Annotated in this window: 47 protein-coding genes (2 of these 47 cut by a window edge); 35 read left to right on the top strand and 12 right to left on the bottom strand. The window is 72.5% G+C overall.

Going from position 1 to position 57,671, the window contains the following annotated elements:
• A protein-coding gene (gene hrpB, locus SYYSPA8_RS30020; RefSeq protein WP_323450534.1) for an ATP-dependent helicase HrpB crosses the window boundary here: on the bottom strand, positions 1-1,589 show its 5' portion. Its footprint begins 1,018 nt before the window's first position; 1,589 of the gene's 2,607 nt are visible here — the first part of the coding sequence; the start codon lies at positions 1,587-1,589; its stop codon lies off the left edge, out of view.
• 213 nt (positions 1,590-1,802) lie between these two features.
• Positions 1,803-2,642, bottom strand: a complete 840-nt coding sequence (locus tag SYYSPA8_RS30025; RefSeq protein WP_323450535.1) for a class I SAM-dependent methyltransferase — start codon at positions 2,640-2,642, stop codon at positions 1,803-1,805.
• 386 nt (positions 2,643-3,028) lie between these two features.
• Here SYYSPA8_RS30025 and rpsA point away from each other — a divergent pair, with 386 nt between their 5' ends.
• From rpsA to SYYSPA8_RS30045, 4 genes are all read left to right on the top strand, one after another.
• Positions 3,029-4,519: a 30S ribosomal protein S1 gene (gene rpsA / locus SYYSPA8_RS30030; RefSeq protein ID WP_323450536.1), complete on the top strand. Its 1,491-nt coding sequence runs from the start codon at positions 3,029-3,031 to the stop codon at positions 4,517-4,519.
• Positions 4,520-4,833: 314 nt separating this feature from the next.
• Entirely contained in the window at positions 4,834-5,772 is a 939-nt protein-coding gene (locus SYYSPA8_RS30035) for a PAC2 family protein (protein ID WP_323450699.1), read from the top strand.
• 31 nt (positions 5,773-5,803) lie between these two features.
• On the top strand, positions 5,804-6,406 hold the full coding sequence (gene coaE, locus SYYSPA8_RS30040) for a dephospho-CoA kinase (protein WP_323450537.1): 603 nt from the start codon (positions 5,804-5,806) through the stop codon (positions 6,404-6,406).
• A gap of 154 nt (positions 6,407-6,560) precedes the next feature.
• On the top strand, positions 6,561-6,929 hold the full coding sequence (locus SYYSPA8_RS30045; RefSeq protein WP_323450538.1) for a DUF3592 domain-containing protein: 369 nt from the start codon (positions 6,561-6,563) through the stop codon (positions 6,927-6,929).
• Here SYYSPA8_RS30045 and SYYSPA8_RS30050 read toward each other — a convergent pair whose 3' ends face one another.
• Positions 6,930-7,280 carry a DUF6343 family protein gene (locus tag SYYSPA8_RS30050; protein WP_323450539.1) on the bottom strand — a complete coding sequence of 117 codons (351 nt, stop codon included), beginning with the start codon at positions 7,278-7,280 and terminating at the stop codon, positions 6,930-6,932. It abuts the gene before it with no gap.
• A gap of 121 nt (positions 7,281-7,401) precedes the next feature.
• Here SYYSPA8_RS30050 and SYYSPA8_RS30055 point away from each other — a divergent pair, with 121 nt between their 5' ends.
• From SYYSPA8_RS30055 to SYYSPA8_RS30080, 6 genes are all read left to right on the top strand, one after another.
• Positions 7,402-8,328, top strand: a complete 927-nt coding sequence (locus SYYSPA8_RS30055) for an acyltransferase domain-containing protein (RefSeq protein WP_323450540.1) — start codon at positions 7,402-7,404, stop codon at positions 8,326-8,328.
• Between the two features lie 157 nt (positions 8,329-8,485).
• Entirely contained in the window at positions 8,486-9,565 is a 1,080-nt protein-coding gene (locus SYYSPA8_RS30060; RefSeq protein WP_323450541.1) for a slipin family protein, read from the top strand.
• Between the two features lie 178 nt (positions 9,566-9,743).
• Positions 9,744-12,785 carry a DEAD/DEAH box helicase gene (locus tag SYYSPA8_RS30065; RefSeq protein WP_323450542.1) on the top strand — a complete coding sequence of 1,014 codons (3,042 nt, stop codon included), beginning with the start codon at positions 9,744-9,746 and terminating at the stop codon, positions 12,783-12,785.
• On the top strand, positions 12,782-14,116 hold the full coding sequence (locus tag SYYSPA8_RS30070; RefSeq protein WP_323450543.1) for an SWIM zinc finger family protein: 1,335 nt from the start codon (positions 12,782-12,784) through the stop codon (positions 14,114-14,116). Before SYYSPA8_RS30065 ends, SYYSPA8_RS30070 begins: the two co-directional genes overlap by 4 nt.
• Positions 14,117-14,162: 46 nt before the next feature.
• Positions 14,163-14,582, top strand: a complete 420-nt coding sequence (locus SYYSPA8_RS30075; protein ID WP_323450544.1) for a hypothetical protein — start codon at positions 14,163-14,165, stop codon at positions 14,580-14,582.
• A gap of 81 nt (positions 14,583-14,663) precedes the next feature.
• Positions 14,664-15,860 (top strand): cytochrome P450 family protein, encoded by a 1,197-nt coding sequence (locus tag SYYSPA8_RS30080; protein WP_323450545.1) that lies wholly within the window; start codon positions 14,664-14,666, stop codon positions 15,858-15,860.
• A gap of 111 nt (positions 15,861-15,971) precedes the next feature.
• Here the strand turns inward: SYYSPA8_RS30080 and SYYSPA8_RS30085 are convergent, their stop codons facing one another.
• Positions 15,972-16,430 carry a hypothetical protein gene (locus SYYSPA8_RS30085; protein ID WP_323450546.1) on the bottom strand — a complete coding sequence of 153 codons (459 nt, stop codon included), beginning with the start codon at positions 16,428-16,430 and terminating at the stop codon, positions 15,972-15,974.
• A gap of 84 nt (positions 16,431-16,514) precedes the next feature.
• Between SYYSPA8_RS30085 and SYYSPA8_RS30090 the strand changes: the two genes are divergently transcribed.
• Together SYYSPA8_RS30090 and SYYSPA8_RS30095 are read left to right on the top strand one after the other, a co-directional pair.
• Positions 16,515-17,246, top strand: a complete 732-nt coding sequence (locus SYYSPA8_RS30090) for a DUF7873 family protein (RefSeq protein ID WP_323450547.1) — start codon at positions 16,515-16,517, stop codon at positions 17,244-17,246.
• A 633-nt stretch (positions 17,247-17,879) separates the two neighbouring features.
• The gene (locus SYYSPA8_RS30095; protein ID WP_323450700.1) at positions 17,880-18,314 is read left to right on the top strand and encodes a cupin domain-containing protein; all 435 of its coding nucleotides are present in this window, start codon (positions 17,880-17,882) and stop codon (positions 18,312-18,314) included.
• Between the two features lie 38 nt (positions 18,315-18,352).
• Here SYYSPA8_RS30095 and SYYSPA8_RS30100 read toward each other — a convergent pair whose 3' ends face one another.
• The 4 genes from SYYSPA8_RS30100 to SYYSPA8_RS30115 all read right to left on the bottom strand — a co-directional run bounded on the left by SYYSPA8_RS30100 (position 18,353) and on the right by SYYSPA8_RS30115 (position 22,681).
• Positions 18,353-19,267, bottom strand: a complete 915-nt coding sequence (locus SYYSPA8_RS30100) for a pseudouridine-5'-phosphate glycosidase (RefSeq protein ID WP_323450548.1) — start codon at positions 19,265-19,267, stop codon at positions 18,353-18,355.
• A 208-nt stretch (positions 19,268-19,475) separates the two neighbouring features.
• The gene (locus SYYSPA8_RS30105) at positions 19,476-20,963 is read right to left on the bottom strand and encodes an MFS transporter (protein ID WP_323450549.1); all 1,488 of its coding nucleotides are present in this window, start codon (positions 20,961-20,963) and stop codon (positions 19,476-19,478) included.
• A 172-nt stretch (positions 20,964-21,135) separates the two neighbouring features.
• A complete protein-coding gene (locus SYYSPA8_RS30110) occupies positions 21,136-21,663 on the bottom strand; it encodes a methylated-DNA--[protein]-cysteine S-methyltransferase (protein ID WP_323450550.1) in 528 nt (175 codons plus the stop codon).
• A 67-nt stretch (positions 21,664-21,730) separates the two neighbouring features.
• Positions 21,731-22,681, bottom strand: a complete 951-nt coding sequence (locus SYYSPA8_RS30115) for a glycerophosphodiester phosphodiesterase (protein WP_323450551.1) — start codon at positions 22,679-22,681, stop codon at positions 21,731-21,733.
• 263 nt (positions 22,682-22,944) lie between these two features.
• Here SYYSPA8_RS30115 and SYYSPA8_RS30120 point away from each other — a divergent pair, with 263 nt between their 5' ends.
• The 5 genes from SYYSPA8_RS30120 (at position 22,945) to SYYSPA8_RS30140 (ending at position 30,550) form a co-directional block, all read left to right on the top strand.
• Positions 22,945-23,865: an MHYT domain-containing protein gene (locus SYYSPA8_RS30120; protein ID WP_323450552.1), complete on the top strand. Its 921-nt coding sequence runs from the start codon at positions 22,945-22,947 to the stop codon at positions 23,863-23,865.
• A 180-nt stretch (positions 23,866-24,045) separates the two neighbouring features.
• Positions 24,046-26,169 carry an excinuclease ABC subunit UvrB gene (uvrB, locus tag SYYSPA8_RS30125; protein WP_323450553.1) on the top strand — a complete coding sequence of 708 codons (2,124 nt, stop codon included), beginning with the start codon at positions 24,046-24,048 and terminating at the stop codon, positions 26,167-26,169.
• Between the two features lie 235 nt (positions 26,170-26,404).
• Positions 26,405-27,022 (top strand): TerD family protein, encoded by a 618-nt coding sequence (locus SYYSPA8_RS30130; protein WP_323450554.1) that lies wholly within the window; start codon positions 26,405-26,407, stop codon positions 27,020-27,022.
• A gap of 179 nt (positions 27,023-27,201) precedes the next feature.
• The gene (locus SYYSPA8_RS30135; protein ID WP_323450555.1) at positions 27,202-29,241 is read left to right on the top strand and encodes a TerD family protein; all 2,040 of its coding nucleotides are present in this window, start codon (positions 27,202-27,204) and stop codon (positions 29,239-29,241) included.
• Positions 29,242-29,509: 268 nt separating this feature from the next.
• Entirely contained in the window at positions 29,510-30,550 is a 1,041-nt protein-coding gene (locus tag SYYSPA8_RS30140) for a TerC family protein (protein WP_323450556.1), read from the top strand.
• An 87-nt stretch (positions 30,551-30,637) separates the two neighbouring features.
• On the opposite strand, the gene SYYSPA8_RS30145 is transcribed toward SYYSPA8_RS30140, so the two are convergent.
• Positions 30,638-31,294: an MBL fold metallo-hydrolase gene (locus tag SYYSPA8_RS30145; protein WP_323450557.1), complete on the bottom strand. Its 657-nt coding sequence runs from the start codon at positions 31,292-31,294 to the stop codon at positions 30,638-30,640.
• Positions 31,295-31,362: 68 nt separating this feature from the next.
• Entirely contained in the window at positions 31,363-32,049 is a 687-nt protein-coding gene (locus tag SYYSPA8_RS30150; RefSeq protein ID WP_323450558.1) for a maleylpyruvate isomerase family mycothiol-dependent enzyme, read from the bottom strand.
• 382 nt (positions 32,050-32,431) lie between these two features.
• Here SYYSPA8_RS30150 and uvrA point away from each other — a divergent pair, with 382 nt between their 5' ends.
• Positions 32,432-35,578 carry an excinuclease ABC subunit UvrA gene (gene uvrA / locus SYYSPA8_RS30155; protein WP_323450559.1) on the top strand — a complete coding sequence of 1,049 codons (3,147 nt, stop codon included), beginning with the start codon at positions 32,432-32,434 and terminating at the stop codon, positions 35,576-35,578.
• Positions 35,579-35,635: 57 nt separating this feature from the next.
• Here uvrA and SYYSPA8_RS30160 read toward each other — a convergent pair whose 3' ends face one another.
• A complete protein-coding gene (locus SYYSPA8_RS30160; RefSeq protein WP_323450560.1) occupies positions 35,636-36,655 on the bottom strand; it encodes a carbohydrate kinase family protein in 1,020 nt (339 codons plus the stop codon).
• A 312-nt stretch (positions 36,656-36,967) separates the two neighbouring features.
• Here SYYSPA8_RS30160 and SYYSPA8_RS30165 point away from each other — a divergent pair, with 312 nt between their 5' ends.
• The gene (locus SYYSPA8_RS30165) at positions 36,968-37,399 is read left to right on the top strand and encodes a Rieske (2Fe-2S) protein (protein ID WP_323450561.1); all 432 of its coding nucleotides are present in this window, start codon (positions 36,968-36,970) and stop codon (positions 37,397-37,399) included.
• 81 nt (positions 37,400-37,480) lie between these two features.
• On the opposite strand, the gene SYYSPA8_RS30170 is transcribed toward SYYSPA8_RS30165, so the two are convergent.
• Positions 37,481-38,407, bottom strand: a complete 927-nt coding sequence (locus SYYSPA8_RS30170; protein WP_323450562.1) for a hypothetical protein — start codon at positions 38,405-38,407, stop codon at positions 37,481-37,483.
• A 261-nt stretch (positions 38,408-38,668) separates the two neighbouring features.
• On the opposite strand from SYYSPA8_RS30170, the gene SYYSPA8_RS30175 reads away from it, so the two are divergent.
• The 16 genes from SYYSPA8_RS30175 to SYYSPA8_RS30250 form a co-directional block, all read left to right on the top strand.
• Positions 38,669-39,319 carry a papain-like cysteine protease family protein gene (locus SYYSPA8_RS30175; RefSeq protein WP_323450563.1) on the top strand — a complete coding sequence of 217 codons (651 nt, stop codon included), beginning with the start codon at positions 38,669-38,671 and terminating at the stop codon, positions 39,317-39,319.
• A 17-nt stretch (positions 39,320-39,336) separates the two neighbouring features.
• Positions 39,337-40,206 (top strand): hypothetical protein, encoded by an 870-nt coding sequence (locus tag SYYSPA8_RS30180; protein WP_407706120.1) that lies wholly within the window; start codon positions 39,337-39,339, stop codon positions 40,204-40,206.
• 134 nt (positions 40,207-40,340) lie between these two features.
• The gene (gene uvrC / locus SYYSPA8_RS30185) at positions 40,341-42,428 is read left to right on the top strand and encodes an excinuclease ABC subunit UvrC (protein WP_323450564.1); all 2,088 of its coding nucleotides are present in this window, start codon (positions 40,341-40,343) and stop codon (positions 42,426-42,428) included.
• On the top strand, positions 42,425-43,363 hold the full coding sequence (rapZ, locus tag SYYSPA8_RS30190; RefSeq protein WP_323450565.1) for an RNase adapter RapZ: 939 nt from the start codon (positions 42,425-42,427) through the stop codon (positions 43,361-43,363). Before uvrC ends, rapZ begins: the two co-directional genes overlap by 4 nt.
• Positions 43,360-44,397: a gluconeogenesis factor YvcK family protein gene (locus SYYSPA8_RS30195; protein WP_323450566.1), complete on the top strand. Its 1,038-nt coding sequence runs from the start codon at positions 43,360-43,362 to the stop codon at positions 44,395-44,397. The genes rapZ and SYYSPA8_RS30195 overlap by 4 nt, the downstream gene beginning before the upstream one ends.
• Positions 44,388-45,377 (top strand): DNA-binding protein WhiA, encoded by a 990-nt coding sequence (gene whiA / locus SYYSPA8_RS30200; RefSeq protein WP_009995792.1) that lies wholly within the window; start codon positions 44,388-44,390, stop codon positions 45,375-45,377. Before SYYSPA8_RS30195 ends, whiA begins: the two co-directional genes overlap by 10 nt.
• A 454-nt stretch (positions 45,378-45,831) precedes the next feature.
• Complete coding sequence (locus SYYSPA8_RS30205) at positions 45,832-48,792, top strand: M14 family metallopeptidase (protein WP_323450567.1); 2,961 nt, start codon at positions 45,832-45,834, stop codon at positions 48,790-48,792.
• A gap of 216 nt (positions 48,793-49,008) precedes the next feature.
• On the top strand, positions 49,009-50,016 hold the full coding sequence (gene gap, locus SYYSPA8_RS30210) for a type I glyceraldehyde-3-phosphate dehydrogenase (RefSeq protein ID WP_323450568.1): 1,008 nt from the start codon (positions 49,009-49,011) through the stop codon (positions 50,014-50,016).
• A gap of 224 nt (positions 50,017-50,240) precedes the next feature.
• Positions 50,241-51,452 (top strand): phosphoglycerate kinase, encoded by a 1,212-nt coding sequence (locus SYYSPA8_RS30215; RefSeq protein WP_323450569.1) that lies wholly within the window; start codon positions 50,241-50,243, stop codon positions 51,450-51,452.
• Between the two features lie 6 nt (positions 51,453-51,458).
• Entirely contained in the window at positions 51,459-52,235 is a 777-nt protein-coding gene (gene tpiA / locus SYYSPA8_RS30220) for a triose-phosphate isomerase (protein ID WP_323450570.1), read from the top strand.
• A gap of 134 nt (positions 52,236-52,369) precedes the next feature.
• Entirely contained in the window at positions 52,370-52,597 is a 228-nt protein-coding gene (secG, locus tag SYYSPA8_RS30225) for a preprotein translocase subunit SecG (protein ID WP_323450702.1), read from the top strand.
• 134 nt (positions 52,598-52,731) lie between these two features.
• Positions 52,732-53,067, top strand: a complete 336-nt coding sequence (locus SYYSPA8_RS30230; protein WP_003957010.1) for an RNA polymerase-binding protein RbpA — start codon at positions 52,732-52,734, stop codon at positions 53,065-53,067.
• A gap of 238 nt (positions 53,068-53,305) precedes the next feature.
• Complete coding sequence (gene pgi / locus SYYSPA8_RS30235; RefSeq protein ID WP_323450571.1) at positions 53,306-54,961, top strand: glucose-6-phosphate isomerase; 1,656 nt, start codon at positions 53,306-53,308, stop codon at positions 54,959-54,961.
• Between the two features lie 60 nt (positions 54,962-55,021).
• Positions 55,022-55,570 carry a PH domain-containing protein gene (locus SYYSPA8_RS30240; RefSeq protein ID WP_407706121.1) on the top strand — a complete coding sequence of 183 codons (549 nt, stop codon included), beginning with the start codon at positions 55,022-55,024 and terminating at the stop codon, positions 55,568-55,570.
• On the top strand, positions 55,567-57,129 hold the full coding sequence (locus SYYSPA8_RS30245; RefSeq protein ID WP_323450573.1) for a PH domain-containing protein: 1,563 nt from the start codon (positions 55,567-55,569) through the stop codon (positions 57,127-57,129). The genes SYYSPA8_RS30240 and SYYSPA8_RS30245 overlap by 4 nt, the downstream gene beginning before the upstream one ends.
• Before the next feature lie 149 nt (positions 57,130-57,278).
• Positions 57,279-57,671 carry the 5' portion of a poly-gamma-glutamate hydrolase family protein gene (locus tag SYYSPA8_RS30250; RefSeq protein WP_323450574.1) on the top strand. Its footprint extends 72 nt past the window's final position, so 393 of the gene's 465 nt are visible here — the first part of the coding sequence; its start codon is at positions 57,279-57,281; its stop codon lies beyond the right edge, outside the window.

A 57,671-nucleotide genomic window follows, 5' to 3' on the forward strand; every position in this document is an offset into this window, starting at 1 on the left:
GCCGCTCCGGCCGCCGCCGTGCCGCCTGCCGCGCCCGCCGCGCCCGCCGGACCTGGGCCACCGGTCGCCGTGGGCAACGCGGACATCAGACGGCGGGTCTCCGACCGCCAGCGCGCCGCGTAGGCGTCGCCCCCGCGCCGGGCCCGGCGCCAGACCTCCGCCAGATCGTCGCCGTACTCCCGGGGCGGTTCCTCGCTGAGCAGCGCCACCACCCCGGCGGCGCGTTCGGCCCCCACCATGGGAGCGGCGTCCAGCAGTGCTCTGGCCAGCCGGGGATGGACCCCCATCCGGGACATGAGCACCCCCCGCTCGGTGGCCCGCCCCTCCGCGTCGACGGCCCCGATCGCGGTCAGCACCGACCGGGCCGCCGCCATGGCGCCGGGGGGCGGGGCGTCCAGCAGCGCGAGCCCCGCCGCCGAGGGGTCGCCCCAGCAGGCCGCCCGCAGTGCGAACGACGTCAGGTCCGCGGTCCGGATCTCGGGGGAGGGGTGACGAGCCCGCCGTATGTCGTCCCCCGGCGACCAGCACTGGTACACGGTGCCGGGGGCCTCCCGGCCGGCGCGGCCCTTCCGCTGGGTCGCTCCCGACGCCGGGACCGGCACCGTCGTCAGCGACCCCAGCCCCCGGGCGTGGTCCACGCGCGGCTCGCGGGCCAGCCCCGAGTCCACGACCACCCGGACCCCGGGCACGGTCAGACTGGATTCGGCCACCGACGTCGTCAGCACCACCCGGCGCCGTCCGCCGCCGCCCCGCAGCACGGAGTCCTGCACCGCCGCCGGCGCCCGACCGTGCAGTTGCAGTACGTCCGCGTCCACATCGGCCAGCAGCCCGGCCGCCCGCGCGATCTCCCCGGTGCCCGGCAGGAAGCAGAGCACGTCCCCCTCGTCCCGGTCGAGTGCCTGCCGCACCGTCGCCGTGATGTGCCGCAGCAGCGCCGGATCCACCCAGGTGCCGTGCGCGGGCCGGATCCCGGCAGGCGGCGGCGCGTGGTGGGACCGGACGCCGTGCCCCTCGCCCCGGCCCACGACCACCGGCACCGGGCCGAGGCCGTCCGCCGCCGCCAGGAGCCCCGCCCAGGCGTCCGCGTCCCCCGTCGCCGACGCGGCCACGAGCCCCAGATCGGGCCGGAGCATGGCGCGGACATCGAGCAGGAACGCCATCGCGGTGTCCGCGTCCAGATGGCGCTCATGACATTCGTCCAGCAGCACCACATCCACCCCGGGCAGCTCCGGGTCGCGCTGGAGCCGCTGGAGGAGCACCCCGGTGGTCATCACCTCCACCAGGGTGGCGGGCCCCGCCCGGCGCTCGCCCCGGACCGTGTACCCCACCGCGCCGCCCACCTCCTGGCCCAGCAGCCAGGCCATCCGGCGTGCCGCAGCCCGGACCGCCATCCGCCGTGGCTCGGCCACCAGCACCCGGCCGCCGGGGCAGTCGCCGACGAGCCCGGCGAGCGCCAGCGGCACCAGCGTCGTCTTCCCGGTGCCGGGCGGCGCGGAGAGCACGGCCGCCCCGCGCTCGTCGAGCGCGGCGAAGAGGCCGGGAAGGGCCTCGCGCACCGGGAGACGGTCGAGTACGTCGGTTCGGATCATGCGCCCAGTCTCGTACGTCCGGACGGGCCGTGTGCCGCGCTGTCCACAGGCGCCGTGAGATCAGCGGTTAATAGGACTAATACCGTTCGACTCGTACCGCCCGACGGCCTCGCACCGGTCGGCACTCCCGGGCCCGCCGACGGCTCAGGGGGGAGCCGCCGGCCGCAGGACCGGCCCGGGCGCTGCGGGACCGGCCTGGGCGCCGCCGGCCCCTCAGTCCCGCACGCAGACGAAGATCGCCGTACCCGGGATCAGATTCCCCCGCAGCGGGGACCAGCCGCCCCACTCCTGGCTGTTCCAGGCCGGCCACTCCGGCTCCACCAGGTCCACCAGCCGGAAGCCGCCCGCGACCACGTCCCGCACCCGGTCGCCGATCGTCCGGTGGTGCTCCACATAGACCGCCTGCCCCCGGTCGTCCTGCTCCACGTACGGCGTGCGGTCGAAGTACGAGCCCGACACGCTCAGCCCCTCCGGCCCCGGCTCGTCCGGGAACGCCCAGCGGATGGGATGGGTGACGGAGAAGACCCAGCGGCCACCCGGCCGCAGTACCCGGTGCACCTCGGCGAAGACCCCCGCCGGGTCCGCCACGAACGGCACCGCCCCGTACGCGGAGCACGCGAGGTCGAAGGAGCCGTCACGGAACGGCAGCGCCCCCGCGTCGGCCTCCACCAGCGGCACATCCGCCCCGATCCGCAGCGCGTGCTGGAGCTGCCGGTGGGAGAGGTCCAGCGCCACCGGCCGCGCCCCCTGGGCCGCCAGCCAGCGGGAGCACTGCGCCGCACCCGCGCCGATCTCCAGGACGTCCAGGCCCCGCAGCGCCTCCGCCGGCCCCAGCAGCCCCGCCTCGGCCTCGTCCAGTCCCTCCGGCCCCCAGACGAACCGGTCGTCCCCGAGGAAGGCCCCGTGCTCGCGCTGGTAGTCGTCGGCGTTCCGGTCCCACCAGCCCCTGCTGGCCCGGCTGCTCTCCGTGCCGTCCGCGTCACGGCGGGTCGCCTCGGGCTCTGCACCGGCCGCCCCGGGGGTCTCCGGGGCATCCTTGATGTATTGGCTCATCTTCACCGTCGTTGTAGTTTGCGCATCGGACGCATCGGATGCATCGGATCGGCCAGGGCTCAGGAGGCCCTCCGCAAACACGTGTTGCGCCGGATTTGGAACGTTCCGCCCCGGGTGTGCGTCTTCGCGCATTGACCGTCTCCGGCTGCCCCCGTATGCTACAAGTTGCGCTGCGGGCCTGCGCGCCTCAGACAGAGCAGGCCGCGCTTGCGGCTGTATGTATGTCCCCTCGGTTCACGGGGTGCCTTGGCGGGAAGTTTCCGGTCTCCGGAAGCCCCCGCCGATCGGGCGCCTCCATGGCTGTCCGGCCTTATGCAGCTGCGATGACGGGCTCACGGCGTAGCAGTGCCTACGACTTCAATGTCCGTACCGGAGCCCTTTCCCACATGACGAGCAGCACCGAGACCACCGCCACTCCGCAGGTAGCGGTCAACGACATCGGTAACGAGGAAGCCTTCCTCGCCGCGATCGACGAGACGATCAAGTACTTCAACGACGGCGACATCGTCGACGGCGTCATCGTGAAGGTCGACCGGGACGAGGTCCTGCTCGACATCGGTTACAAGACCGAAGGTGTCATCCCGAGCCGCGAGCTCTCGATCAAGCACGACGTCGACCCGAACGAGGTCGTCAAGGTCGGCGACGAGATCGAGGCCCTGGTTCTCCAGAAGGAGGACAAGGAAGGCCGCCTGATCCTCTCGAAGAAGCGCGCCCAGTACGAGCGCGCCTGGGGCACCATCGAGAAGATCAAGGAAGAAGACGGGATCGTCACCGGTACCGTCATCGAGGTCGTCAAGGGTGGTCTCATCCTCGACATCGGCCTCCGCGGCTTCCTCCCGGCCTCCCTGGTCGAGATGCGCCGTGTTCGCGACCTCCAGCCCTACGTGGGCAAGGAGCTTGAGGCGAAGATCATCGAGCTGGACAAGAACCGCAACAACGTGGTCCTGTCCCGCCGTGCCTGGCTGGAGCAGACCCAGTCCGAGGTCCGCCAGACGTTCCTCACCACCCTCCAGAAGGGGCAGGTCCGCTCCGGCGTCGTGTCCTCGATCGTCAACTTCGGTGCCTTCGTGGACCTGGGTGGCGTCGACGGTCTGGTCCACGTTTCCGAGCTGTCCTGGAAGCACATCGACCACCCGTCCGAGGTTGTCGAGGTCGGCCAGGAAGTCACCGTCGAGGTCCTCGACGTCGACATGGACCGCGAGCGTGTCTCCCTGTCGCTGAAGGCGACGCAGGAAGACCCGTGGCAGCAGTTCGCCCGGACGCACCAGATCGGCCAGGTCGTCCCCGGCAAGGTCACCAAGCTGGTTCCGTTCGGTGCGTTCGTCCGTGTGGACGAGGGCATCGAGGGCCTGGTCCACATCTCCGAGCTGGCCGAGCGCCACGTGGAGATCCCGGAGCAGGTCGTCCAGGTCAACGACGAGATCTTCGTCAAGGTCATCGACATCGACCTGGAGCGCCGCCGCATCAGCCTCTCGCTGAAGCAGGCCAACGAGTCCTTCGGCGCCGACCCGGCCTCGGTCGAGTTCGACCCGACCCTCTACGGCATGGCCGCGTCCTACGACGACCAGGGCAACTACATCTACCCCGAGGGCTTCGACCCGGAGACCAACGACTGGCTGCCGGGTTACGAGACCCAGCGCGAGGCGTGGGAGACCCAGTACGCCGAGGCGCAGACGCGCTTCGAGCAGCACCAGGCCCAGGTCATCAAGTCCCGCGAGGCCGACGAGGCCGCCGCTGCCGAGGGTGGCACCGCCGCTCCGGCCGCCGCGCCCGCCAGCGGTTCGTACTCCTCGGAGTCGGACGACAACTCCGGCGCCCTGGCGTCGGACGAGGCGCTGGCCGCCCTCCGCGAGAAGCTGGCCGGCGGCCAGAGCTGACGCTCGGCACCACCAGCGGCTGACGGACAGATAGCCGAAGACGAGGCCCGCTCCCCTCAGGGGGGCGGGCCTCGTCCCGTTCTCCCGGCGTCCGTCCCCCTTGATCGCCCCCGGACCGATCGGGGGACTCTCCGTTCTTCCTCCGGGCGGCCTCCAGATCGCCGGGGCACGCTGCCGGGACACCGGGTCACCCATCACGGGGTGATGAGGAGGACCAATCCCGTTCCCGGGGTGTTCCTTGTGTGCCGGTGGGGAATGCCCGTCCGCCACCGCGCGTTGTCGCGTAGTGAACACGAGGAGGAACGGTAATCGTGCTGGATGATCCGCAGGGCTTGTACGAATGGGAGCCGAAGGGGCTCGCGGTCGTCGATGTGGCGCTCGCGCAAGAGTCCGCCGGCCTGGTCATGCTGTACCACTTCGACGGATACATCGATGCGGGGGAGACCGGTGAGCAGATCGTCCGCAGCCTGCTCGACACCCTGCCCCACCAGGTGGTCGCCCGTTTCGACCACGACAGGCTGGTGGACTACCGCGCCCGCCGCCCGCTCCTGACCTTCCGCCGCGACCGCTGGACCGCGTACGAGACGCCCGGGATCGAGCTTCGTCTCGTCCAGGACGCGACCGGCGCCCCCTTCCTGCTGCTGTCCGGTCCCGAACCGGACGTGGAGTGGGAGCGGTTCACGGCGGCCGTCACCCGGATCGTGGAACGGTTGCAGGTACGCCTCGCGGTCAACTTCCACGGCATCCCCATGGGCGTTCCGCACACCCGTCCTGTGGGCATCACCCCGCACGGCAACCGCACCGACCTCATGCCCGGCCACCGCAGCCCGTTCGACGAGGCGCAGGTGCCGGGGAGCGCGGAGTCGCTGATCGAGTACCGCCTGATGGAGGCGGGCCACGACGTCCTCGGCGTCGCCGCCCACGTGCCGCACTATGTGGCGCGCTCCTCCTACCCGGACGCGGCGCTGACCGCCCTGGAGGCGATCACGGCCGCCACCGGCCTGGTTCTCCCCGGTGTGGCGCACACGCTGCGCACCGAGGCCCATCGCACCCAGAACGAGATCGAGCGTCAGATCGGCGAGGGCGACAGCGAGTTGGTCGCGCTGGTCCAGGGGCTTGAGCACCAGTACGACGCGGTGGCGGGCGCCGAGACACGGGGCAACCTGGTCGCGGAACCGGCCGACCTTCCCTCGGCCGACGAGATCGGCCGTGAGTTCGAGCGATTCCTCGCCGAACGCGAGGGCGACTCCTGACCACCGGAAGAGAGGGCCTAGGCTGCGGCCCATGTTGTCCGTAGGTCTGACCGGTGGCATCGGCGCCGGCAAGAGCGAGGTGTCCCGGCTGCTGGCGTCGTACGGCGCCGTGGTCGTGGACGCCGACAAGATCGCCCGCGAGGTCGTGGAGCCCGGTACACCAGGGCTCGCGGCCGTCGTGGCGGCCTTCGGGCCGGGGGTCCTCACCGCCGACGGCACCCTGGACCGGCCGGCGCTGGGGGCGCTTGTCTTCGCCGACCCCGAACGGCTGGCCGCGCTCAACGCGATCGTGCACCCTCTCGTCGGGGAACGCGCCCAGGAGCTGGAGCGGGCGGCCGGCCCGGACGCGGTCGTGGTCCACGATGTCCCCCTGCTCACCGAGAACGGGCTGTCCTCCCGGTACGACCTCGTCGTCGTGGTCGACGCCGCCCCGGAGACCCAGCTGAAGCGGCTGACGGACCTGCGCGGAATGACCGAGTCCGAAGCGCGGGCCCGGATGGCGGCCCAGGCCACCCGTGAGCAGCGGCGTGCCGTCGCCGACCTCGTCATCGACAACGACGGCCCCTTGGAAGCGCTGGAACCGCAGGTTCGCGCGGTGTGGGCGGAGCTGACCCGCAGAGCGGCGGCCGGCTGAAAACCGCCGTACCGATGCACAGCCGACAGCCGACAGCCGACAGCCGACAGCCGACAGCCGACAGCGGGCATCGGTGGGCGGTGGTGCGGTCGGCTGCGTCAGATGTGCGTCAAGCCCTCTCCCTACCCGTTCCGGCGGGACTAGCATCACGGCGGTGACGATCGTTTTCGCCGTTTTCGCCGCGCTGGCCGGAGCGGTCGCCGTCCTCGCCGGGGGCTACGGCCTGCGCCGCACCCGCCAGGTCACCCGTTCCGGCCACTACGCGATCGCCCTGGTGAAACCCCCGCCGCCGGGGGCCGACAGGCCGCTGCTCAGCTACGAGACCCACGACGGCCGGGTCGTGGAGACGGTCTCCCCCGTGCCCCTGCCCGGCGGGATCAGCGTGCGGCTCACGTACGACCCCCAGGACCCCCGTGACGTGGTCGTCGACGGCCATGAGCGGACCGCTGTCGACCGGGCGTTCGTGCTCACCGGGCTGCTCCTGACGGCGGCGGCAGCGCTGGTGGCCGCCCTGGGGGCCTGATCACCGCTCCGGAGGGCGCCGCCCGGCCGGGCCCTCGTGGCCTGTGGAGCCCGGCGGTGCCCCCGGACCCGGAGGCGGCGGCCGGAGCGGGGGCCGGTCGCGGACCGGTTCGTACGGGGGGATGTCCCGGCCCGGCTGGAAGTGCGGCCCCTGGCGGATACGGTGCACGACGACCGCCAGGTCCACGAGGACGACCAGCAGCAGCGCACCGCAGAGCGCGGCCCATCCCGGATATCCCGCGAGGGCGAAGAGGGCCGTACCCGCACTGGTCCAGAGCACGCCCCATACACTCAGCCAGAACCGCATCCGCAGGGGACTGCGCGCGGTGATGGGTTCACTCCCGGTGCGCATGGTCTCGCCTCCTCTTCCAGGATGCCTCGGCGGGGCCATGGGGACCCGGCGCACCGGTGCCGCACCTGCCAACTGTGTACCAACTGTCGACGGGCCGTCGCGCGGTCCGGAGGGGAGCCGGATGACCACCGAGGACATCGCACTGCCGGAGAGCGACGACCTCGCCGCCGCGCTGCTCGACCTCACCGTGCCCCATGAGGACATCGGCGAACTCCTCGCCCTGCGCGGGCGGATGACGGCCGACCCCGGGCTCCGCCGCGAACTGGCGTCGGCGGCGGAGCGACTGGTATCGGCCATCGGCCCCATCGACGGTGGCTGGGACGCGCCGCTCCTGGACGACCCCGACCGGAGCGATGACCGGGTCGTCCGCTACTTCCCGGTGTACGCGCTGGTCGCGACCCTTCCGTACATCCGCGCACACCACCGGGGACGCTCGGTGCCCGAGGCGGTGTCCCGGCACACCCTCGCCGATCTCGGCCGGCACATGGCCCTGCACCGCAGAGTGCGCGGTACGGGCGGGCTCGCGCACCCCGGCTGGCTCGTGCTGCACTTCCGGGGCGAGCTGTACCAGCTGGGAAGGCTCCAGTTCCAGCGGAGCCGGCTCGGTGAACGCATGGGGGAGGGGCTGCGCAACCTGGGTGAGCCGTACGCTCCCGGCGATCTCACCCTGGACCTGCACATTCCCGATTTCCTCGGCCCGCTCACCCCGGACGCCTGCGACCGGGCGCTCGCGGCGGCGGACGCCTTCTTCGCGCGCTGCCACCCCGAGGAGACCTACACGACCGCGACCTGCCACTCCTGGCTCCTCGACCCTCAGCTGGCCGGGGTGCTGCCCGAGGGCTCCAACATCCGCCGCTTCCAGGAACGGTTCTCCGTCCACAGTGAGCGGACCGAGCCGGCGGACTCTTCCGTGGTCGGCTTCGTCTTCGGCGACTCCGGGCTCGCGGTGGACTCGCTGCCCCGCCGTACCGGCCTGGAACGGGCGATCGGGGACCATCTGCGGGCGGGCGGCCACTGGTACACCGGTCACGGCTGGTTCGCACGCTGACCCCGCCCACCGCCGCCGCCCCGGCCGCGAGGCGTCAGGGGCTGTCAGGGGCTGCCGGGGGCGTCAGGGGCAGAGTCTGGTCGCACAGGGCATACCGGGCATACCGTGGGAGGAGTGACCCACTCGGTCGGCCGCTCGGTCGGAAGGGGGTGCCCCGATGCTGGAAGCACTGGTGCTCTGGGGTGTGGCTCTGGTGGTGGCCCTGCTCGCCTACTCCGCGGCGGCCGCCAGGGTGGTGAAGCAGTACGAACGGGGTGTGGTCTTCCGCTTCGGGCGGCTGCACGGCGGAATCCGGGGCCCCGGATTCACCATGATCCTTCCGGCGGTCGACCGGCTCCGCAAGGTCAGCATGCAGATCGTGACGATGCCGGTGCCCGCCCAGGAAGGCATCACCCGCGACAACGTCACCGTACGTGTCGACGCGGTCGTCTACTTCCGGGTGGTGGAACCGGCCGAAGCGATCATCGCGGTCGAGGACTACCGGTTCGCCGTCTCGCAGATGGCCCAGACCTCGCTGCGTTCCATCATCGGCAAGAGCGATCTGGACGATCTGCTCTCCAACCGGGAACAGCTCAACCAGGGTCTGGAACTGATGATCGACAGCCCGGCCATGGGGTGGGGGGTCCAGATCGACCGGGTCGAGATCAAGGATGTCTCCCTGCCCGAGACCATGAAACGGTCGATGGCCCGGCAGGCCGAGGCCGACCGGGAGCGCCGGGCCCGGGTGATCAACGCGGACGCGGAACTCCAGGCGTCGAAGAAGCTGGCCCAGGCGGCCGGTGAGATGTCCAAGGAGCCCGCCGCGCTCCAGCTGCGGCTGTTGCAGACGGTGGTCGCGGTCGCCGCCGAGAAGAATTCCACGCTGGTGCTGCCCTTCCCGGTGGAACTGCTGCGCTTCCTGGAACGGGCCCATCCGGCGCCCGGGACCGCGGAGCGGGAGACGGCTCCCCGGGGCGAGGAAGCCCCTCGGCGCGACGAGGACCGCCCGGCCGCCGGCCCGCCGTCGACGGTGGCCGCCGGGCCGTCGCACGACGGGGTGACCGGGCCGGAGACCGTACCGGGACTGGAACCCGGACCCGCTTCCGCTCCCGGCCCTGCACCCGTACTCGTACCCCCTCCCGGCCCCGGTCCTGCTCAGGCTCCCGGTCCGGTCCGTGACCCGGAGCCGGTACCTGACCCGGAGGCCTTGGACCTCGCCAACCCGGCGCGGATCCGGCGGGCGGGGCCGCCGGTCTGATCCGCCCTCCGCCGCCTCCGTCCCGGTCCCGTACCGTCATTGACGCTGTGACCTGCGGAGACGGTTCGCGTGGTCTGCGTTGTCAGTCCCCCGCCGTATCGTCGTGAAGCAGTACGGCACCACTGCCCGGCACCGGGCCGGTGCCCGCCGCACGACCCACGGATGGGAGGTGACCCGTATGACGGCCGAGATCCCGCACGCCCTGCTCACCCGCGCGGCCGTGTTCCTGCCCGACGCCCTGCCCCGCCAGGGCCGGATCGCCTTCTGGGACCCCGACGGCGCCCCGCTCCCCGGTGCGGCGGAGGAGATCACGGTCGTTCGCGCCCCGGACCCGGGATCCGGCGGGGACATCGGCACCCGGACCGTCCCCGCGCTCGTCCTCCCCGTCGCCGCCGCCCTGCCGGCGCTGATCAGGGCCCGGCACCATCCGGCGGCCCACCCCGCCGCCGCCTGCTGGGGCGCGGCCGTGCTGCACGCGCTCCATCTCGTCGCCCGGGGCCGGCTGCTGCCCGGACTGACAGATTCCGATCACGACACCTGGCGCGCGGGCCCGCTCGACGCCGACGACATCGCCCAGCTGCGGGCGATCGCCGCCGCCATGCCCGCCGAGGCGTACGCCACTCCTGTCACCTCCGTCACCGGGCCGTCCCCGCTGCTGCTGCCCGAGCCGGAGGCGCTGGTGCGGGGCCTCTTCGACGCGGTCGCGGACAGCCTGCCCCGCACCCCGGCGGCGGCCCACGCGATGGGCGCGGCCTTCGCGGCGCAGGGACCCCAGCGACTGCCCGCGCTCCGGGAGTGGGCGGCCGAGGCGGCTGCCGGGATGGACGCCGGGGTGCGGGTCTCGCTCCGGCTCGACCTCTCCGCCTTCCAGCTCTTCGACACCACCGACACCACCGACACGGCCCACACCGCCGACGCCCGCGAGATCCCGGACGCGACCGACACTCCGGACGCGGCCGGTGTGCCGGATACGACGGACGCCCCGGACGCCCCGGGGACGCCGGCTGACCACGGAAGCGCCCGTGAGCACAGGCGGGCCGGGACCGCCGTGCTCCGTTCCGCGGGGGCGGCGATCGTCCAGGTGCACAGCCTCGCCGACCCGGCCCTGGTCGTCGACGCCGCCCGGCTCTGGGCCCACGGCGCGGACGGCTTCGGCCCGCGGGCCCGCGTCGACACCGCGCTCGCGCTCCGCCGTGCCGCCCGGGTCTGGCCACCCCTCGCGGCCCTCCTGGAGCGGGAGGTGCCCGATGTCCTGCCGCTCTCCGAGGACGAGCTGTACGAGCTGCTGGGCCCCGGCACCGCCCGGCTCGCCGACGCCGGGGTGAGCGTCCACTGGCCCCGTGAGCTGGCCCGCTCGCTCACCGCGAGCGCCGTCGTCCGGTCCGCCCCTGGCTCGGCCACCGACGGCACCCCGTTCTTCGACAGCCAGGAGCTGCTGGCCTTCCACTGGCAGCTCGTTCTCGACGGCGACCCGCTGACCGAGGCGGAGATGGACGTCCTCGCGGAGTCGCACCGGCCGATCGTGCGGCTGCGGGACCGCTGGGTCGTGGTCGACCCCGATCTGGTGCGCAAGGCGCGCAAGCGCGAGCTGGGCCTGCTGGATCCCGTCGACGCCCTCGCCACCGTACTGACCGGCACCGCCGAGGTCGACGGCGAGACGGTCGACGCGGTGCCCGCCGGAGCCCTCGCCACCCTGCGCGACCGGCTGACGGACACCGCCCCGCCGCTGACGGCGCCCCCCGGCCTGACCACCCAGCTCCGCGACTACCAGCTGCGCGGGCTGGCCTGGCTGGATCTGATGACCTCGCTCGGGCTCGGCGGCTGCCTCGCCGACGACATGGGCCTCGGCAAGACGGTCACCGTCATCGCCCTCCACCTCCACCGCGCCCGGCCCGAGCCGACCCTCGTGGTCTGCCCCGCCTCCGTCCTGGGCAACTGGCAGCGGGAGATCGCCCGCTTCGCCCCCGCCGTGCCCGTCCGCCGCTTCCACGGCGCCGACCGGACCCTCCCCGGGGACGCGGACGGGGACCGGGACGGAGGCGGCGGCTTCGTCCTGACCACCTACGGCACCCTGCGGGGCCGTGCCGAGCAGCTCGCCGGGCAGCGCTGGGGCATGGTGGTCGCCGACGAGGCCCAGCAGGTGAAGAACCCGTTCTCCGCGACCGCCAGGGCCCTGCGCACGGTGCCCGCGCCCGCCCGCGTCGCGCTGACCGGCACCCCCGTCGAGAACAACCTCTCCGAGCTGTGGGCCCTGCTCGACTGGACCACCCCGGGACTCCTCGGCCCCCTGAAGACCTTCCGCGCCCGGCACGCCCGCGCCGTGGAGCTGGGGGAGGACCCCGAGGCCGCCGAACGGCTCGCCCGGCTGGTACGGCCGTTCCTGCTGCGGCGCCGGAAGTCCGACCCGGGCATCGTGCCCGAGCTGCCGCCGAAGACCGAGTCCGACCACCCCGTACCCCTCACCCGTGAACAGGCCGTGCTGTACGAGGCAGCGGTCCGCGAGGCCATGGCCGCCATCGGCGGCGCGGCGGGGATGGCCCGCCGGGGGCTCGTGATGAAGCTGCTGACCGACCTCAAACAGATCTGCAACCACCCCGCGCAGTTCCTGAAGGAGCACCGCAGGACACCGGTCCGTGCCGGCGGCCGTGTTGGGAAGGCGCCGGCCCCTGGGCCGGGCCTGCGGCTCACGGGCCGCTCCGGCAAGCTGTCCCTCCTCGACGACCTGCTGGGGACGATCCTGGCCGAGGACGGCTCGGTCCTCGTCTTCACCCAGTACGTGACCATGGCCCGGCTGCTGGTGGAGCATCTGACCGCCCGGTCGGTCCCCTGCCAGCTGCTGCACGGCGGCACCCCGGTGGCCGAGCGCGAGCGGATGGTCGACCGGTTCCAGTCGGGCGACGTACCGGTCTTTGTCCTCTCCCTCAAGGCGGCGGGCACCGGCCTCAACCTCACCCGGGCCGGCCACGTCGTCCACTACGACCGCTGGTGGAACCCGGCCGTCGAGGAACAGGCCACCGACCGCGCCTACCGCATCGGCCAGACCCGGCCGGTCCAGGTCCACCGGCTCATCACGGAGGGCACCGTGGAGGACCGCGTCGCGGACCTGCTGAAGGCCAAGAAGGCCCTGGCGGACGCGGTCCTCGGCACCGGGGAGACCGCGCTGACCGAGCTGACCGACCGTGAACTGGCCGATCTCGTCTCCCTGAGGAGGCCGCGATGACCCCGCCCCCCGGCCGCGCCGCCGCCGGTGCCCCCGGCCTCCGGCACACAGGGCCCGCGCCCCGGCGCGCGCCGGGCCGGCGCAGCCGCGGCCAGACCCCCGCCGCCCGCGCCGACGACCGCCGCCGCACCTTCCCCGCACCCCAGCCGCTCGCCGACGACCGGACGGCCGCCACCTGGTGGGGCCACGCCTGGGTGGCGGCGCTGGAGTCCGCCGCCCTCGACCCGGCCCGGCTCGCCCGGGGCCGGACCTACGCCGGCCGGGGCCGGGTCGACGGCATCACTGTCACACCCGGCCGGGTCACCGCGTACGTCCAGGGCAGCCGGGCCCGCCCCTACCGCACCGAGATCCGGCTGCGGGCCCTCGCCGACGACATCTGGGAGGAGTTCCTGACCGCTGCCGCCGCCCGGCCCGAGCACGTTGCCGCCCTCCTCGACAAGGACCTGCCCCGGGACCTCGTCCACGCCGCTGACCTGCTGCCCGCGGCGGGTGATCTGATCCCCGACTGCTCCTGCCCCGACGACGGCTTCCCCTGCAAGCACGCGGCCGCGCTCTGCTACCAGACGGCCCGGCTCCTCGACGAGGATCCGTTCGTCCTCTTCCTGCTGCGCGGCCGGGGCGAGCGCGACCTCCTCGCCGAGCTGACGCACCGGCACACCGCGCCCGGACCGGCCGCGCGGCCCCAGGTACCGCAGGCCACCGTCCCGGCGCACACCGCGCTGGCGCGGCGCCGGCTCCCCGTACTGCCGCCGCCGTTCCCGCCGCCCGCCCACCCGGGCCGCCCACCCGCGTACCCCCAGGCCCCGGGGGCGCCCGACCCCATGGCGCTGGACCTGCTGGCCGGGGAGTCCGCCGTCCGCGCGCACGCCCTTCTCACCGGCGGCGCCGACCCCGTCGCCGGGCTGACCGTCTGGCAGGACGCGGTCCGGCTCGCCGCCGCCCACCCCGGTTCCGGACTCACCGCGTCCACCCGGGCTCTCTACCGTGAACTGGCCGCCGCCACCGGCCGCACCCCCACCGAGCTGGCCCGCGCGGTCGCCGCCTGGCGCCAGGGCGGGCGGGCCGCCCTCGCCGTGCTGGAGGAGCCCTGGGATCCACCCGCCGGCCCCTTCGACCGGGCCCGGCCGGCCCTCGCCGCCTCGGACGTCCCGGACCTGCCCGCCGTCCGCCCCCGGCGCAACCGGCTGACGGGCGCGGCCCACCAGCTCCGCTTCGGCCGGGACGGCCTCTGGTACGGCTACGAGTCCGACCCCGGGAAGGAGGACTGGTGGCCGAGGGGCACCCCGGACGGCGATCCGGTCCGGGTACTCACGGCCCTGCTGGGGCGTTGACCGCTACCCTCCAAGTCGAAAAGCCGATCGATCCGAAGGAGACCGTGTGGAAGCCGAGTTGGTGGCACTGGCGACGGCGGGGGCCGCGGCCCTGGTCCAGCAGATGGTCCAGGAGAGCTGGGGGCCCGCGCGGGAGCGGCTGGCGCGCTTCTTCTCCCGGGGCGCCGCCGACCCCGACACCGTCACCGCCGAACTGGAGACCTCCCGGGCCGAACTGCTCGAAGCACAAGAAGAGCAGGACGAGGAGGCCGCCGCCGATGTGCTGGCCGAATGGAGGGTCCGGATGCGCCGCACCCTCCGGGACGACCCCGAAGCCGCCGCCGAACTGCGCACCCTGCTCGAAGAGATCGCCCCGGCCGGCGCGGCGGGTACCACCACGGTCGTGCACAACACGATCTCCGGCGGAACCCAGCACGGCACGGTCATCCAGGCCGGGACCATCGGCCAGGTCCACCAGGGCCGGTGACACACGGCCGATGACACCCGGGGGTGACCCCTCCGGGTGACACCGGCGGCCACCGGCACCGGCGCTGACTAGGGTGACGCCATGACGCTCGAAGATCCGACGCGTGAGCTGCTCGCCGATCCCCACGGGGTGTACGACCGGCTGCGCGAGGTCTCCCCCGTGCACCGGACCGCCGGCCCGGACGGCCTGCCGGTCTGGCTCGTCACCCGGTACGAGGATGTGCGCCAGGGGCTGGCCGACCCGCGCCTGTCCCTGGACAAGAGCCACGCGCTGCCCGGCAACTACCGGGGATTCCGGCTGCCGTCCGCGCTGGACGCCAACCTGCTCAACATGGACCCGCCCGACCACACCCGGATCCGGAAGCTGGTGACCAGGGCCTTCACCGCCCGACGGGTGGAGGAGCTGCGGAAGCCGATCCGGCGCACCGCCGACGATCTGCTCGACGCCCTGACCGGGCAGGGCCGGGCGGATCTCATCGCCGCCTACGCCGTACCCCTGCCCATCACCGTCATCTGCGAACTGTTGGGCGTGCCCGAAGAGTCCCGGCCGGACTTCCGCGCCTGGTCCGACGCCATGCTCCTGCCCGACCCCGCCCACCCCCGGCGGGCCCGGGAGGCGGTCGGCAACCTGCTCGGCTTCTTCGCCGGCCTCCTCGCCCACAAACGCGAACGCCCCGGCGACGACCTGGTGTCCGCGCTCATCGCCGTACGCGGGGCGGACGACGGCGGCAGCGACGACCGGCTCAGCGAGGACGAGCTGATGTCCCTGGTCTTCCTGATCCTCCTGGCCGGGTACGAGAACAGCGTCCAGCTCATCGGGAACGCGGTCCATGCCCTGCTCACCGACCCCGCGCAGCTCGCGCTGCTCCGCGCCGAACCGGGCCGGACCGCCGCCGCTGTGGAGGAGTTCGCCCGCTACGAGAGCCCGGCGCAGCACGCCATCCGGCGCTTCCCCGTCGAGGACGTGACGATCGGCGGAACGGTCATCCCGGCGGGCGAGACCGTGCTGCTCTGTCTGGGCGCGGCCAACCGCGACCCGGACCGGTTCCCCGACCCGGGGCGGCTCGATCTGCGCCGTGACGCGACGGGGCACGTCGCCCTCGGCCACGGCATCCACTACTGCCTGGGCGCCCCCCTGGCCCGGTTGGAGACCGAGGTGGCGCTCACCGCCCTGCTGGAGCGCTTCCCCGCGCTTGAGCTGGACGTCCCTCCGAGCCAACTGCGCCGGCGGCCGTCGGTCCGCGCGCGGGGGCTGGTCGCCCTGCCCGTGCGCTGGTGACCGGGGCCGGCGGGCCCGGCGCGGAGGCTGAGGCGCCGTGGGCGGGATCCGGGCCCGGCGGGGAGCGCGGGGCACACTCGATGGAGTGAAAGGGGCGCTCGGGCCCGGGTGTCAGCGGACTCCCGGCGCGGCCGCCCCGATGAATTCGGACAGGGTCTCGCGCGCCTGCCCCGCCCGGTGCGCGCGGTCCGCCTCGTCGACCGCCTCATGCAGACAGTTCGTCAGTTCGAACGCGGCGGCGGCCAGCTCCAGGGCGGCACGGTCCTCGCAGACCAACTGCACCCGGATCAGGGCCTGGTGGGCGCCGGAGCGCAGATGATACGACTCGATCCGGGCCGTTTCGGCCACCGGGCCGCCCGGTTCCTCCAGGGCCCGGTGCCAGCGGTCGCTCTGCCCGCGCCGGTAGTCGACCAGGGCCCCCGCGAAAGCGGTGTACGCGGCGATCCGCTCCTGCCGCAGCTGCTCGTTACGGGCGAGTTCCGCCGTACGCTCCGTGGTGCGGCTCTGGAACAGATGGGTGACCACCGCGCCGAGCAGGGTGCCGATGACCGCGATGACGGCTGTCTCCATGGACGGTTCCTCCCCCTGGGACCGGTCGGGACGGCCCTGGATTATTCGTTCGAACATGTACTCGGGCCTTGCTACTTTGACCGCGTGGCGAAACTCAATCAGATCATCGCGGTCGAGAAAGGCGTCAAGACCAAGGCGCACCAGGAGCTGGCGACCGCCCACCACCAGGTGCAGAAGCCCGCTCTGCTCGCGGGGATCGCGCGGACCTACCAGCCGAAGGACGAGGAGGGCGAGCAACTGCCGCCCGAGTCGACCCGGGTCCAGGTCCAGGCCGAGGAGGTCCTGCGCGACGCGGCGCGGGCACTGACCCGGCTCTTCGACGTCACCGCCACCAAGGACTGGGCCAACTGCACCGCCCGCGCCGATGTGTCGGTGGACGGCCGGGTGCTGGTCGAGGCCGTTCCCGTCGCGTATCTCCTCTTCCTGGAGAAGCAGCTGACGGACATCACCGCGCTGATCCGGAAGCTCCCGGTGCTGGACGCCTCGGAGACCTGGACGCTGGATCCGTCGACCGACTCCTGGCGGACCGAGCCGGTCCGCACCGTACGGACGAAGAAGGTCCCCCGCAACCATGTGAAGGCGGAGGCGACGGACAAGCACCCGGCGCAGGTCGAGGTGTATCACGAGGACATTCCGGTCGGTTACTGGACGACCGTGAAGTTCTCCGGCGCGCTGCCGGCCCGGCGGGTGAACGAGCTGCTGGAGCGGGTGGAGCGGCTTCAGCAGGCCGTGAAGTACGCGCGCGAGGAGGCCAACGGCGCCGAGGTCGTCGACCAGCGGGTCGGCGACGCGGTGTTCGGCTATCTGTTCGGCTGACGGGTAGCCTGTGGGAATCCCCTCCCGTGGACAGCGGGTGGGGTGCGCGAGGAGCGCAAGCTGAAGCTGAGGCTTGTCGTGATCGTGCGGTTCCGGTGGAGGTTCGAGCCCTCCCCGCGGCCTGGGGCGACCCGGCCGCGGTGGCCCAACTCGGCAGAGGCGACCGCATTTAGACTCAGACTATTGCTCCAGACTCAGTATGCGCCACCGATCGCCGGATCGACCGGACCCGGGCCACGGGACGTCGAGTTGCCGGTTCAAGTCCGGCCCGCACAGCTCGGTGTGCGGTGGTCCAAAGGCAGGACGCGACGACATGAGGACTGACCCGGGTGGCGAAGGTTCCGGCGTGTGAGTAGCGGTGGCATCAAAGAAGGGCCCGGGGGTCGGCTACGCCCCCGGGTCCGTTTGTGTTTGCCTGACAGTTCGACTGTGTTCGTTTCCTCGGCGATTGCTTCTGTTTCTCTTCTCTCTCCCTCTGTTTCCGCTTCGGTGGCGTGATCTGGATTTTGACGGCAGGCTGCGGCCGGACGTTCGCACGGCAACACCGTTATGGTGCAGATGAGTTGGAGGGCTTCCATGAGGTTCAAGGAGAGGCTGGCGAGTACGGGACGACAAGGTCGGGCCCAGGGCGCCATGGTCCTGGCCGGCTGTCTGGGGATGATCGCCACCGTGCCGTCCGCCGCGAACGCCACGTCAGGAGGCGGGGTCACCGGGAAGCTGCTCGCCCAGGGTGTGGCGGAGAAGCGGCTGAAACTGAAGGCCAAGGGGCCGTCCGACGTGGTGGTCCGGACGATCACCATCGACCCCGGCGGCTCCACCGGCTGGCACTACCACGACGGCCAGCTCCTGGTGGTGGTCAAGTCGGGGACCCTGACCCGCACCCTGCACGACTGCTCGGTGGAGGTCATGCCTGCCGGGTCGGCCTTCACCGAACCCGCCGGCGCGGAGCACCGGCACATCGGGCGCAATCTCGGCACCGAACCCGTGGTGCTGTTCGCGACCTATGTGCTGCCCCAGGGGAGCCGGCTCGCCGAGGACGTGGACGCGCCCTCCTGCGCGAGCGAGTGACGGAGGGAGCGGGGCCGGGTCCCGGCTCGCGGCCCGGCTCACGGACCGGCGCGGAGTTCGGCCGCGACGGCGGCCGCCAGCCGCACATTGCCGCGTACGGCCGCCACGTTCGCCGCGAGGGAGGCCCCGCCGGTCCGCCGGGTCAGGAAGTCCAGCAGGAAGGGGGTCACGGCCTGGCCCACGATGCCCCGCTCCCGGCAGGCGTCCAGCGCCTCCCCGAGCACCCGGTCGTGCAGCTCCGGGTCGAGCTGCTCGGACTCGGGCACCGGGTGGGCGACGACGAGCGCGCTGGGCGGCCCGCCCAGCGCCTCCCGGGCACGGATCACCCCGGCGACCTCCCCGGGCGAGTGGACCGTCCACTCCACCGGCTCGCCCGACGAGGTCAGATAGAACCCGGGGAACCGGTCCGTGCCGTAGCCCACGACGCCCACCCCCAGGGTCTCCAGCCGCTGGAGCGTCGCCGGGACGTCCAGGACCGACTTGACCCCCGCGCAGACCACGGTGATCGCGGTCTCGGCCAGGACCCGCAGATCCGCCGACTCGTCCTGGACATGGGCCCAGTCCCGGTGCACCCCGCCCAGTCCGCCGGTCGCGAAGACCCGGATCCCGGCGCGTGCGGCCAGGAAGGCGGTGGCCGACACGGTCGTCGCGCCGCCGGTGCCGGCGGCCAGCGCGGGCGCGAGGTCCCGCCGGCCCAGCTTGCGCAGCCCCTCGTCGGTGGCGACCCGCTCCAGTCCCTCCGGACCCAGGCCGATCCTGACCCGGCCGTCCAGGACCGCGATCGTCGCGGGGACGGCGCCCCCGGACCGGACGAGCCCTTCCAGCTCCACCGCCACCGCGAGATTGCGCGGGCGGGGCAGGCCGTGGGCGATGATCGTCGACTCCAGGGCCACGACGGGCCGCCGGGCGTCGAGCGCTTCCCGTACTTCCTCGGACACCTCGGTGAGCAGCATGTCCCATCCCTGGCACGGCGGCGGACGGCCCAAACCCGCGCGTCGCCCGTCCTGCCCCGCGCCGAAGGGAACCGGCCGGGTGGCCGTGGCCCGTTGTGGACGGTCGAGGCGCGCCCGGACCGGCCGGCCCGCCCGGTCGTGCGGGCGCCGGAGGTCCGCCCTCCCGCGCCGGGCGGGCAGGGGGCTCGGGGCCGCCCGGCGGGGCGGCTCAGCTCTCGCGTACGCGCAGCGCGTACCAGGCCAGGGGCAGCACCAGCAGGGCGCCGAGCAGATTGAGCAGGCCGTAGCCCTGGGTCGCGACGACGACCCCGGCCACCATGCCGCCGATGCCCGCGGTGGTGTTCATGGCGAGGTCCGACAGGCCCTGGGCGGCGGCGCGCACCTGCTGCGGCACCGAGTCGGTGAGGAGCGCGGAGCCCGCGACGATCCCCGCCGACCAGCCCAGACCGAGCAGGAAGAGCCCGATGCCCACCCGGGTGTGACTCGGCCCCGCCGTGCCGGCCAGCAGCGCCGCCGCCGCGAGCAGCGCCACCGCCAGGCCGACCACCGGGAGCCTGCCGAAACGATCCGCCAGACGGCCCATGACGGGGGAGAAGGCGTACATGCCCGCGATATGGCCGCTGATCACGAACCCGATCAGCTCGATCCCGGCACCGTGGTGGCCGAGTGCCAGCGGGGTCATCGACATGATCGCGACCATGACGGTGTGCGAGACGGTGATGGCGAGCAGCGCGAGGCGGGCCGTCGGCGACGCCCGCACGGCGGCGAGACCGGCGCGCAGCGAACGTCCCCGGGGCGAGTCGTCACCGGGGGCCAGGGCCCGGGCGGTGATCAGCGGATCGGGCCGCAGCAGGCACTGCACCACGACCGCGGCCACCAGGAACACGGCTGCCGCCCACACGAACGGGCCCGCCTCGACGGGTATGCCGAGCCCCGAGACGCTGCGGCCGGCCGGGGCGGCGATGTTGGGTCCGAGCACCGCGCCGATCGTGGTCGCCCAGACCACCTGGGAGATCGCCTGGCCGCGCCGCTCGGGGACGGCGAGGTCGGCTGCCGCGAACCGCGCCTGGAGATTGGCCGACGAGCCCGCGCCGAAGGCGGCCATGCCGACGAGCAGCAGCGGGAAGCTCTCCACCACCGCGCCGAGCACCACCACGCCCGCCCCGAGCGCGCCGATCGCGTAGGCGAGCACCAGACCGGGGCGCCGGCCGCGTGCGCTCATCAGCGCGGCCAGCGGTACGGACAGCAGCGCCGTACCGGCCACGGTCGCGGTCGGGGCCAGCCCGGAGAGCGCCGCCGAGCCGCTGATCCGCTCGGCCAGTACGGCGGCGAGCGCGATACCGATGGCGACACCGAGCCCGCCGAGGATCTGACTGATCACCAGGATCGTGGTGACGCGCCGCCGGAGCGCGGGCAGCGCGTCCGGACGGACCGGCGCGGCCCCCGCCTTCCGCGGGGACGTGCCACCGGCGCCGGAGAGCACGCCGCTTTCCGGCAGGGCGCCGTCCCCGACGGACATGGCGTCCCCGGACTCCGGGCCGGCCCCGGAGCGCGGGCCGGCGTCGCCTGCCTGCCGCTCCCCGGCTTCCGTACCCGTACCCGTACCGCTGGGGGGCGCGGCTTCGCCCGTGGTGGCGGCACCGGCCTGGGGACCGGTGGCGTCCGTCGGGCCGGAGGTGTCTGGGCTGATGCTCATTCGCGCAGTGTGCCAGCCCTCGTCCCGGGTCGGCACCGCACCCCTGGGTCTCTCCTCAGTCTCTCCTTTTTCGATCTCCTCCCAGGTCAGCACAGGTCAGCACAGGTCAGCACAGGTCGGCCCCCAGGTCGGCCCGGGGCTCCCCGGGCGGGGGCACAGGAGAGGGCCGGGCTCAGAAGAGCGGCTGGGGCAGGACCCCCTCCAGCGCCAGCAGCCGGCGCTTGGTCTCCCGGCCGCCGCTGAATCCGCCCAGCGCGCCACCGGCCTCCACCACCCGGTGGCAGGGCACCACGACCGGCAGCGGATTGGCTCCCATGGCGGCCCCCACCGCCTGCGCGGCACCCGGCTGCCCGACGCGGGCCGCCAGGTCCCCGTACCCGACGACCGCTCCGTAGGGCACGGCGGTCAGCTCCTTCAGCACCTCCCGGTTGAACCCGCCGGTCAGCGTCCAGTCCAGCGGCAGGTCGAATTCCCGCAGCTCGCCACGGAAGTACGCGGCGAGCCGGCGTATGGGCTCGGCCAGCAGGCCCGCCCCGTCCGCGACGGGCGTGGCGCCGAGCCGGTCGGCCAGCCGGGCGACGGCCTGGTCCCGGATCGCCGGATCGGCGTGGAAGACGACGCTGACCAGGCCCTCGCCGGTCGCGGCGAGCAGCAGCGGCCCGATCTCCGTGTCCACGACGGCCCACTCGAAGCTGTTCATGCCGTCCACCGTACGGCCCGGCACTGACAACGCCGCCCCGAACGGCCGCGCTCCCCGCCGGGACCGGTCAGCGGGCCGGGGGCGCCGGCGGCCGGGCCAGCGCGTCCCGGACGACGTCCGGCCGGTCGGTGATGATCCCGTCCACCCCGGCCGCCGCCACCCGCCGGGCGGCCGCCGGGTCGTTCACGGTCCAGGTGTGGACCCGCAGCCGCTTGCCGTGCGGGCCCTTCAGCCGCCGCACGGCGGCCACGTACTCCGGGGTGACGGCGGTGTGCGAGGGGTTGATCTGATCCACGAAGGCCGCGTGGGCGGGCAGTTCGGCCACCGGCGGCGCACCGAGGAAGCCGGTGACCACACCTGGGTGCTCCCTGTGTACGGTCCGCAGGCTCTCCGCGCCGAAGCTCTGCACGACCAGCCGCCGCCGCAGCCGGTCCCGGTCCCGATCCAGCCAGCCCTCCGCGCGCAGCACCCGCAGGGTGTCGCGTTCGATGCCCGGGTACAGTTCGGGCCGTTTGATCTCCAGCAGGAGCTTCTGGCCGTTGCGGTCGACACGGCGGAGATAGCCCGCCAGGGTCGGCACCCGGGCCCCGGCCCACGCGGGGCCGAACCAGCCGCCCGCGTCCAGGGTGGCGATCTCGGCCGCGGTGAAGTCCCGGACCCGCCAGGGCGCTCGTCCGGGGAATCGTTCCTCCACGTCGGTGGTCCGGGCCAGGGTCTCGTCGTGGACCACCACCAGCTCGCCGTCCCGGGTGCGCTGGACGTCGTTCTCGACCCAGGCGAACCCCATCCGGGCCGCGCGGTCGACGGCGGCCAGGGTGTTCTCCGGCGCGTACGCGGAGGCCCCCCGGTGGGCGATCACCAGGGGTGTCCCGTGTGCCGCGGGGACGAGGGCCCGGACGGCGGGTGCGGGGACAACCGCCCGTGCGGTCCCCGGCCCGGGTCCAGGCCCGGGCCCCAGGGCGATGCCCGCTCCCAGAACGGCGGCGGCGGTGGCGGTGGCGACGGCAGGTACGTACACCTCGACTCCTCACGGCGTTCGGTCGGCGACCGGGCGAGCGTCGCATCCGGCACCCGGCGGCGAACAGGTGAAGTGTGGCCAAAATCTGAACAGATCTACCCAGAGCACCCCACGTGCCGGTTTCTGGGGAGATAAATCACCCCCCGTTGTGTGCCGCGCGGAGGCCAGGTCATACCCTCACCCCCGGGAATGACGTTCCACCAGCGGGTCGCGGCGATCACCGCCAGGGATCGACGGGACGGCACGGAGCGAAGGGCGCACGCATGCAAGGAACTCTCGACGGCTTCACCTATGGGCTGGTCACACCCGTGGCCGCGTTCGTGATGGCCTGTCTGGGCGGGGCGCTCGGGCTCCGCTGCACCACGCGGTCGGTGCGCACCGAGGGGTCCTTCAAGCCCGGCTGGCTCGCCCTGGGCGCGCTCTCGATCGGCTCCGGCATCTGGAGCATGCACTTCATCGCCATGATGGGCTTCAGCATCGACGAGGTGCCCATCACCTACGACCGGCCGATCACCTACGCCAGCCTCGCCGTCGCCGTCGTGATGGTCGGCATCGGCATCTTCATCGTCGGCTACCGGGGCGCCACGGTGATGGCCCTGGTCACGGGCGGCACCATCATGGGTCTCGGGGTGGCCTCGATGCACTACCTCGGCATGGCCGGAATGCGTTTTCAGGGCCGGGTCGAGTACAGCACCCCCATCGTGATCCTCTCGGTGGTGATCGCGGTGGTCGCCGCGACCGCCGCGCTGTGGGCGGCGGTGTCGATCCACGGCTTCCGCGCCAGCCTCGCGGCCAGTCTGGTGATGGGCGTCGCGGTCACCGGAATGCACTACACCGGCATGGCGTCCGTCAGCGTCCATCTCCATGGCAACCTGCGTGCGCTGGGCACCGGCGACTCGCCGACCTCGCTGCTCATGCCGATGCTGGTCGGCCCGGGGGTCTTCTTCCTCCTGGCCGCCGTCGTGGTGATGTTCGACCCGCTGCTGGTGATGGGCGAGCCCGAGTGGAGCGGAGGCGTCCGCAAGGAGGTGCCGCTGCCGGGCATCCCGGCGCGCTCGGCCCGTACGGCACCGACGGTCCCGCTGGCGCACCGCTCCACCGGGCACCCCGGCGACACCTGGTCGGCCGGCTGGCCGGGCGAGCAGCCGCCGCGCCGGGAACAGCCGTACTCCGACAGCTGGTGACAACTGGTAACAGCTGGTGGCAGCCGGTGACCGGTGAGGGCGGTCGGTCCCGCCGGTGGGTGGCCGGCCCGCCGCCCACCAGCGGCAATGCCGGGGAATACGGGGATCCCCCGGCATCCGGGGCGACCGGCCGGACGGTGAGCGGACCCGGTTGTCAGTGGGTGGTCGTACGGTGGATCCATGCGGCCCGTTTCCCAGATCGAACGTACGGTGGCGCCTTTCGAGGTCGTCAGTCCCTTCCAGCCCAGCGGTGACCAGCCCGCGGCCATCGCCGAGCTGGAGCGCAGGATCCAGGCCGGGGAGAAGGACGTCGTCCTCCTCGGTGCGACCGGCACCGGCAAGTCCGCGACCACCGCGTGGATGATCGAGCGGTTGCAGCGCCCCACGCTCGTCATGGCGCCGAACAAGACCCTCGCCGCCCAGCTGGCGAACGAGTTCCGCGAGCTGCTGCCCAACAACGCCGTCGAGTACTTCGTCTCGTACTACGACTACTACCAGCCCGAGGCGTACGTCCCGCAGTCCGACACCTACATCGAGAAGGACTCCTCGATCAACGAGGAGGTCGAGCGGCTGCGCCACTCCGCGACCAACTCCCTGCTCACCCGGCGGGACGTGGTCGTGGTCGCCTCCGTCTCCTGCATCTACGGCCTGGGCACGCCGCAGGAGTACGTCGACCGGATGGTTCCGCTCCGGGTCGGTGAGGAGATCGACCGGGACGAGCTGCTCCGCCGCTTCGTGGACATCCAGTACACCCGCAACGACGTCGCCTTCACCCGTGGCACCTTCCGGGTGCGCGGCGACACCATCGAGATCTTCCCGGTCTACGAGGAGCTGGCCGTCCGGATCGAGATGTTCGGCGACGAGATCGAGGCGCTGTCCACGCTGCACCCGCTCACCGGCGAGATCCTCAGCGAGGACCAGTCGCTCCACGTGTTCCCCGCGAGCCACTACGTGGCCGGTCCCGAGCGGCTGAAGCGGGCGGTCGACGGAATCGAGGTGGAGCTGGAACAGCGCCTCGCCGAGCTGGACAAGCAGGGCAAGCTCCTGGAGTCCCAGCGGCTGCGCATGCGGACCACGTACGACATCGAGATGATGCGCGAGATCGGTTCCTGCTCCGGCATCGAGAACTACTCGATGCACTTCGACGACCGGGCGCCCGGCACCCCGCCCAACACCCTCCTGGACTATTTCCCCGAGGACTTCCTGCTGGTCATCGACGAGTCCCATGTGACCGTCCCGCAGATCGGCGCGATGTACGAGGGTGACGCCTCCCGCAAGCGGACCCTGGTCGAGCACGGCTTCCGGCTGCCGTCCGCGCTCGACAACCGCCCGCTGAAGTGGGAGGAGTTCACCGAGCGGATCGACCAGACGGTCTATCTGTCGGCCACGCCCGGCGCCTACGAGCTCTCCCGGGGCGACGGATTCGTGGAGCAGATCATCCGGCCGACGGGGCTGATCGACCCGGAGGTCGTGGTCAAGCCCACCGAGGGGCAGATCGACGACCTGGTGCACGAGATCCGGTTGCGCACCGAGCGCGATGAGCGGGTCCTGGTCACCACGCTCACCAAGAAGATGTCCGAAGACCTCACGGACTACTTCCTCGAACTGGGCATCCGGGTGCGCTATCTGCACAGCGACGTCGACACCCTGCGCCGGGTGGAGCTGCTGCGCGAGCTGCGGGCCGGTGAGTACGACGTCCTGGTCGGCATCAACCTCCTGCGGGAGGGCCTGGACCTCCCCGAGGTCTCCCTCGTGGCGATCCTCGACGCCGACAAGGAGGGCTTCCTGCGCTCGGGCACCTCGCTGATCCAGACCATCGGCCGCGCGGCCCGCAATGTCTCCGGCCAGGTCCATATGTACGCCGACAAGATCACTCCGGCGATGGAGAAGGCCATCGACGAGACCAACCGCCGGCGTGAGAAGCAGATCGCGTACAACACCGCGAACGGCATCGACCCGCAGCCGCTCCGCAAGAAGATCAACGACATCGTCGCCACCATCGCGCGCGAGGAGATCGACACCGAGGAGCTGCTCGGTACCGACTACCGCAAGCCGAAGGACAGGCCGGGGAAGGGCGCCAAGGCGCCGGTGCCGTCACTGGGTGCCCAGGCCAAGGGCAAGGGCAAGGGCGGCGCGGCGGCGGGACGGCCCGCCACCGAGTTGGCCGGAATCATCGAGGAGATGACCGAGCGGATGCGGGCGGCCGCCGCCGACCTCCAGTTCGAGATCGCCGCCCGGCTGCGGGACGAGGTCGGTGAGCTGAAGAAGGAGCTGCGCCAGATGAAGGAGGCGGGCCTGGCCTGACCTGGTCGGTTACCGGGCCCGCGGGCGGGCCCGGGACCGGTCGGGGCGCCACGCAGGGTGAGGGGGGACCCGCCCCGGCCCCGCCGGAGGAGGGCACGATTCCGCTCACGCCACCAGGTGTGTTGCAAGAGCGACACAATAACTGGCCAATCGTGCCGCTCAGTTGATACGACTGCGTAGGGTGCTGGGCAGCCGTTCGCCGAGGCGGCGGGACCGAGCGAAAAGGGGACAGCGCGTGACGGTCAATATGACCAAGGGCCAGGCCATCAGCCTGCGAAAGAGCGACGGGGGAACCCTCACCGCGGTCCGCATGGGGCTCGGCTGGCAGGCGGCACCCCGGCGCGGTCTGTTCGGCTCGCGGACGAAGGAGATCGACCTCGACGCGTCGGCGCTGCTGTTCGCCGACAAGAAGCCGGTGGACGTCGTCTTCTTCCGCCACCTCGTCAGCGACGACGGCTCGGTCCGGCACACCGGCGACAACCTGGTCGGCGGGGCCGGATCCGGCGGCGACGACGAGGCCATCCTCGTGGACCTCGCCCGGGTGCCCGTCCACATCGACCAGATCGTCTTCACGGTGAACTCCTTCACCGGCCAGACCTTCCAGGAAGTGCAGAACGCCTTCTGCCGGATCGTGGACGAGACCAACGGCCAGGAGCTGGCCCGCTACACCCTCGACGGCGGCGGTCACTACACCGCCCAGATCATGGCCAAGGTGCACCGCGCCGCGGGCGGTCCCCCCACGGGCTACTCGAAGGAGCCCACCCCGGGCGGCTGGACGATGACCGCCCTCGGCAACCCGGCCAACGGCCGCACCATCCAGGACCTGATCCCGGCGATCCTGCCGCACCTGTAGTACCTGTAGTACCTGTAGGGCCCCCTGGGGCCCGGGACCCCGGCACCCGTACGGACTCCGTCCCGGCCGCTCCGGTCCGGGACGGGCCGCGTCAGCCGGACACCGGCGGCGGGGGACCACGAGCAGCGGCAACGAGCGGCAGGCAGCCGGCAGGCGGCAGTGACAGGGGGGACACGGCGATGACGGCCGAGCTGGTCCGTGGGCAGAACCACCCACTGGACGACAACGTCAACGGGCTGGAGATCCGGGTGGCGGCCGGACACCCGGTACTGGTCTGCGTCACCTGCGCCGATGGCCAGGGCGCCGTCACCGGCCGGTCCATCGCGCACGCCGGTGCCCCCGCCCTGCCCGGGATCGAGGTGCCCCGGGCCACCGGTCCGTTCCCCCGCTGCACCGTCGACCTCGCCGCCGTCCCGGACGGGGTGCACCGCGTCGGCGTGGTCCTCGCCCTCCCCGAGGGCGCCCCGGGGCCCGCCCGGTTCGGCGCGACGGCCGCCCCGCATCTCGTCGTGATCGGCCGGGACGGCGCCGAACTCGCCGGATTCACCATCTCCGCACTGGACACCGAGACGGCCCTCGTCGCCCTGGAGCTGTACCGCCACCGGGCCGGCTGGAAGGTGCGCGCCGTCGGCCAGGGTTACGCGGACGGGCTGGCCCGGCTCCTCGCCGACCAGGGGGTTCCGGAGGCCCGGGAGACGGCGGCCGCGATCCAGCGCGCCGCCGCGCCGCCCGCCCCGGGCGGCGGGACCCCGTATCCGCCCACCGGAGCCGCGCGGACGCGCGCCGGGAGGACGAACGACGCCACCGCCGTCGCCGGGGGGCCGGGTGCCGGAGCCGGACCCACCCGTACCGACGGGCGGATCCCGGCCGGTCCGGACGGACGGACGACCGGGGGCTCCGGGGCATCCGGGGACTCCGAGGCGCCCGGGGACTCCGGGAACTCCGGGGCCGTGCGTCAGCCCCCCGCCGCCCGGGGCGGACCCATCAGCTACACCCATCCGCGCCGCCGCCCCGCCCCACCTGCCGCACCCACATCCACACCCACACCCGTGTCCGCCCCCGCCCCGGCCCCGTCCGCGCCGTCCGGTCCCGTGGCGGGCGACGCCACCGGCTGGTCCCTGGAGGAGCGGCTGTACAACCAGGTCTGGGGCATGTTCGAGGACCTGGCCCGCAGCGTCGCCGCCCACCGCAGCGCGGTCGAGTTCGCCGAGTCCCGGCTCGACGACGAGCTGGACCGGGCCCTCGCGGACCCGCGCGGCCGGATCGGCGGCGCCGCCGACGCGGCCCGGGAGGCCGCCCACGCCAAGTGCGAGCAGCTGACGGCGCGGGCCCGCCAGGCCCTCGACCGCGACCTGGCCCAGCTGTCGGCGGAGTCCGAGGTCGTAGAACCGGCGCTTCCGCCCGCCTGTGCCCGCTGGGACAACCCGGTCTGGCACGGCTACCGCGCGCCCGACGGGCCTCCACTGGCGGTACGGCTCGGCGATCTGACCCTCCCCGAGGCCCCCGGGCTGATCATCCCGTTCCTCGTCAGGCTGCCGCTGGAGCGCGGTCTGTGGGTCGACAGCGGACACACGTCCTCCGCCGCTCCGCTCCTGGACGGGGACGGGCTCCGCCGGGCGGCCCTGGACTGCGCCGTCGCCCATGCCGCCCGGCTGGCCGCCGTCCACCCGCCCGGTGACCTCACCCTGCACGTGGTCGACCCGGCGGGCACCGGAGCCGCCGCCCTCGCCCCGCTGGTCGCCTCCGGGGTGCTGACCGCCCCGCCCGCCGCCGGGGCCCAGGGGGTCGCGGCGACCCTGGCGCACCTCACCGAGCGGGTCGACCTGGTCACCATGGCGCTGCGCGGCGGGGCGCCCGACGCGCTCCCGCCCGGGCTGGACCCGGCCGGGCAGCTGCTGATCGTCAACGACTTCCCGCACGGTTTCGACGACCGGTCCGTCGCCCGGCTGCGGTATCTCGCCGACGAGGGCCCGGCCGCCGGGGTCCAGCTGCTGCTGGTCGCGGACCGCGAGGACGCCGCCGGCTTCGGCCCGGAGCTGGATCCGCTCTGGCGCTCCCTGCTGCGGATCACCGCGGTTCCCGACGACCATCTGGCCGACCCCTGGGTGCGCCATGCCTGGACCTACCGTCCGCTCACGGTCCCGCCGGGGAGCGCGGTGCTCCGCCAGGTGCTCGACCAGGTGGCGGCGGCCCGCAGGGCCGGGCGGGACGGGGCCTGAAATCACTCTCGGAAGTCAACCGGTGTAGACCAATGAGAGGCCCTTGACCTGGGCATTTGAATATTTCTTTACCATGCTCTTTACCGTCGCTTGGCGGCTCCTGTACGCTCCTCACAGCGGAGGGGAGTATTCCCGCCTTGCGACGTTCCCGTCAGTACGGATCACCACTGATCCCGGGGCGTCGGCCCGCGCGGCAAGGACCGCCCGGGTGGAAGAGACCTCCGGCAGCGACGACGCTGATCAGTAGCCGTACGAAGCCGGAGGCGCAGTGGACGTTTCATTGACCGTGTGGGTCCTGACCATTCTTGGTCTGTCAGTTCTGATCGGGGCCGACTTCTTCATCGGGCGCAAGCCCCATGATGTGTCGATCAAGGAAGCCGGAATCTGGACGATCGTCTGGATCGTGCTGGCCGCCCTCTTCGGCATCGGTATCGCGATCTGGGGTAACAGCCAGGCGTCCGGCGAGTTCTTCGCGGGTTACATCACCGAGAAGTCCCTGAGCGTCGACAACCTGTTCGTCTTCGTCCTGATCATGGCGAAGTTCTCGGTGCCCTCCCACCTCCAGCAGCGGGTGCTGCTCATCGGTGTGCTCATCGCGCTGGTCCTGCGGGCCATCTTCATCGCGGCGGGCGCGGCGATCATCGCCAGCTTCTCCTGGGTGTTCTACATCTTCGGCGCGTTCCTGATCTACACCGCGTGGAAGCTGATCCAGGAGGCCCGCTCCGGCGAGGATGAGGACGACTTCGAGGAGAACCGCCTCCTCAAGTCCGTCGAGAAGAGGTTCGGCGTCGCCGACCGCTACCACGGCACCAAGCTGTTCATCCACGAGAACGGCAAGCGCATCATGACCCCCCTGATGGTGGTCATGCTCGCGATCGGCACCACGGACATCCTCTTCGCCCTGGACTCGATCCCGGCGATCTTCGGCCTGACCCAGGACCCGTACATCGTCTTCACCGCCAACGCCTTCGCCCTCATGGGTCTGCGGCAGCTGTACTTCCTCATCGGCGGTCTGCTGAAGAAGCTGGTCCACCTGAGCTACGGCCTCTCGGTGATCCTCGGCTTCATCGGCGTGAAGCTGGTGCTGCACGCGCTGCACGAGAACGGTGTCCACGTCCCGGAGATCTCGATCGGGTTCTCCCTCGCGGTCATCGGCGGCGTTCTGGTCATCACCACGATCACCAGCCTCATCGCCTCCAAGAAGCAGGCACAGCGCGAGGCGGCCGAGGCCGCGGCGGCCGGCGGCGACAAGCCGGGCGACGACAAGCCCGTCGACGGCAGCCAGGACAAGGACAGCGTCGAGGCCTGACGGCCCCGGCATCCGGACATCCCGAAGGGGGCCGGGCGGCATCCGCCGCCCGGCCCCCTTCGCCGTACCCCCGCGAGATCCTCCCGGTCACCAGCCCCGGGCGCGCCACTGCGGCAGCTGCGGGCGCTCCGCGCCGAGCGTGGTGTCCCTGCCGTGCCCCGGGTAGACCCAGGTCTCGTCCGGCAGCTCGGCGAACAGCTTGGTCTCCACGTCGTGCAGCAGACTGGCGAAGGCCGCCGGGTCGCTGCGCGTGTTGCCGACCCCGCCCGGGAAGAGGCAGTCGCCCGTGAACACATGGGGGTGGCCGTGCGGGTCGTCGAAGACCAGGGCGATCGACCCCGGGGTGTGGCCCACCAGGTGACGTGCCCGCAGCGCCACCCGGCCGACCCGGATGACGTCGCCGTCCCGGACCGGCACATCGGTGGGGACCGGGATGCCCTCCACGTCGTCCGCCCCGGCGTAGGTGCGGGCGCCGGTCGCGGCGACCACCTCCGCGAGGGCCTGCCAGTGGTCGGCGTGGCGGTGGGTGGTGACCACCGAGGCGATGGAGTCGTCGCCGATGAGCCGCAGCAGGGTCGCGGGCTCGTTCGCGGCGTCGATCAGCAGCTGCTCCCCGGTGGTCCGGCAGCGCAGCAGATAGCTGTTGTTGTCCATGGGGCCGACGGCGACCTTGGAGATGATCAGGTCCGTCAGCTCGTGCGCGTCGGCGGGCCCGCCCACCCTTACCACTCCGCTGTACGTCATGGGGGCACCCTATAGCCGCCGCCCGGCCCCGGTCGGGGGTGCGGCGGCCGGGTGGCGGGCCCGGGCGGTCAGAGCGGCGGCAGGGCGGGCAGGGGGCCACCGGAGACCGTGAGCGCGGTGGGGGTCCGCCGGCCGGCGAGCCAGCCCAGCAGCTCCGGGGCGGGCCCTTCGACGGCCACCGGGCCGCCCGTGGTGCCGCCGGTGGTCCAGGTCTGTCCGGAGTCCGCGGCCAGCCGCACCGGGGGGACACCGGCGGCCCCGGTGAAGCGGTCCGCGAGAAAGTCGATCTCGCGCAGGACGAAGTCCCGGGGCAGGTCCTCCAGCTCGTAGCCGATGTCCAGGTCGACATGGTGCAGCTCGATCTCGACCAGCCGGCGGAAGGGCACGCGGGCGGCCCGGTCCGTGACCCCGTTGCGCAGGGTGACGACGCGCTCCCAGTCCGCGGGCAGACCGGCGACGGACCGGAACCGGGCGTCGCTGTCGCGCACGTCGGCGAGGTGCACGTCGAGGGGGCGGTCCGCGTCCCGCTCGATGTCGGCGCCGCGCGCCTCGGCGCTCGCGTACATGGGGCGGTTCTCGAACACATTGACGAGCGCGTCCGCGTTACGGGAGAGATGGGCCAGGATGTGCCCCCGGGACCAGCCGGGGAGCCGGGACGGGCCGGCGAGCGCGGCCGTGTCCAGCGATTCCACCGCGGAGAGGAGCCGTACGGTCGCCTCGCGTACGGAGTCCAGGTCATGCAAGGGATCGATCATGGGGCCGACGATAGTCCTGCCACTCGATCGGGTGAAGGAGGTCGCCGGAAGCCGAAATTCGAATGTACGTGCTATAGCCTGGAGCGGTGCATCCTTGGATGTCGGACCACCCCCCGGCCGAGCGGCCGGCCGGCTGTTCGGCGCCCATCGATCCGGCGGCCCCGTACGCTGGAAGGTCCGGCAGGTCCGGGACAGGGGCCGTGGGCCCCGTGGCCGACCCCGATCGCGCGGCTTCCCCCGGACCGCAACGACCCCGCAGTGACCACCGCTGTGGACCACCGCAGCGAACCCCGCAGTGATTCCGCAGTGAACCCCGCTGTGAACCCCCGCAGTGAACCCGCAGGACCCTCTTCAGGACCCTCAAGAAAGGTGCGGACCCGGCGTGGCCGACCGTCTCATCGTTCGTGGCGCTCGCGAGCACAACCTCAAGAACGTCTCGCTCGACCTCCCCCGTGACTCGCTCATCGTCTTCACGGGGCTCTCCGGGTCGGGCAAGTCCTCGCTGGCCTTCGACACGATCTTCGCCGAGGGACAGCGCCGCTATGTGGAGTCGCTGTCGTCGTACGCCCGCCAGTTCCTGGGGCAGATGGACAAGCCCGACGTCGACTTCATCGAGGGCCTCTCCCCGGCCGTCTCCATCGACCAGAAGTCGACCTCCCGCAACCCCCGCTCGACGGTCGGCACCATCACCGAGGTCTACGACTACCTCCGGCTGCTGTTCGCCCGGATCGGCAAGCCGCACTGCCCCGAGTGCGGCCGGCCCATCTCCCGGCAGTCGCCGCAGGCCATCGTGGACAAGGTGCTGGAGCTGCCCGAGGGCAGCCGCTTCCAGGTGCTCTCGCCGCTGGTGCGCGAGCGCAAGGGCGAGTTCGTCGATCTCTTCGCCGACCTCCAGACCAAGGGATACAGCCGGGCCCGGGTGGACGGGGCGACGATCCAGCTCGCCGAGGCGCCCGCGCTGAAGAAGCAGGAGAAGCACACCATCGAGGTGGTCGTGGACCGCCTCACGGTCAAGGACAGCGCCAAGCGCCGGCTGACCGACTCGGTCGAGACCGCGCTCGGGCTCTCCGGCGGCATGGTCGTGCTCGACTTCGTCGACCTCCCCGAGGACGACCCCGAGCGCGAGCGGATGTACTCGGAGCACCTGTACTGCCCCTACGACGACCTCTCCTTCGAGGAGCTGGAGCCCCGCTCCTTCTCCTTCAACTCCCCCTTCGGCGCCTGCCCGGACTGCACCGGCATCGGCACCCGGATGGAGGTCGACCCGGAGCTGATCGTCCCCGACGAGGACCGCTCCCTCGACGAGGGCGCGATCCACCCGTGGTCCCACGGCCACACCAAGGAGTACTTCGGCCGGCTGATCGGCGGGCTCGCCCAGGCCCTCGGCTTCGCCACCGACATGCCGTGGGCCGGACTGCCGCAGCGGGCGAAGAAGGCCCTGCTCTACGGGCACAAGACCCAGGTCGAGGTGCGCTACCGCAACCGGTACGGCAGGGAGCGGGCCTACACCACACCCGCCTTCGAAGGCGCGGTCCAGTTCGTGCGCAGGCGGCACCAGGAGGCCGAGAGCGACTCCAGCAGGGAGCGCTTCGAGGGCTATATGCGGGAGGTGCCCTGCCCGACCTGCGAGGGCACCCGGCTGAAGCCGATCGTCCTCGCCGTCACGGTGATGGAGAAGTCCATCGCCGAGGTCTCCGCCATGTCGATCAGCGAGTGCGCCGACTTCCTCGGCCGGCTGCGGCTGAACGCCCGCGACAAGAAGATCGCCGAGCGGGTGCTCAAGGAGGTCAACGAGCGGCTGCGGTTCCTGGTCGACGTGGGCCTGGACTACCTCTCGCTCAACCGCGCGGCCGGCACCCTCTCCGGCGGCGAGGCCCAGCGCATCCGGCTGGCCACCCAGATCGGCTCCGGCCTGGTCGGGGTGCTCTATGTCCTGGACGAGCCCTCCATCGGCCTCCACCAGCGCGACAACCACCGGCTGATCGAGACCCTGGTCCGGCTGCGGGACATGGGCAACACCCTGATCGTGGTCGAGCACGACGAGGACACCATCAAGGTCGCCGACTGGGTCGTGGACATCGGCCCCGGCGCCGGGGAGCACGGCGGCAGGGTCGTCCACTCCGGTCCGCTGAAGGAGCTTCTCGCCAACAAGGAGTCGATGACCGGGCAGTACCTCTCCGGCAGAAGGGCCATCGCCACCCCCGACCTGCGCCGTCCCACCGACCCGTCCCGGGCCCTCACCGTCCACGGCGCCCGGGAGAACAATCTGCGGGACATCGACGTCTCGTTCCCGCTCGGCGTGCTCACGGCCGTCACCGGCGTCTCGGGCTCCGGTAAGTCGACCCTGGTCAACGACATCCTCTACACCCATCTCGCCCGCGAGCTGAACGGCGCCAAGTCGGTGCCGGGCCGCCACACCCGGGTCGACGGCGACGATCTGGTGGACAAGGTCGTCCATGTCGACCAGTCGCCCATCGGCCGCACCCCGCGCTCCAACCCGGCGACGTACACCGGTGTCTTCGACCACGTCCGCAAGCTCTTCGCGGAGACGACCGAGGCCAAGGTGCGGGGCTATCTCCCCGGCCGCTTCTCCTTCAATGTGAAGGGCGGCCGGTGCGAGAACTGCTCCGGCGACGGCACCATCAAGATCGAGATGAACTTCCTGCCGGACGTGTACGTCCCGTGCGAGGTCTGCCACGGAGCGCGCTACAACCGGGAGACCCTGGACGTCCACTACAAGGGCAAGTCCATCGCCGAGGTGCTGGACATGCCGATCGAGGAGGCGCTCGCCTTCTTCGAGGCGGTGCCGACCATCGCCCGCCATCTGAAGACGCTCAACGAGGTGGGCCTCGGCTATGTCCGTCTCGGCCAGTCGGCCCCGACGCTCTCCGGCGGCGAGGCCCAGCGGGTGAAGCTCGCCTCGGAGCTTCAGAAGCGCTCCACCGGCCGTACGGTCTACGTCCTGGACGAGCCGACGACCGGACTGCACTTCGAGGACATCAGCAAGCTGATCACCGTGCTCTCCGGCCTGGTCGACAAGGGCAACACGGTCGTCGTCATCGAGCACAACCTCGATGTGATCAAGACCGCCGACTGGGTCGTGGACATGGGCCCCGAGGGCGGCAGTGGCGGTGGTCTGGTCATCGCCGAGGGCACGCCCGAGGACATCGCGGCGGTTCCCGCGAGCCACACCGGCAAGTTCCTCCGCGACATCCTCGACCCGGAGCGGGTCAGCGACGCGGCGGAGCAGTCCGGGGGGAACGGGCGCGGAGGCCCGGCGGGAAGGGCCACCGCGAAGAAGGCGACGGCCCGGAAGACGGCGGCTGCGAAGACGACGGCCGCGAAGACAGCCACCGCGAAGACGGGTGCGAAGGCCGTCACCAAGACCGCCACGAAGAAGACGGCGGCGACCGCGAAGACCGCGAAGACCGCGGCGGGCGGAAGGACGGCGGCGACGGGGAAGAAGGCGGCCGCGGCCGCCAAGACCACCACCGCCCGGAAAACGGCGGCCCGCTCCCGCGCCTCCTGACCGGGGCCGGTCGATCCGACCGGTATCGGTCCTGAGCGGGTTCCGGCCGCCGTCGCCTCAGACGGCGGCCGGACCCTGACCGGGACCCTGACCGGGACCCTGACCGGGACCCTGACCGGGACCCTGACCGGGACCCTGACCGGGACCCGGGCCGAGTTCCGCCGCCGTCGGCGGATCGGCGCCGGGCCGGGAGCAGGTGACGGCGGCGGCACGGGCCGCGAAGCCCAGGACGGCCCGCCAGGCGTCCTCGTCCAGGGCGGGCAGGGCCTCCCGGGAGAGGGCGTCCAGAGAGGCCAGGCCGTGGAGCAGGGCGGCGTTCACCGTGTCGCCCGCGCCGATGGTGTCGGCGATCCGTACCGGGGCCGCCGGGACCGAGGCGGTCAGGCCCTCCCGGGTCCGTACCGTCATCCCCGCCGAGCCATGGGTGACCACCACGGCCGCCGGGCCCCGGGGGATCCCGCCGAGCCAGCGGGCGTCCTCGTCCGAGAGCTTCAGTACCGAGACGTCCTCCAGCCAGCCGGAGAACCGCCGGCGGTAGGCGTCCGCGTCCCGGATCAGCCCCGGCCGGACATTGGGGTCGAGCAGGGTGAGCAGCCCGCGTCCGGCCTCCCGGCGCAGCAGCCGTTCATAGGCGCTCGCCCCCGGCTCCAGCACCAGCGAACAGGTGCCGAAGGCCACCGCGCGCACCGCATCCGGCAGCGGTGGCGGCAGCTCGAAGAGCCGGTCCGCCGTGCCCTCCGCGTAGAAGCCGTACCCGGCCGAGCCGTCCGCGCCCACGGTGGCGACCGCCAGGGTCGTCGGCTCGGGGCCACGGGCCACCAGCGAGGTGTCCACGCCGGCCGTCCGCAGCCCGGCGAGCAGGGCCTCGCCGAAGCCGTCCGTGGAGACCCGGGAACAGAAGGCGGTCGGGCTCCCCAGCCTGCCCAGGGCCACGGCGGTGTTGTAGGGGCCGCCGCCCCGGCGGGGGAGCAGCGGTGCCAGTTCCGGCGGCTCCTGCGGCGGTCCGCCGTCGGGCGGGTCCGTGCCGCGCTGCCGCGGGACCAGGTCGATGAGGGATTCTCCGGCGACGAGGATCACGGGCCAAGAACGTAGTGCATCGGCCCCGGGACCGGGAGGGTGCGTGCGGGTGCGGCCCGGGTACGGCCCGGATCCGTCCGGTGGGTGGGTGGATGGACGGATCAGGCGGGCCCGGCAGGATCGATCGCACGGACCCCGGCCCGGATGCCCGGACCGGGACACCAGGCCCCCCGGCCCCGGGGAGGGAGCCCGCCCGCCGGGCGCCGGATCCCCGCCGGTATGGTCGGATCCGTCGCCATCCGGACCCGCGCCCCGCCGGTCCCCACCCGTCGTCGGCGGCACCGGACCAGCCGATCCAGATGGAGTCCTGACATGCCCGGCCCCTCCTCAGCCGCCCGCCGTACCGTGCTGAAAGGTGCCGCCCTCGCGGGGGCGGCCGGTATCGGGGCCGCGGCCTGCTCCACCGACTCCAAGCTGGGCCGCGCCAAGAACCCCACCCCGACCGAGCCCGTGGGCCTCGGCCCGGCGGACGCGGTCCCGGTCGGCGGCGCCCGGCTCTACAAGGAGCAGCGGCTGATCGTGAGCTGCCCGAAGGAGGGGGAGTACCGGGCCTTCAGCGCGCAGTGCACCCACGCGGGCTGCGCCCTGGACAAGATCGTGGCCAATGAGGGCAACTGCCCCTGCCACGGCAGCCGCTTCGATGTCACCACCGGCAAGGCGCTGGTCGGCCCGGCGACGGTGCCGCTGCCCGAGGTCCAGGTCAAGGTGGAGAACGGCAACCTGATCGCGGGCCCCGACGCCTGACCCCGCCGCTCGAAGACGTCCGCCGCCGTCTGCCGTCTGCCGACCGCCCCCGCCCCCGGCGCCCGGGACGCCGGAAGGACGCTAGTCCCAGTCCCAGTCGATGCCCAGGATCCCCGGCCGGATGCCCTGTTCCACCAGGTGGACCGTGCGGTGGCGGCCGCTCAGGGTCAGGTCCGTGCGGGCGCCGCGCGGGGCGCCCGTGGTCGCCTGGGCGAAGCGGCGGCAGCGCACCGGCAGGGCGCCGTCGTCGAAGCGGACCTGGAGCAGGTACTGCCCGCCGGCGTAGGTGAACCCCCGGACGTACTCGGTGCTGGGACCCCCCGTACCGTCCTCGAAGCCGTAGCCGAAGAAGTACGTCTCGCCGGCCCGCAGCCGGGCGTCGAACAGCAGCTCCGCCACCACGAGCCCGCTCTCCCGGTGGCGGCGGACCCGGCCGGTGCGGCAGTTCTCCAGCGCGCTCACCCGGACCCGCGACGGGTCGCAGCCCGGGTCGCCGTGGTGGATGGCCACATAGCGGTCGACGCCGTCCCGGTGGGCGCGGACCACCTGCTGGGAGTCGCGGCCCAGCAGCTCCTGGCCGGCCCCGATCCGTATCCGCTCGTGGTGACCCACCGTGTGCAGCCCGCCGTCCGCCGGGGCCTCCAACTCCGCGAGCAGCCGTTCCACCGTCCCGGAGGCGTCCAGCAGGGAACGGTAGGAGCGGGACTGGGGACGTTCCGCCTCCCGGCGGCCGTGGTCCCCGCCGAGAAGCCGGAGCAGCGAGTTCCCGGGGAGTTCCAGCACCTCCTCCAGGGCGCGTACCGCCCGCAGGGACTCGGGGCGCTGAGGCCGGCGCGCCCCCTGCTGCCAGTAGCTGAGGCTGGTCACGCCGACCTTGATGCCCCGGTGGGCGAGATGGTGCTGCACCCGCTGGAGCGGCAGCCCGCGCACCGCCAGCGCCGCCCGCAGCGCCAGATGGAAGGGGCCGGTGTGCAGCGCCTGCGCCAGATCGGCCTCGGTGTGGCCCATGGGTTCCTCCAGCCGTTCTGCCGTCGCGCGTGAACACCGCACGGACGCGGTGAACGTTCACGGCGGACCCGGTCCCGGCGGCGGGGCGGCCGGGGTGGCCCGAGGCAGTGCGGTGCGGACGTGTTCACACTCCGGCTGCGGCGTTCACAGCTCCGTGTTCCTGGCATTGAACCGTGTTGACCTGCTCCCGACAAGGATCGATGCTCGACCAGCAGCGTCCGGACGCGGTCCTCCACCCCCCATCCCTCAGGGAGGAACGCGATGCGCAAGACCAGGAGACGGCTCGCCCAGACGGCGGCCGTACTCGCGGCACTCCTCACTCTCCCCTTCTCCTCCGTCACCGCCACCGCCGCCCCCGCGGCGGCCGATCCCACCACCCGGCCGGCCCTCACCCACGGCACGTCCGGCGCCGGTGACACGCGTGGAGCCCTCGCGTGGAAGCGGCTCAACATCACCATGCAGGCGCAGCTCAAGACCAACTGGTGCTGGGCGGCCGCCGGCAACACCATCGCGACCTTCTACGGCCGCACCTACAGCCAGAACCAGTTCTGCAACGCCGCCTTCAATCGCCAGCAGAACACCGAGTGCCCCAACAACCAGGCCACCCTCGCCAATGTGCAGACCGGTCTGCGCTGGGCGGGCGTCAGCCCCGGCTCGTACATCAGCGACTGGCTGCGCTACTCGGCCGTCCAGACCGAGATCAACGCCAACCGGCCGGTGGAGACCCGTATCCAGTGGTCGAGCGGCGGCGGTCACATGCACGTCATCTACGGCTACGACGACGCCAACAGCCTCGTCTACTGGGGTGATCCCTGGCAGACCAGCAGCCGCTACAACTGGGCCTCGCACGCCTGGTACGTGAACAACAACCAGTTCTCCTGGACCCACTCGCTCTACCGGATCGGGGCGTGAGCACGATGAAGCGCTCGATGAAGCGGACCTCGACGAAGCCGACCTCGACGAAGCGGGTCCCGGCCCTCGCCGGAGCCTGCGCCGCCGTCTGCCTCGCCGCCGGGGCACTCGGCGGCGGCACCGCCGTCGCGGCCACCGGGGGCGTCCCGGCGCCGTCGGCCGCCGAACTGGCGGCGGCCCGGACCGCGGCCACCGCCCCGGCGACGATGGACACGCTCTCCCGGTTCTTCGCCCGGGACGGCGCGGTCGCCCGCTCGGCCGCCGCGCCCCGCGCCGACGGCCGGACCGTCCCCGTGCGGGTGCTCGCCCCGGAGTTCGTGGCCGGGCGCGAGGGAGCGCCCGTGGCCCGTACGGAGTTCCTGGCCACGCCGGCGGTCTCGTCCGACGGCCGGCGGGCGTCGGTGTGGGCCGCCCGGCAGGCCGGTGCCTGGCAGGTGGTCAACATAGCCTCAGGCGACGACGAGTTCCGCTACGCCCGGCTGGGGGAGCGCAGGCTTCCGGGCGGCACGGTCTTCCGTGAGCCGCAGATCGACGCCTGGTACGTGGCCAAGGGGACGAAGGTGCTCCCGCTCGACACGGACGCGACGGCGGCCGTGGGCAAGCGGGGCACCACCCTGGCCGCCTACCGGGAGCGGGTGCGTGCCGCGTACGGCGACAAGCTGCCCGGTTCGGCGTACGCGAAGAAGGGCGTCGCCGGGGGGTACGGAACGGGTGCCCCCGCCCCCGCCACCGGCCCGGCCACCGCCGCGGAGGGCCGCTCCGTGACCGCCGCCGCCGAGCGGGACCCGGGAGCCCTGACCGTCGCGTCGGTGGCCTCCGGCGCCGGGGCGGTCCTCGCCCTGGCCCTGGGCGCCCTGGTGGTGATGAGGCTGCGCCGCCGCGCCTGACCCGTACGACCGGGGGTGTCCCGTCCTGTGCGGAGGGACGCCCCCGGTCCGCGCACGCCGTCCGTCCCGCCGCGGACCGCGTCCGGGGGCGGCTGGCGGCCGGTCTGTCAGTGCCCGCCAGTAGGGTGGAGCACATGGCAGACCCCTCCAGCTACCGTCCCAAGCCGGGAGAGATCCCCGACTCTCCGGGGGTCTACAAGTTCCGCGACGAGCACCGCCGGGTGATCTACGTCGGCAAGGCCAAGAACCTGCGCCAGCGCCTCGCGAACTACTTCCAGGACATCGCGGGAATGCACCCGCGCACCGCCACCATGGTCACCTCCGCGGCCTCGGTGGAGTGGACGGTCGTCGCCACCGAGGTCGAGGCGCTCCAGCTGGAGTACTCCTGGATCAAGGAGTTCGACCCCCGGTTCAACGTCAAGTACCGCGACGACAAGAGCTATCCGTATCTCGCGGTCACGCTCAACGAGGAATTCCCCCGGGTCCAGGTCATGCGCGGGGCCAAGCGCAAGGGCGTGCGCTACTTCGGTCCCTACGGGCACGCCTGGGCGATCCGGGAGACCGTCGATCTGATGCTCCGGGTCTTCCCCGTGCGCACCTGCTCCGCCGGGGTGCTGAGGAACCACCAGCAGAAGGGCCGCCCCTGCCTCCTCGGCTACATCGGCAAGTGCTCCGCGCCCTGCGTCGGCAGGGTCACCCCCGAGGAACACCGGGAACTGGCCGAGGAGTTCTGCGACTTCATGGCCGGCCGCTCCGGCCCGTACATCCGGCGGCTGGAGCAGCGGATGGCCGAGGCCGCCGAGGAGATGGAGTACGAGCGGGCCGCGCGGCTCCGCGACGACATCACCGCCCTGCGGCGCGCGCTGGAGAAGAGCGCCGTGGTCCTCGCCGACGCCACCGACGCCGATCTCATGGCCCTCGCCCAGGACGAGCTGGAGGCGGCCGTCCAGATCTTCCACGTCCGGGGCGGCCGGGTGCGCGGCCAGCGCGGCTGGGTCACCGACAAGGTCGAGGCCGTCGACACCGCCGGTCTGGTCGAGCACGCGCTCCAGCAGCTGTACGGGGAGGAGAGCGGCGACGCCGTCCCCAAGGAGGTGCTGGTCCCGGCCCTGCCCGACGACAGCCACGCGGTCGCCGAGTGGCTGGGGGCCCGGCGCGGGTCGCGGGTCTCGCTGCGCGTGCCGCAGCGCGGCGACAAGAAGGCCCTGATGGAGACGGTCCAGCGGAACGCGCAGCAGGCGCTCGCCCTGCACAAGACCAAGCGGGCCAGCGATCTCACCACCCGCTCCCGGGCGCTGGAGGAGATCGCGCAGGCGCTGGACCTGGACTCCGCCCCGCTGCGGATCGAGTGCTTCGACATCTCCCATCTCCAGGGGGAGGACGTGGTGGCCTCGATGGTCGTCTTCGAGGACGGCCTGCCGCGCAAGAGCGAGTACCGCCGCTTCCAGATCAAGAGCTTCCAGGGGCAGGACGACGTCCGCTCCATGCACGAGGTGATCAGCAGGCGCTTCCGCCGCTATCTGGCGGAGAAGGACCGGACGGGGGAGTGGATCGGGGCCGACACCGCCGAGCCCACCCCCGAGCCCGTGCACGCTCCGCAGCCGTCGGACACCGGTCCGCGGCCGTCGGACAGCGGCCCTGACCCGGACGCCGGAACGGGAGCGTCGGCCGTGCCGGGACCCGCCACAGCCGACGACGGGCGGCCCCGGCGCTTCGCCTACCCGCCCCAGCTCGTCGTGGTCGACGGCGGACCGCCGCAGGTCGCGGCCGCGCGGCGGGCCCTGGACGAGCTGGGCATCGCCGACGTCGCCGTCTGCGGTCTCGCCAAGCGGCTGGAGGAGGTCTGGCTGCCCGGCGACGACGACCCGGTGGTGCTGCCCCGCTCCAGCGAGGGCCTGTACCTGCTCCAGCGCGTCCGGGACACCGCACACGACTTCGCCATTCGCTATCAGCGCTCCAAACGGTCCAAACGCATCCGGACCAGCCCCCTCGACGACGTCCCCGGCCTCGGCGAGACCCGTAAACAGGCCCTCATCAAGCATTTCGGCTCGGTCAAGCGGCTGAGACAGGCCACAATCGAGCAGATCTGCGAGGTACCGGGCATGGGCCGCAAGACCGCGGAGTCCGTGGTCGTGGCCCTGGCCCAGGCGGCACCGGCCGCCCCTGCCGTGAATACCGCGACAGGAGAGATCATTGAAGAGAACGACGGGGGCAGCACATGAACGAGAACGACACAGACGGAGCAGCAGACGTGAGTACGGGCAGCACCACGGAGCCCGGCGGGGCCACTGAGACGGCCATCCCCGAGCTGGTGATCATCTCCGGCATGTCCGGCGCGGGCCGCAGTACGGCGGCCAAATGTCTGGAGGACCTCGGCTGGTTCGTGGTGGACAATCTGCCACCCGCCCTGATCCCCACCATGGTGGAGCTGGGCGCCCGCTCCCAGGGCAATGTCGCCCGGATCGCCGTGGTCGTGGACGTCCGGGGCCGGCGGTTCTTCGACAACCTCCGCGAATCCCTCGCCGACCTGGACGCCAAGCAGGTCACCCGCAGGATCGTCTTCCTGGAGTCCTCCGACGACGCCCTGGTCCGGCGGTTCGAGTCGGTCCGCCGGCCCCATCCGCTCCAGGGTGACGGCCGGATCACCGACGGTATCGCCGCCGAGCGGGACCTGCTGCGGGAGCTGCGCGGGGACGCCGACCTGGTCATCGACACCTCCAGCCTCAACGTCCACGAGCTGCGGGCCAAGATGGACGCCCAGTTCGCGGGCGAGGAGGAGCCCGAGCTGCGGGCCACGGTGATGTCCTTCGGCTTCAAGTACGGGCTGCCCGTCGACGCCGACCTCGTCGTCGACATGCGTTTCCTCCCCAACCCGCACTGGGTCCCCGAGCTGCGACCGTTCAGCGGACTGAACGAAGAGGTGTCGAACTATGTCTTCAACCAGCCCGGGGCCAAGGAGTTCCTGGACCGCTATACGGAGCTGCTCCAGCTGATCGCCGCCGGTTACCGCCGGGAGGGCAAGCGGTACGTGACCGTCGCGGTCGGCTGTACCGGCGGCAAGCACCGCTCGGTGGCCACCTCCGAGAAGCTGGCCGCGCGGCTCGCCGCGGCGGGCATCGAGACCGTCGTCGTCCACCGGGACATGGGGCGCGAGTGACCACTCGCTCCTTGCGGCTGCGGCGGCTGCGCAGATCATCCGCACACACGCCCCCCGGCCGCCGCCGGGGCGCCCAGCCCAAGGTCGTCGCCCTCGGCGGCGGCCGGGGGCTGTCCGCGTCGCTGACCGCGCTGCGCCGGATCACCGGCGATCTCACCGCCGTCGTCACCGTCGCCGACGACGGCGGCTCCAGCGGCCGGCTCCGCGAGGAGCTGGGCGTCCTGCCCCCGGGCGATCTGCGCAAGGCGCTCGCCGCGCTCTGCGGCGACGACGACTGGGGACAGACCTGGGCCCGGGTGATCCAGCACCGGTTCCAGTCCCAGGGCGATCTGCACGAGCACGCCGTGGGGAATCTGCTGATCGTGGCCCTGTGGGAGCAGCTGGGCGACCATGTGCAGGCCCTGGACCTGGTCGGCAGGCTACTCGGGGCGCACGGCCGGGTGCTGCCGATGTCGGCGGTGCCGCTGGAGCTCCAGGCCCTGGTCCGGGGGCACGACCCGGGCCGGCCGGACGCGGTGGAGACGGTGTGCGGTCAGGCGACCGTCGCGCTCACCCCCGGCGATGTGCAGTCCGTGCACCTCGTGCCGAACGATCCGCCGGCCGTTCCGGAGGCCGTCGCCGCCGTTCTTGACGCCGACTGGGTGGTTCTGGGGCCCGGGTCCTGGTTCTCCTCGGTGATTCCGCATCTACTGGTGCCCGAGCTGCTGGACGCACTGGTGGAGACCAAGGCCCGGCGGGTGCTGTCGCTCAATCTGGCGCCGCAGCCGGGTGAGACAGAAGGTTTCTCCCCGCAGCGTCATTTGGAGGTTTTGGGACGACACGCGCCTAAACTCGCCCTGGACGTGGTGCTCGCCGACGAGGCGGCCGTGCCCGACCGTGAGTCCCTCGCCGATGCGGCCCGCCGCCTCGGCGCGGCGGTCGAGCTGGCCCCCGTGGCCTCGCCCGACAGTGTCTCCAAGCACGACCCGGAGCTGCTGGCCGCCGCGTACGACCGTATTTTTCGGATGCATGGAAGGATCGGCCCATGGCGATGACGGCAGCGGTGAAGGACGAGATCTCCCGGCTCCCCGTCACCCGGACCTGCTGCAGAAAGGCGGAGGTCTCCGCGATTCTGCGGTTCGCGGGCGGTCTGCACCTGGTGAGCGGGCGGATCGTGATCGAGGCGGAGCTGGACACCGGCATCGCCGCGCGTCGGCTCAAGCGGGACATCCTGGAGATCTTCGGGCATACGTCCGAGCTGATGGTGATGGCTCCCGGCGGGCTGCGCCGGGGGTCGCGCTATGTCGTGCGCGTCGTCGCGGGCGGTGACCAGCTGGCCCGCCAGACCGGCCTGGTCGACGGCCGGGGGCGGCCGATCCGGGGGCTGCCGCCGCAGGTCGTCTCCGGCGCCACCTGTGACGCCGAGGCCGCCTGGCGCGGGGCCTTCCTCGCCCATGGCTCGCTGACCGAGCCGGGCCGCTCCTCCTCACTGGAGGTCACCTGCCCGGGGCCGGAAGCGGCCCTCGCCCTGGTGGGCGCGGCCCGCCGGCTCTCCATCGCGGCCAAGGCCCGGGAGGTCCGGGGCGTCGACCGGGTCGTGGTGCGCGACGGTGACGCGATCGGGGCCCTGCTGACCCGGCTCGGGGCCCATGAGTCGGTGCTCGCGTGGGAGGAGCGCCGGATGCGGCGCGAGGTGCGCGCCACGGCGAACCGGCTGGCCAACTTCGACGATGCCAATCTGCGGCGTTCCGCGCGGGCCGCCGTGGCGGCGGGCGCGCGGGTGCAGCGGGCCCTGGAGATCCTCGGCGAGGAGGTGCCGGAGCACCTGGCGGCCGCCGGGCGGCTGCGGATGGAGCACAAGCAGGCGTCGCTGGAGGAGCTGGGCGCGCTCGCCGATCCTCCGCTGACCAAGGACGCGGTGGCCGGGCGGATCCGGCGGCTGCTGGCCATGGCGGACAAGCGGGCGCAGGACCTGGGGATTCCCGGCACCGAGTCCAACCTGACGGAGGAGATGGCGGACGGCCTCGCCGTCTGAGCCCACTGCCCAGGCCGCCCCCCCGTCCCCCCGGCCGTCCGCCAGGCCGTCCACCCCGCGGTCAGCGGCGCCCCCACGGCCCGCCCGTTCCGCCCGGCCGCCCGGTCACCGGCCCCGCCGCCCGCCCGGCGCGTGTCGGCGTACCCCCGCGTACCCCCCCCGTACCCCCCCCGTACCCCCCCGTACCCCCCCGTACCCGTACAACCGCCGTCCCCGTCCCCGTCCCCGTCCCCGCCCCCGTACAGGCCGCCCCTGCCCCTGTGCCCGCCCGTCCCCGCGCCCGCGCCCGCCGTCCCCGTACCCCCTCGGTCGTCCTGCTTATCGGAGTTCCCGATGGGGGTGCGTCAGTTCTTGACGGCGCCCGGGGCGGTGCGGAGTCTGGCGTCTGTTCGCTTTCCCGGCTCAGACGACAGGCGCCCCGGCCCGGCCGCGGTGCCCAGACGCAGGGGGGTACATGGAACGCGGAGCAAGAGCGATGCTCGCCGCCGCCTCACTACTGGCCGCCGCACTGGTGGCGGTCCCACCGGCCCAGGCCGAACAGGCCGGACCGAAGGGGCGGGACGACGGCGGCGGGCTCGCGGTGTGGCACGCGGAGGTCTCCAAGGCGCAGGTGCCGCTCGTCCTCGCGGCGGGCGCCGACGGCCACGAGCTGACCGAGCGGGTGCCGGAGCGCGGCTCGGCGACGGTCGAGCTGCATCTCACCGAGGAGCAGGCCGGTGAGCTGCGGGACCAGGGCGTCAGCATCGAGCAGCACACGATCTCGGCGGCCGCCCGCGAGCGGGTCGAGGTCGCGGGCGACGGCGTCTTCCGCCCCTACAGCGGGCCGAACGGCCTCCAGAAGGAGATCCTGGACACCGCGCGGGCCCATCCGTCGCTGACGAAGGCCATCAGCATCGGCCGGAGCGTCAAGGGGCAGGACATCCTCGCCCTCAAGATCAGCAAGGGGGCGAAGGGCAGCAGGGACGGCAGCCGGCCCGCCACGCTCTACATGTCCAACCAGCACGCCCGGGAGTGGATCACCCCGGAGATGACCCGGCGGCTGATGCACCACTATCTCGACAACTACGGCAAGGACCCCCGGATCACCCGGCTGATCGACACGACCGAGCTGTGGTTCGTCCTCTCCGCCAACCCCGACGGCTACGACTACACCTTCGGCGGCACCGAGGAACGGCAGTGGCGCAAGAACCTCCGCGACAACGACGGCGACGGCCGGATCGCCGCCGGTGACGGCGTCGACCTCAACCGCAACTTCACCTACAAGTGGGGCTACGACAACGAGGGCTCGTCGCCCGACCCCTTCGACGAGACCTATCGCGGCACCGGGCCCGCGTCCGAGCCCGAGACCCGGGCCATCGACGCCTTCCAGAAGCGCATCGGCTTCCAGTACGGCATCAACTACCACTCCGCCGCCGAGCTGATCCTCTACGGCGTGGGCTGGCAGGTCGCCACCTCCACCCCCGACGACGTCGCCTACCGGGCGCTCGCCGGCACCCCGGCGAAGCCGGCGGTCCCCGGCTACCGGCCCCAGGTCTCCTCCGAGCTGTACATCACCAACGGCGAGGCGGACGGCCACGCGGCCAATGTCAACGGTCTGATGATGTACACGCCCGAGATGTCCACCTGCGGCACCATCTCCCGGCTCGACCCGGACGACGCGTGGGAGCCGGCCGACTGCGCCTCGGTCTTCACCTTCCCGGACGACGAGAAGCTGATCCAGCAGGAGTTCGCCAAGAACATCCCGTTCGCGCTCGCCGTCGCGGAAAGCTCGCTCACCCCGGACCGGCCCTCGTCCCCGGTGGGCCTGACCGCCCCCGACTTCCAGACCGACCCCTTCACCGTCTCCTACGCCCGGGGCGGCGACCAGCCGGTCTCCGTCGTCGCGCGCAAGTCCCTGCGCGACAAGCGGCTGAGGTACCGCGTCGACGGCGGCCGGGTGCACAGCGAGCCGCTGACCGCCTGGAAGGGCGGGAAGATCTTCGGCGGCGAGGACAACATCGTCTACGACGAGTACCGCGCCGAGGTGGAGGACGCGCGTCCGGGTGCCGCGGTCGAGGTCTGGTTCACCGGCCGCACCTCCCGGGGCAAGACCGTCACCAGCGACTCCTTCGAGTACCGGGTCGCCGCGCGGCCCCGGGGCGACACCCTCGTCATCGCCGAGGAGGGCGGCACCGAGCCCGCGCGGCACACCGCCGTCTACACCGGGGCGCTCACCGCGAGCGGCCGGTCCGGAGCGGTCTGGGACGTGGCCACGCAGGGCCGCCCCCATCCGCTCGGGGTGCTCTCCCACTTCCGTACCGCCGTCTGGTACACCGGCGCGGCGGCCCCCTCCTGGTCCACCACCCAGGCCGTACGCGCCTATGTCAACGAGGGCGGCAAGCTGGTCACCGCGGGTGAGCGGGCCGGCAGCAACGCCAATCTCGGGCGGGCGGTCAGCGACGACTTCGCCCAGTACTACCTCGGTGCCTCTGGCCGGGCCTCGCTGGGCGGCACCACCGCCTTCCGGGGCGAGGGCCCGCTCACCGGGGCCGGGGGCCGCCTCGGCGACGCCCCCGGCAACCCGCTGAACGCGGCCGGCGCCTACACCGTCACCTCGGACTCCCTGCCCGTCGAGCAGTTCCCGCAGTTCCGCAGCGTGGCGGCCGGGACCTACCCGGGGGTGCGGATGCCGTTCTCGCCGTACGAGGGCGAGTGGTACGCGGCGGCCCGGCACCGCAACTCCACCTGGCAGCGGCTGACCCGGCCGCTGGACCTGACGGGTGTCACCGCGGCCGACACGCCGAAGCTGGACCTGAAGCTCAGCTTCCACACCGAGCCCGGGTACGACAACGCCGTGGTCGAGGTGCACACGGAGGGCCAGGACGACTGGACCACCCTGCCCGACCTGGGCGGCGGTACCAGCACCACCGTCCCGACCGAGTGCGAGGCCGGCTTCCTCATCGCCGACCACCCCTTCCTGAAGCGCTATCTCACGCCCGGGGCCCAGGGCTGCGCGCCCACCGGCACCACCGGCGCCTGGCACGCCTTCACCGGCTCGTCCGACGGCTGGCGCTCCGCGTCCTTCGACCTGAGCGGCTGGGCGGGCAAGAGGATCGAGGTCTCCGTCTCCTACGTCACCGATGGGGCCGAGGGCGGACGCGGTGTCTTCCTCGACGACACCAAACTGGTGACCCGAAGCGGTACCGGCGCGGCCGAGGCCTTCGAGACCTCGCTCGGGGCCTGGGCCGTGGGAGTGAACCCGCCGGGCAGCCCGGCACCGCGCGGGGAGTGGCTCCGCAGCCAGGACCTCTTCCCGTCGGCGGCCGCGGTCGCGACCGCGGACACCCTCCTCCTCGGTTTCGGGCTTGAGCACCTGACCGAGCCGTCCGAGCGGGCCAGGGTCCTCGGAAGGGCACTGAACGCACTCAGGCGATAACACACCGTCGCAGGGGCCGCTCATCCGTGGCGGCCCCTGCGCAGGTGTACAAGGCCCGTAGCCCCATGCCGGTGGGTAGGGGGTCATCGGAGGGCCCGTACGGGCCCTCCGATGTCACTCAGGGGCGCTCAGGGAGGTAGGGTCGTAAGCGGTCGGGGACATCCCAATACAACTCGCCGGATGCAACACCCGGCGTACCAACGAGGAGATCGGTTCGTGACGATCCGCGTAGGCATCAACGGCTTTGGCCGCATCGGTCGTAACTACTTCCGCGCGCTGCTGGAGCAGGGTGCAGACATCGAGATCGTGGCTGTCAACGACCTGGGTGACACTGCGACCACGGCCCACCTGCTGAAGTACGACACCATCCTCGGCCGCCTGAAGGCGGAGGTGACGCACACCGAGGACACCATCACCGTCGACGGTCACACCATCAAGGTGCTGTCCGAGCGCAACCCGGCCGACATCCCGTGGGGTGAGCTGGGCGTCGACATCGTGATCGAGTCGACCGGCATCTTCACCAAGAAGGCCGACGCCGAGAAGCACCTGGCCGGCGGCGCCAAGAAGGTCCTGATCTCGGCCCCCGCCAAGGACGAGGACATCACCCTCGTCATGGGCGTCAACCAGGACCAGTACGACCCGGCCCAGCACAACATCATCTCCAACGCCTCCTGCACCACCAACTGTGTGGCGCCGATGGCGAAGGTGCTGGACGAGAACTTCGGCATCGTCCGCGGTCTGATGACCACGGTCCACGCCTACACGAACGACCAGCGCATCCTGGACTTCCCCCACTCCGACCTGCGCCGCGCCCGCGCCGCCGCGGAGAACATCATCCCGACCACCACCGGTGCCGCCAAGGCCACCGCGCTGGTCCTCCCGCAGCTCAAGGGCAAGCTGGACGGCATCGCCATGCGCGTCCCGGTCCCCACCGGCTCCGCCACCGACCTGGTGGTCGAGCTGAGCCGCGAGGTCACCAAGGACGAGGTCAACGCCGCGTTCAAGAAGGCCTCCGAGGGCGAGCTGGCGGGCTACCTCTCCTACACCGAGGACCCGATCGTCTCCTCGGACATCGTGGGCGACCCCGCCTCCTGCACCTTCGACTCCTCCCTGACCATGGTCCAGGAGGGCAACTCGGTGAAGATCCTCGGCTGGTACGACAACGAGTGGGGCTACTCCAACCGTCTGGTCGACCTGACCGTCTTCGTCGGCAACCAGCTCTGAGCACCACGGCCTGACACAGCGGCCTGACACAGCGGCCTGACATCCAGGCCTGCACACCACGGTCTGACCAGTACCGGTCCGGCACCACGGTCCGACCAGTACGGATCCAGGCAGTACGGTTCTGATCAGCTCTGTGAAGTGAGCGACGGGGCTCGGACGGCGCACCGCGGCGCCGGCCGGGCCCTCTCGCGCGTCTCAGCCAAGCCCTCCGAGGAGTCCCGTCCATGAAGACGATCGACCAGCTTCTTGCCGAAGGGGTCGCCGGCAAGCGGGTATTCGTCCGTGCCGACCTCAATGTGCCGCTCGACGGCACCACCATCACCGACGACGGCCGGATCCGCGCGGTCGTCCCGACCGTCGCCGCGCTCGCCGAGGCGGGCGCGCGGGTCGTCGTCGCCTCCCACCTGGGCCGCCCCAAGGGCGCCCCGGACCCGGCCTTCTCGCTGGCGCCCGCCGCCGCCCGGCTGGGCGAGCTGCTCGGGGCCGATGTCGCCTTCGCCACCGACACGGTCGGGGAGTCGGCGCGGGCCACGGTCGCGGGCCTGACCGACGGGCAGGTCGCCGTCCTGGAGAACCTGCGCTTCAACCCCGGTGAGACCAGCAAGGACGACGCCGAGCGGGACGCCTTCGCCGACGAGCTGGCCGCCCTCGCCGACCTCTACGTCGGGGACGGCTTCGGCGCCGTCCACCGCAAGCACGCCTCCGTCTGGGACCTGCCCGGGAAGCTGCCGCACGCCGCCGGATATCTGATCGCCACCGAGGTCGAGGTCCTGCGGAAGCTCACCGAGGACGTCCAGCGCCCCTACACCGTCGTCCTCGGCGGTGCCAAGGTCTCCGACAAGCTGGGCGTGATCGACCACCTGCTCCAGAAGGCCGACCGCATCCTGATCGGCGGCGGCATGGCCTACACCTTCCTCAAGACCCAGGGCCACGAGGTCGGCATCTCCCTCCTTCAGGAGGACCAGGTCGGCGCCTGTGAGACCTATCTGCGCCAGGCGCGGGAGCGGGGCGTGGAGCTGGTGCTCCCCGTCGACGTCCTCGTCGCGCCGGAGTTCCCGGACCTGAAGACCAAGGCCCCGGCGAACCCGGCGGTCGTCGCCGCGGACGCGATCCCGGCCGACCAGGAGGGCCTGGACATCGGCCCGAAGACCCGTGAGCTGTTCGCTTCCAAGATCGCCGACTCGGCCACCGTCTTCTGGAACGGGCCGATGGGCGTCTTCGAGCACCCCGACTTCGCCGAGGGCACCCAGGCCGTGGCCCAGGCGCTCGTCGACTCCCCGGCCTTCAGCGTCGTCGGCGGTGGGGACTCCGCCGCCGCGGTGCGGATCCTGGGCTTCGACGAGAAGGCATTCGGCCATATTTCGACCGGCGGCGGCGCCAGCCTCGAATATCTCGAAGGCAAGACGCTTCCCGGGCTCGCCGCACTGGAGGACTGACTTTCCATGACCACTCGTACCCCGCTGATGGCGGGCAACTGGAAGATGAACCTCAACCACCTTGAGGCCATCGCCCACGCCCAGAAGATCGCCTTCGCGCTGACCGACAAGGACTACGCGGCCGTCGAGGTCGCCGTCCTCGTGCCCTTCACCGACCTGCGGTCCGTCCAGACCCTGGTCGAGGGCGACAAGTTCAAGATCAAGTACGGGGCGCAGGACATCTCCGCCCATGAGTCCGGTGCCTACACCGGCGAGATCTCCGGCGCCATGCTCGCCAAGCTGAAGTGCTCCTACGTGGCCGTCGGCCACTCCGAGCGCCGCCAGTACCACGGTGAGACGGACGAGATCTGCAACGCCAAGGTGAAGGCCGCCTTCGGGCACGGGATCACCCCGATCCTCTGCGTCGGCGAGGGCCTGGACATCCGCAAGGCCGGGCAGCAGGTCGCGTACACGCTCGCCCAGCTCGACGGCGCCCTGAAGGACCTCCCGGCCGAGCAGGCCGAGTCCATTGTGATCGCGTACGAACCCGTCTGGGCGATCGGCACCGGCGAGGTCGCCACCCCCGAGGACGCCCAGGAGGTCTGCGGGGCGATCCGCGCCCGGCTCGCCGAGCTGTACTCCCAGGAGCTGGCCGACGGGGTCCGGATCCAGTACGGCGGCTCGGTCAAGGGCGGGAACGTCGCCGCGATCATGGCCCAGCCCGATGTGGACGGCGCCCTCGTCGGCGGTGCCGCGCTGGACGCCGACGAGTTCGTCAGGATCGTCCGCTTCCGCGACCAGTGAGTATGCGGTAGGGCGGATCCGTCGTACCCTTGCGGGGGCCGGGGCGGTGTACCGTCCGGCCCCCGTCGTCCATGGACGGCCATCCGATAGATGTTCCGATCAGAATTGCCAGGAAGTAGGGTCCAGCCGTGGTTATGGGGTTCTCGATCGCCCTGATCGTCTTCAGCCTGCTGCTGATGCTGCTCGTGCTGATGCACAAGGGGAAGGGCGGCGGCCTCTCCGACATGTTCGGCGGCGGCATGCAGTCGTCCGTCGGTGGCTCCTCGGTCGCCGAGCGCAACCTCGACCGGATCACCGTCGTGGTCGGTCTGCTCTGGTTCGCCTGCATCGTCGCGCTCGGCCTGATGATGAAGCTGGACTAGTCACCCGCAGTCGTTCCCGTCCGGAGGAGGTAACTCCAATCCCTGGACGAGCGTTGGGCCTTACGTAGACTGGGGCACCGCGGCCCGGCCGCTGTGAGACGCCGTACAGCACCATCACGCAGGGAGTTACGACCGTGGCAAGTGGCAACGCGATCCGGGGAAGCCGGGTCGGGGCGGGGCCGATGGGCGAGGCCGAGCGCGGCGAGTCCGCGCCACGTCTGCGCATCTCCTTCTGGTGCTCCAACGGGCACGAGACACAGCCGAGCTTCGCCAGCGATGCACAGGTCCCGGACACCTGGGACTGCCCGCGCTGTGGATTCCCGGCCGGACAGGACCGGGACAATCCGCCGGACCCGCCGCGCACCGAGCCGTACAAGACGCATCTCGCGTACGTACGGGAACGGCGCAGCGACGCGGACGGCGAGGCGATTCTCGCCGAGGCCCTGGCGAAACTGCGGGGCGAGATCTAATCATTGGGCTCCGGCCGGGCACCCTCGCGGTGCCCGGCCGGACGCTTTTCGCCGTCGGGTCGCGGGCTTTCGCCGTCGTGTCGCGCTCTTTCGGCCACCGCGCCGTGCCCGCCGGACTATTCCCGCTTCGCTCTCAGCCGACGCCGCCCCCGGCTCACCTCGTCGCCCCTTCTGATCAATTAGGTTGGGGACGACGGGCCGGCAGGGCAGTGACGACAAGAAGTGAGCTGATGTCCGAGTGAACACAGGCGGCCGTACCAGGCTCCACCAGTTGCCCGAGTGGATCGCGCTGGGCAACCACCGCGAGCGGCTGGGGCAGACCCATCTGCGGGACCTGTTCGCCGCCGACCCGCAGCGCGGCGGCGACTACACCCTCCGGGTCGGTGACCTGCGGATCGACTACTCCAAGAACCTGGTCACCGAGGAGACGCTGACGCTGCTGCGCGCACTGGCGCGGGCGACGGACGTGGCCGGACTGCGGGACGCCATGTTCCGCGGTGACAAGATCAACACCACCGAGGACCGCGCCGTCCTGCACACCGCGCTGCGCGCCCCCCGGAGCGCCGTGATCGAGGTCGACGGCGAGAACGTGGTCCCCGGCGTCCACCGGGTCCTGGACCGGATGGCCGGCTTCTCCGAGCGGGTCCGCACCGGCGAGTGGACCGGTCACACCGGCCGGCCGATCCGCAATGTCGTCAACATCGGTATCGGCGGCTCCGACCTCGGTCCGGCGATGGCGTACGAGGTGCTGCGCCCCTGGGCCGCGCGCGAGCTGACCGTCCGCTTCGTCTCCAACGTGGACGGCGCCGATCTGTACGAGGCGCTGCGCGGCCTGGACCCGGCGGAGACCCTGTTCGTCGTCGCGTCCAAGACCTTCACCACGATCGAGACCGTCACCAACGCCACCTCCGCCCGCGACTGGCTGCTCACCGGTCTGAACGCGGGTCAGGAGGCCGTGGCCCGGCACTTCGTGGCCCTCTCCACCAACGCGGAGAAGGTCGCCGACTTCGGCATCGACACGGCGAACATGTTCGAGTTCTGGGACTGGGTCGGCGGGCGCTACTCGTTCGACTCCGCCATCGGGCTCTCGCTGATGATCGCGATCGGCCCGGAGCACTTCCGGGAGCTGCTGGAGGGCTTCCACCTCGTCGACGAGCACTTCAGGACCGCGCCCGCCGAGGACAACGCCCCGCTGCTGCTGGGGCTGCTCGGGATCTGGTACGGGGCGTTCTTCGACGCGCAGTCGCACGCGGTGCTGCCGTACTCGCACTATCTGAGCAGGTTCACCGCCTATCTCCAGCAGCTCGACATGGAGTCCAACGGCAAGTCCGTGACCCGTGACGGGCAGCCGGTCGAGTGGCAGACCGGCCCGGTGGTCTGGGGCACGCCCGGCACCAATGGCCAGCACGCCTACTACCAGCTGATCCACCAGGGGACCAAGGTCATCCCGGCCGACTTCATCGGCTTCGGCCGCCCGGTCGCCGCGCTGCCCCCCGCTCTCGCGGCCCAGCACGATCTGCTGATGGCCAACTTCTTCGCCCAGACCCAGGCACTGGCCTTCGGGAAGACCGCCGACGAGGTACGGGCCGAGGGGGTGGCGGAGGAGCTGGTGCCGCACCGGACCTTCCACGGCAACCACCCGACCACCACGATCCTCGCCGACGGGCTGACGCCCTCCGTCCTCGGCCAGCTGATCGCCCTCTACGAGCACAAGGTGTTCGTCCAGGGCGCCGTCTGGGACATCGACTCCTTCGACCAGTGGGGTGTCGAACTGGGCAAGGTGCTCGCCCGGAAGATCGAGCCCGTACTCACCGGGGAGGTCGGGCACACCGAAGAGTTGGACAGCTCGACCGCCGCGCTCGCCACCGCCTACCGCGCCCTGCGCGGGCGCTGAGCCGGCAGTCCCAGAGGGACGGGAACGGGACGGGACATGACGACGGCGGGGGACGGGCCCATGGGAACGGCGGGCATACCGGAGACGACCGTGCCACAGAGGGAGAAGGGGGAGCAGGGGACGGCGGTACGGCTCCGGGCGCCCGCCAACGCCCTCGACCGGCGGGTCGTCGCCTGGTGGACGACCCGGTCCCTGACCGTCACCACCGCGCTCGCCGGCGTCCTCGCGGCCCTGGGCTGGCTGATCGGCCCCGCGCGGACCTGGCTCGCGGTCCTCGCCGCGGCCGTCGCCGCCCTCGGTCTCCTCGTGGCCCTGGCCGTCCCCCGCTGGCGCTACCGGGTGCACCGCTGGGAGGTCACCGACGAGGCCGTCCACGTACGGTCCGGGGCGTTCTGGCAGGAGTGGCGGATCGCGCCGATGTCCCGGATCCAGACCGTCGACACCCGCCAGGGCCCGCTGGAGCGGCGGTTCCGGCTGGCCACGGTCGTCGTCACCACCGCCTCCTCCAAGGGCGCCGTCACCGTCGAGGGACTGGACCACGAGGTGGCCGACGAGCTGGCGCGCCGGCTCACCCGGATCACGCGGGCGACCCCCGGCGACGCCACATGAGCGCCGCCGGGCCCGAAGCACCCGACGCCGCCGAAGCCGATGAGGGCTGGCGGCGGCTGGACGGGCGCGCCCCCCTGGTCGCCGGGGCCGTCATGACCTCCGTGGCCGCCGGTGTCTGTCCCCCCGTCGCCCTGCTCCTCCTGGACACCCGCTGGGTCGGCGGCCCCGCCACCACCCTGGCCCTGCTGCTGACCGGCGCGGTCCTGCTGATCCTCGGCGGGGCCGCCGCCGAAGCCCTCCGGCTGCGCCGGACCCGCTACCGCGCCGGACCCGGCGTGGTCGAGCTGCACAGCGGCATCCTCCTGGTCAACCGGCGCTCCCTGGCCCGCGAACGGATCCGTACGGTCGACCTCTCCGCCCACCCGCTGCTCCGCCTCCTCGGCCTGGTCAAGGTCCGGATCGGCACCGGGGAACGGGCCGGCAGCGGCACACCCACCCTGGAGCTGAACCCGGTCTCCCGCGCCGAGGGCGAAAGGCTCCGCCGCGAGCTGCTGGGCCGCGGCGGGGCCGCCGTACCCGGCGCCGACCACGAGGGCCCGCTCGCCGCCCTGGACCCCCGGTGGATCCGCTACGCCCCGCTCTCCTTCGTCGCCCCGACCCTGGGCTTCGCGGCGGCCGGCGCGGTCATGCAGGTCAGCGACTGGTTCGGCCAACAGGGCGAGGTCATCGAACGGGTCGGCGACCTCTTCCGGGGCACCTCCGTCCTCACCATGGTGCTGGTGCTCCTGCTGGCGGCCCTCCTCGCCGGAGTCGTCGGCTCCCTCGGCCTCTGGGTCGAGATGTGGTGGCACCACCGGCTGGAGCGCGAACCCGGCGGCACCCTCCGGGTCCGGCGGGGGCTGTTCACCACCCGGTCGATATCCCTGGAGGAGAACCGGCTGCGCGGCGTCGAACTCGTCGAGCCGCTGGGCGTACGGCTCGCGGGCGCCGCCCGGGTGGACGCGGTCGCCGTCGGCGTGGGCGGCGGGAGCGACGACGAGACCGCCGATCTGCATGTCCTGCTGCCCGCCGCGCCCCGGGCCGTCGCCGAGGCCGTCGCCGCCCGGGTGCTGCGGGAGCCGGCCGCCCCCACGGCCCTGCCGCTGACCGCGCACCCCCGGGCGGCCCGTGACCGCCGGCTGCGCTGGGCGCTCTCGGCCGTCCTGGTCCCCCTCGCCGCGCTCGCCGCCCTCGGTCTCTGGCTCACCCCCGTCCTCCTGTGGACCGCCGGGGCGCTCGCACTGGTGGCGCTGCCCCTGGCCGTGCTCCTCGCCCTGGACGCGTACCGCTCCCTCGGGCACGGCGCCGACGGCGCGTTCCTGCTCGTACGCTCCGGCACCTTCCGCCGTTCCACCGTGGTGCTCCGGCGGGACGGGGTCATCGGCTGGGTGATCCGCCAGTCCGTCTTCCAGCGCCGCGCGGGGGTGCTCACGCTGACGGCGACGACGGCCGCCGGGGCCGGGGGGTACGCGGTGCGCGACGCGGACGCGGGCGAGGGGCTGGCGTTCGCGGCGGACGCGGTGCCGGGGCTGCTGGCGCCGTTCCTGGAGCCACCGCCGCGCCCCGCGCCCCGCGCCTGAACACCACGCCCACCGGGCCCACCACGTACACCGAGCTGTACACCAAGTACCCGAACGGGGAGCGGGACGGTACTTTCGCCCGCCGCTACAAGCGCCACGGACATCTCGACAACTCGCTCAGCGAGAAGTTCGACTTCCCCCGCACCTCGGTGCTGGCGCCGCACGGCGGTGGCATCGAGGCCGGTACCTCCGAGATCGCTCTCGCCGTCGCCGGCTACCGTGCCGACAGCCCGCTCGAACCCGTCGCCGCGAACGCCCCCGTCTACGACTACTGGATGTTCGAGGGGCTCCTCACCGGGGACAACCACAGCACGCTGCACGTCACCTCGTCGGGCTGCGACGACCCCATCGCCCTGTCCATAGCGGGCGGCAACTTGAACGCGCTCAGCATCCACGGCTGTACCGAGAAGGCCGCGGGGGTCGCCGAAACCGAACTTGCCGTGGTCGTCGGCGGCCTCAACCAGACGTTCAAGCGGTACCTGATCGAGGAGATCGAGGAGGGGTGCTTCACCCGGGCCCTGCGGCCCTCCAACCCGAGCGTC

The sequence above is a fragment of the Streptomyces yaizuensis genome, assembly GCF_034961445.1.
Classification (GTDB): Bacteria; Actinomycetota; Actinomycetes; order Streptomycetales; family Streptomycetaceae; genus Streptomyces; species Streptomyces yaizuensis.

What these genes read in the sequence shown, in the direction of transcription:
- SYYSPA8_RS30135 (WP_323450555.1), top strand. Translation starts at nt 27,202, where the DNA reads ATGACGGCCGAGCTGGTCCGTGGGCAGAACCACCCACTGGACGACAAC.
- SYYSPA8_RS30245 (WP_323450573.1), top strand. Translation starts at nt 55,567, where the DNA reads ATGAGCGCCGCCGGGCCCGAAGCACCCGACGCCGCCGAAGCCGATGAG.
- rapZ (WP_323450565.1), top strand. Translation starts at nt 42,425, where the DNA reads ATGAACGAGAACGACACAGACGGAGCAGCAGACGTGAGTACGGGCAGC.
- SYYSPA8_RS30065 (WP_323450542.1), top strand. Translation starts at nt 9,744, where the DNA reads ATGACGGCCGAGATCCCGCACGCCCTGCTCACCCGCGCGGCCGTGTTC.
- SYYSPA8_RS30145 (WP_323450557.1), bottom strand. Translation starts at nt 31,294, where the DNA reads ATGACGTACAGCGGAGTGGTAAGGGTGGGCGGGCCCGCCGACGCGCAC.
- SYYSPA8_RS30170 (WP_323450562.1), bottom strand. Translation starts at nt 38,407, where the DNA reads ATGGGCCACACCGAGGCCGATCTGGCGCAGGCGCTGCACACCGGCCCC.
- SYYSPA8_RS30095 (WP_323450700.1), top strand. Translation starts at nt 17,880, where the DNA reads ATGGTCCTGGCCGGCTGTCTGGGGATGATCGCCACCGTGCCGTCCGCC.
- SYYSPA8_RS30175 (WP_323450563.1), top strand. Translation starts at nt 38,669, where the DNA reads ATGCGCAAGACCAGGAGACGGCTCGCCCAGACGGCGGCCGTACTCGCG.
- SYYSPA8_RS30205 (WP_323450567.1), top strand. Translation starts at nt 45,832, where the DNA reads ATGGAACGCGGAGCAAGAGCGATGCTCGCCGCCGCCTCACTACTGGCC.
- SYYSPA8_RS30180 (WP_407706120.1), top strand. Translation starts at nt 39,337, where the DNA reads ATGAAGCGGACCTCGACGAAGCCGACCTCGACGAAGCGGGTCCCGGCC.
- SYYSPA8_RS30060 (WP_323450541.1), top strand. Translation starts at nt 8,486, where the DNA reads ATGCTGGAAGCACTGGTGCTCTGGGGTGTGGCTCTGGTGGTGGCCCTG.
- SYYSPA8_RS30025 (WP_323450535.1), bottom strand. Translation starts at nt 2,642, where the DNA reads ATGAGCCAATACATCAAGGATGCCCCGGAGACCCCCGGGGCGGCCGGT.
- SYYSPA8_RS30120 (WP_323450552.1), top strand. Translation starts at nt 22,945, where the DNA reads ATGCAAGGAACTCTCGACGGCTTCACCTATGGGCTGGTCACACCCGTG.
- SYYSPA8_RS30070 (WP_323450543.1), top strand. Translation starts at nt 12,782, where the DNA reads ATGACCCCGCCCCCCGGCCGCGCCGCCGCCGGTGCCCCCGGCCTCCGG.
- tpiA (WP_323450570.1), top strand. Translation starts at nt 51,459, where the DNA reads ATGACCACTCGTACCCCGCTGATGGCGGGCAACTGGAAGATGAACCTC.
- SYYSPA8_RS30085 (WP_323450546.1), bottom strand. Translation starts at nt 16,430, where the DNA reads ATGGAGACAGCCGTCATCGCGGTCATCGGCACCCTGCTCGGCGCGGTG.
- SYYSPA8_RS30055 (WP_323450540.1), top strand. Translation starts at nt 7,402, where the DNA reads ATGACCACCGAGGACATCGCACTGCCGGAGAGCGACGACCTCGCCGCC.
- SYYSPA8_RS30215 (WP_323450569.1), top strand. Translation starts at nt 50,241, where the DNA reads ATGAAGACGATCGACCAGCTTCTTGCCGAAGGGGTCGCCGGCAAGCGG.
- SYYSPA8_RS30100 (WP_323450548.1), bottom strand. Translation starts at nt 19,267, where the DNA reads ATGCTGCTCACCGAGGTGTCCGAGGAAGTACGGGAAGCGCTCGACGCC.
- SYYSPA8_RS30110 (WP_323450550.1), bottom strand. Translation starts at nt 21,663, where the DNA reads ATGAACAGCTTCGAGTGGGCCGTCGTGGACACGGAGATCGGGCCGCTG.
- secG (WP_323450702.1), top strand. Translation starts at nt 52,370, where the DNA reads ATGGGGTTCTCGATCGCCCTGATCGTCTTCAGCCTGCTGCTGATGCTG.
- whiA (WP_009995792.1), top strand. Translation starts at nt 44,388, where the DNA reads ATGGCGATGACGGCAGCGGTGAAGGACGAGATCTCCCGGCTCCCCGTC.
- SYYSPA8_RS30080 (WP_323450545.1), top strand. Translation starts at nt 14,664, where the DNA reads ATGACGCTCGAAGATCCGACGCGTGAGCTGCTCGCCGATCCCCACGGG.
- uvrC (WP_323450564.1), top strand. Translation starts at nt 40,341, where the DNA reads ATGGCAGACCCCTCCAGCTACCGTCCCAAGCCGGGAGAGATCCCCGAC.
- coaE (WP_323450537.1), top strand. Translation starts at nt 5,804, where the DNA reads ATGTTGTCCGTAGGTCTGACCGGTGGCATCGGCGCCGGCAAGAGCGAG.
- SYYSPA8_RS30105 (WP_323450549.1), bottom strand. Translation starts at nt 20,963, where the DNA reads ATGAGCATCAGCCCAGACACCTCCGGCCCGACGGACGCCACCGGTCCC.
- SYYSPA8_RS30150 (WP_323450558.1), bottom strand. Translation starts at nt 32,049, where the DNA reads ATGATCGATCCCTTGCATGACCTGGACTCCGTACGCGAGGCGACCGTA.
- uvrB (WP_323450553.1), top strand. Translation starts at nt 24,046, where the DNA reads ATGCGGCCCGTTTCCCAGATCGAACGTACGGTGGCGCCTTTCGAGGTC.
- rpsA (WP_323450536.1), top strand. Translation starts at nt 3,029, where the DNA reads ATGACGAGCAGCACCGAGACCACCGCCACTCCGCAGGTAGCGGTCAAC.
- SYYSPA8_RS30240 (WP_407706121.1), top strand. Translation starts at nt 55,022, where the DNA reads ATGGGAACGGCGGGCATACCGGAGACGACCGTGCCACAGAGGGAGAAG.
- SYYSPA8_RS30050 (WP_323450539.1), bottom strand. Translation starts at nt 7,280, where the DNA reads ATGCGCACCGGGAGTGAACCCATCACCGCGCGCAGTCCCCTGCGGATG.
- SYYSPA8_RS30165 (WP_323450561.1), top strand. Translation starts at nt 36,968, where the DNA reads ATGCCCGGCCCCTCCTCAGCCGCCCGCCGTACCGTGCTGAAAGGTGCC.